Source organism: Billgrantia montanilacus (assembly GCF_003336675.1).
Classification (GTDB): Bacteria; Pseudomonadota; Gammaproteobacteria; order Pseudomonadales; family Halomonadaceae; genus Halomonas; species Halomonas montanilacus.
The window spans coordinates 1-57,671 of sequence record NZ_QPII01000013.1 but is presented as its reverse complement, the minus strand read 5'-3'; the positions used below and the strand labels follow the sequence as shown (position 1 = coordinate 57,671).

48 protein-coding genes and 2 pseudogenes (1 of these 50 running past the window's edge) are annotated in these 57,671 nt (G+C 64.7%); 39 read left to right on the top strand and 11 right to left on the bottom strand.

Features of this window, described 5'->3' with window-relative positions; genetic code table 11:
* Window positions 1-6,660: the 3' portion of a GH36-type glycosyl hydrolase domain-containing protein gene (locus tag DU505_RS15835; protein WP_114479961.1), read on the top strand. The gene continues 1,824 nt to the left of window position 1, outside the view; the window shows 6,660 of its 8,484 coding nt (coding positions 1,825-8,484); its start codon lies off the left edge, out of view; the stop codon is at window positions 6,658-6,660.
* A gap of 271 nt (window positions 6,661-6,931) precedes the next feature.
* Here DU505_RS15835 and DU505_RS15830 read toward each other — a convergent pair whose 3' ends face one another.
* The 4 genes and pseudogenes from DU505_RS15830 to DU505_RS15815 form a co-directional block, all read right to left on the bottom strand.
* Entirely contained in the window at window positions 6,932-8,239 is a 1,308-nt protein-coding gene (locus DU505_RS15830) for an ATP-grasp domain-containing protein (protein WP_114479960.1), read from the bottom strand.
* An 83-nt stretch (window positions 8,240-8,322) separates the two neighbouring features.
* A pseudogene (locus DU505_RS15825) lies at window positions 8,323-8,655 on the bottom strand (hypothetical protein); the annotation flags it as partial.
* 403 nt (window positions 8,656-9,058) lie between these two features.
* Window positions 9,059-10,117, bottom strand: coding sequence for an alpha/beta hydrolase (locus DU505_RS15820; RefSeq protein ID WP_114479959.1), 1,059 nt, complete (start codon window positions 10,115-10,117; stop codon window positions 9,059-9,061).
* The gene (locus tag DU505_RS15815) at window positions 10,114-10,416 is read right to left on the bottom strand and encodes a winged helix-turn-helix domain-containing protein (RefSeq protein ID WP_114479958.1); all 303 of its coding nucleotides are present in this window, start codon (window positions 10,414-10,416) and stop codon (window positions 10,114-10,116) included. Before DU505_RS15815 ends, DU505_RS15820 begins: the two co-directional genes overlap by 4 nt.
* Window positions 10,417-10,743: 327 nt before the next feature.
* Here DU505_RS15815 and DU505_RS15810 point away from each other — a divergent pair, with 327 nt between their 5' ends.
* Window positions 10,744-11,004 carry a hypothetical protein gene (locus DU505_RS15810; protein ID WP_114479957.1) on the top strand — a complete coding sequence of 87 codons (261 nt, stop codon included), beginning with the start codon at window positions 10,744-10,746 and terminating at the stop codon, window positions 11,002-11,004.
* Between the two features lie 74 nt (window positions 11,005-11,078).
* On the opposite strand, the gene DU505_RS15805 is transcribed toward DU505_RS15810, so the two are convergent.
* Complete coding sequence (locus tag DU505_RS15805; RefSeq protein WP_181872848.1) at window positions 11,079-11,540, bottom strand: DUF721 domain-containing protein; 462 nt, start codon at window positions 11,538-11,540, stop codon at window positions 11,079-11,081.
* A gap of 120 nt (window positions 11,541-11,660) precedes the next feature.
* On the opposite strand from DU505_RS15805, the gene DU505_RS15800 reads away from it, so the two are divergent.
* The 4 genes from DU505_RS15800 (at window position 11,661) to DU505_RS15785 (ending at window position 17,144) form a co-directional block, all read left to right on the top strand.
* Window positions 11,661-12,038 carry a hypothetical protein gene (locus DU505_RS15800; protein WP_114479955.1) on the top strand — a complete coding sequence of 126 codons (378 nt, stop codon included), beginning with the start codon at window positions 11,661-11,663 and terminating at the stop codon, window positions 12,036-12,038.
* A gap of 90 nt (window positions 12,039-12,128) precedes the next feature.
* The gene (gene secA, locus DU505_RS15795; protein ID WP_114479954.1) at window positions 12,129-14,870 is read left to right on the top strand and encodes a preprotein translocase subunit SecA; all 2,742 of its coding nucleotides are present in this window, start codon (window positions 12,129-12,131) and stop codon (window positions 14,868-14,870) included.
* Between the two features lie 20 nt (window positions 14,871-14,890).
* Window positions 14,891-16,120, top strand: coding sequence for a bifunctional glutamate N-acetyltransferase/amino-acid acetyltransferase ArgJ (gene argJ / locus DU505_RS15790; protein ID WP_114479953.1), 1,230 nt, complete (start codon window positions 14,891-14,893; stop codon window positions 16,118-16,120).
* A gap of 76 nt (window positions 16,121-16,196) precedes the next feature.
* Window positions 16,197-17,144, top strand: a complete 948-nt coding sequence (locus DU505_RS15785) for a Nudix family hydrolase (RefSeq protein ID WP_114479952.1) — start codon at window positions 16,197-16,199, stop codon at window positions 17,142-17,144.
* A 243-nt stretch (window positions 17,145-17,387) separates the two neighbouring features.
* On the opposite strand, the gene DU505_RS15780 is transcribed toward DU505_RS15785, so the two are convergent.
* Together DU505_RS15780 and DU505_RS15775 are read right to left on the bottom strand one after the other, a co-directional pair.
* Entirely contained in the window at window positions 17,388-18,290 is a 903-nt protein-coding gene (locus DU505_RS15780; RefSeq protein WP_114479951.1) for a carbon-nitrogen hydrolase, read from the bottom strand.
* A gap of 142 nt (window positions 18,291-18,432) precedes the next feature.
* Window positions 18,433-19,476, bottom strand: a complete 1,044-nt coding sequence (locus DU505_RS15775; protein ID WP_114479950.1) for an agmatine deiminase family protein — start codon at window positions 19,474-19,476, stop codon at window positions 18,433-18,435.
* Between the two features lie 168 nt (window positions 19,477-19,644).
* Between DU505_RS15775 and DU505_RS15770 the strand changes: the two genes are divergently transcribed.
* Together DU505_RS15770 and DU505_RS15765 are read left to right on the top strand one after the other, a co-directional pair.
* Complete coding sequence (locus tag DU505_RS15770) at window positions 19,645-20,886, top strand: lipoprotein-releasing ABC transporter permease subunit (protein WP_114479949.1); 1,242 nt, start codon at window positions 19,645-19,647, stop codon at window positions 20,884-20,886.
* A gap of 25 nt (window positions 20,887-20,911) precedes the next feature.
* Window positions 20,912-21,625, top strand: coding sequence for an ABC transporter ATP-binding protein (locus DU505_RS15765; RefSeq protein WP_245947999.1), 714 nt, complete (start codon window positions 20,912-20,914; stop codon window positions 21,623-21,625).
* 30 nt (window positions 21,626-21,655) lie between these two features.
* On the opposite strand, the gene DU505_RS15760 is transcribed toward DU505_RS15765, so the two are convergent.
* Window positions 21,656-22,195, bottom strand: a complete 540-nt coding sequence (locus DU505_RS15760; RefSeq protein WP_114479947.1) for a DUF2062 domain-containing protein — start codon at window positions 22,193-22,195, stop codon at window positions 21,656-21,658.
* Between the two features lie 206 nt (window positions 22,196-22,401).
* Between DU505_RS15760 and DU505_RS15755 the strand changes: the two genes are divergently transcribed.
* From DU505_RS15755 to murB, 9 genes are read left to right on the top strand one after another with little or no spacing between them, the layout of a single operon-like run.
* On the top strand, window positions 22,402-24,681 hold the full coding sequence (locus tag DU505_RS15755) for a DNA internalization-related competence protein ComEC/Rec2 (RefSeq protein WP_114479946.1): 2,280 nt from the start codon (window positions 22,402-22,404) through the stop codon (window positions 24,679-24,681).
* Window positions 24,682-24,715: 34 nt separating this feature from the next.
* Complete coding sequence (locus DU505_RS15750) at window positions 24,716-25,402, top strand: MotA/TolQ/ExbB proton channel family protein (RefSeq protein ID WP_245947997.1); 687 nt, start codon at window positions 24,716-24,718, stop codon at window positions 25,400-25,402.
* Entirely contained in the window at window positions 25,399-25,827 is a 429-nt protein-coding gene (locus DU505_RS15745) for an ExbD/TolR family protein (RefSeq protein WP_114479945.1), read from the top strand. Before DU505_RS15750 ends, DU505_RS15745 begins: the two co-directional genes overlap by 4 nt.
* On the top strand, window positions 25,824-27,581 hold the full coding sequence (gene msbA / locus DU505_RS15740; protein ID WP_114479944.1) for a lipid A export permease/ATP-binding protein MsbA: 1,758 nt from the start codon (window positions 25,824-25,826) through the stop codon (window positions 27,579-27,581). The genes DU505_RS15745 and msbA overlap by 4 nt, the downstream gene beginning before the upstream one ends.
* Window positions 27,578-28,579, top strand: a complete 1,002-nt coding sequence (gene lpxK, locus DU505_RS15735) for a tetraacyldisaccharide 4'-kinase (RefSeq protein ID WP_114479943.1) — start codon at window positions 27,578-27,580, stop codon at window positions 28,577-28,579. The genes msbA and lpxK overlap by 4 nt, the downstream gene beginning before the upstream one ends.
* A gap of 59 nt (window positions 28,580-28,638) precedes the next feature.
* Window positions 28,639-28,848, top strand: a complete 210-nt coding sequence (locus DU505_RS15730) for a Trm112 family protein (protein WP_114479942.1) — start codon at window positions 28,639-28,641, stop codon at window positions 28,846-28,848.
* Window positions 28,848-29,624 (top strand): 3-deoxy-manno-octulosonate cytidylyltransferase, encoded by a 777-nt coding sequence (gene kdsB, locus DU505_RS15725; protein WP_114479941.1) that lies wholly within the window; start codon window positions 28,848-28,850, stop codon window positions 29,622-29,624. Before DU505_RS15730 ends, kdsB begins: the two co-directional genes overlap by 1 nt.
* A gap of 10 nt (window positions 29,625-29,634) precedes the next feature.
* The gene (locus tag DU505_RS15720) at window positions 29,635-30,114 is read left to right on the top strand and encodes a low molecular weight protein-tyrosine-phosphatase (RefSeq protein WP_114479940.1); all 480 of its coding nucleotides are present in this window, start codon (window positions 29,635-29,637) and stop codon (window positions 30,112-30,114) included.
* A gap of 8 nt (window positions 30,115-30,122) precedes the next feature.
* On the top strand, window positions 30,123-31,121 hold the full coding sequence (gene murB, locus DU505_RS15715; protein WP_114479939.1) for a UDP-N-acetylmuramate dehydrogenase: 999 nt from the start codon (window positions 30,123-30,125) through the stop codon (window positions 31,119-31,121).
* 112 nt (window positions 31,122-31,233) lie between these two features.
* Here murB and rne read toward each other — a convergent pair whose 3' ends face one another.
* Window positions 31,234-34,491 (bottom strand): ribonuclease E, encoded by a 3,258-nt coding sequence (gene rne, locus DU505_RS15710; protein ID WP_181872846.1) that lies wholly within the window; start codon window positions 34,489-34,491, stop codon window positions 31,234-31,236.
* Window positions 34,492-35,204: 713 nt separating this feature from the next.
* On the opposite strand from rne, the gene DU505_RS15705 reads away from it, so the two are divergent.
* From DU505_RS15705 to sppA, 3 genes are read left to right on the top strand one after another with little or no spacing between them, the layout of a single operon-like run.
* On the top strand, window positions 35,205-36,152 hold the full coding sequence (locus DU505_RS15705; RefSeq protein WP_114479937.1) for an RluA family pseudouridine synthase: 948 nt from the start codon (window positions 35,205-35,207) through the stop codon (window positions 36,150-36,152).
* A gap of 37 nt (window positions 36,153-36,189) precedes the next feature.
* Window positions 36,190-36,840: an HAD family hydrolase gene (locus DU505_RS15700; RefSeq protein ID WP_114479936.1), complete on the top strand. Its 651-nt coding sequence runs from the start codon at window positions 36,190-36,192 to the stop codon at window positions 36,838-36,840.
* 22 nt (window positions 36,841-36,862) lie between these two features.
* On the top strand, window positions 36,863-37,966 hold the full coding sequence (gene sppA / locus DU505_RS15695; RefSeq protein WP_114479935.1) for a signal peptide peptidase SppA: 1,104 nt from the start codon (window positions 36,863-36,865) through the stop codon (window positions 37,964-37,966).
* A gap of 143 nt (window positions 37,967-38,109) precedes the next feature.
* On the opposite strand, the gene DU505_RS15690 is transcribed toward sppA, so the two are convergent.
* Entirely contained in the window at window positions 38,110-38,691 is a 582-nt protein-coding gene (locus DU505_RS15690; protein ID WP_114479934.1) for a Maf family protein, read from the bottom strand.
* Between the two features lie 122 nt (window positions 38,692-38,813).
* On the opposite strand from DU505_RS15690, the gene DU505_RS15685 reads away from it, so the two are divergent.
* The 18 genes from DU505_RS15685 (at window position 38,814) to DU505_RS15600 (ending at window position 54,984) form a co-directional block, all read left to right on the top strand.
* Window positions 38,814-39,341 (top strand): YceD family protein, encoded by a 528-nt coding sequence (locus tag DU505_RS15685; RefSeq protein WP_114479933.1) that lies wholly within the window; start codon window positions 38,814-38,816, stop codon window positions 39,339-39,341.
* A gap of 33 nt (window positions 39,342-39,374) precedes the next feature.
* Window positions 39,375-39,545, top strand: a complete 171-nt coding sequence (rpmF, locus tag DU505_RS15680) for a 50S ribosomal protein L32 (protein ID WP_114479932.1) — start codon at window positions 39,375-39,377, stop codon at window positions 39,543-39,545.
* A gap of 35 nt (window positions 39,546-39,580) precedes the next feature.
* The gene (gene plsX / locus DU505_RS15675) at window positions 39,581-40,603 is read left to right on the top strand and encodes a phosphate acyltransferase PlsX (RefSeq protein ID WP_114480020.1); all 1,023 of its coding nucleotides are present in this window, start codon (window positions 39,581-39,583) and stop codon (window positions 40,601-40,603) included.
* 21 nt (window positions 40,604-40,624) lie between these two features.
* Complete coding sequence (gene fabD, locus DU505_RS15670) at window positions 40,625-41,578, top strand: ACP S-malonyltransferase (protein ID WP_114479931.1); 954 nt, start codon at window positions 40,625-40,627, stop codon at window positions 41,576-41,578.
* Between the two features lie 80 nt (window positions 41,579-41,658).
* Complete coding sequence (fabG, locus tag DU505_RS15665) at window positions 41,659-42,402, top strand: 3-oxoacyl-ACP reductase FabG (RefSeq protein WP_114479930.1); 744 nt, start codon at window positions 41,659-41,661, stop codon at window positions 42,400-42,402.
* A gap of 123 nt (window positions 42,403-42,525) precedes the next feature.
* Window positions 42,526-42,759 (top strand): acyl carrier protein, encoded by a 234-nt coding sequence (acpP, locus tag DU505_RS15660; protein ID WP_008956801.1) that lies wholly within the window; start codon window positions 42,526-42,528, stop codon window positions 42,757-42,759.
* Between the two features lie 194 nt (window positions 42,760-42,953).
* A complete protein-coding gene (gene fabF / locus DU505_RS15655; protein WP_422667050.1) occupies window positions 42,954-44,192 on the top strand; it encodes a beta-ketoacyl-ACP synthase II in 1,239 nt (412 codons plus the stop codon).
* Window positions 44,193-44,197: 5 nt separating this feature from the next.
* Entirely contained in the window at window positions 44,198-45,019 is an 822-nt protein-coding gene (gene pabC / locus DU505_RS15650; RefSeq protein WP_114480019.1) for an aminodeoxychorismate lyase, read from the top strand.
* Between the two features lie 13 nt (window positions 45,020-45,032).
* Entirely contained in the window at window positions 45,033-46,037 is a 1,005-nt protein-coding gene (mltG, locus tag DU505_RS15645; RefSeq protein WP_114479928.1) for an endolytic transglycosylase MltG, read from the top strand.
* 43 nt (window positions 46,038-46,080) lie between these two features.
* Window positions 46,081-46,734 (top strand): dTMP kinase, encoded by a 654-nt coding sequence (gene tmk, locus DU505_RS15640; RefSeq protein ID WP_114479927.1) that lies wholly within the window; start codon window positions 46,081-46,083, stop codon window positions 46,732-46,734.
* Entirely contained in the window at window positions 46,725-47,741 is a 1,017-nt protein-coding gene (locus tag DU505_RS15635) for a DNA polymerase III subunit delta' (RefSeq protein ID WP_114479926.1), read from the top strand. Before tmk ends, DU505_RS15635 begins: the two co-directional genes overlap by 10 nt.
* Before the next feature lie 58 nt (window positions 47,742-47,799).
* Window positions 47,800-48,135, top strand: coding sequence for a PilZ domain-containing protein (locus tag DU505_RS15630; protein WP_066448748.1), 336 nt, complete (start codon window positions 47,800-47,802; stop codon window positions 48,133-48,135).
* A gap of 54 nt (window positions 48,136-48,189) precedes the next feature.
* Complete coding sequence (locus DU505_RS15625; protein WP_114479925.1) at window positions 48,190-49,035, top strand: TatD family hydrolase; 846 nt, start codon at window positions 48,190-48,192, stop codon at window positions 49,033-49,035.
* 75 nt (window positions 49,036-49,110) lie between these two features.
* Complete coding sequence (locus DU505_RS15620) at window positions 49,111-49,662, top strand: DUF1285 domain-containing protein (protein WP_114479924.1); 552 nt, start codon at window positions 49,111-49,113, stop codon at window positions 49,660-49,662.
* Window positions 49,659-51,872: an ATP-dependent helicase gene (locus DU505_RS15615; protein WP_114479923.1), complete on the top strand. Its 2,214-nt coding sequence runs from the start codon at window positions 49,659-49,661 to the stop codon at window positions 51,870-51,872. Before DU505_RS15620 ends, DU505_RS15615 begins: the two co-directional genes overlap by 4 nt.
* Before the next feature lie 83 nt (window positions 51,873-51,955).
* On the top strand, window positions 51,956-52,777 hold the full coding sequence (locus DU505_RS15610) for a sulfurtransferase (RefSeq protein ID WP_114479922.1): 822 nt from the start codon (window positions 51,956-51,958) through the stop codon (window positions 52,775-52,777).
* 95 nt (window positions 52,778-52,872) lie between these two features.
* Window positions 52,873-53,850: a Gfo/Idh/MocA family oxidoreductase gene (locus tag DU505_RS15605; protein ID WP_114479921.1), complete on the top strand. Its 978-nt coding sequence runs from the start codon at window positions 52,873-52,875 to the stop codon at window positions 53,848-53,850.
* A gap of 45 nt (window positions 53,851-53,895) precedes the next feature.
* On the top strand, window positions 53,896-54,984 hold the full coding sequence (locus DU505_RS15600) for a DegT/DnrJ/EryC1/StrS family aminotransferase (protein ID WP_114479920.1): 1,089 nt from the start codon (window positions 53,896-53,898) through the stop codon (window positions 54,982-54,984).
* Window positions 54,985-55,045: 61 nt separating this feature from the next.
* Here the strand turns inward: DU505_RS15600 and DU505_RS15595 are convergent, their stop codons facing one another.
* Window positions 55,046-56,731 carry an electron transfer flavoprotein-ubiquinone oxidoreductase gene (locus tag DU505_RS15595; protein WP_114479919.1) on the bottom strand — a complete coding sequence of 562 codons (1,686 nt, stop codon included), beginning with the start codon at window positions 56,729-56,731 and terminating at the stop codon, window positions 55,046-55,048.
* A gap of 375 nt (window positions 56,732-57,106) precedes the next feature.
* On the opposite strand from DU505_RS15595, the pseudogene DU505_RS15590 reads away from it, so the two are divergent.
* Window positions 57,107-57,671 (top strand): annotated as a pseudogene (locus DU505_RS15590) (electron transfer flavoprotein subunit beta/FixA family protein); the annotation flags it as partial.

The window sequence follows — 57,671 nt, the reverse complement described above, 5'->3', positions numbered from 1 at the left end:
GTATCGGATGTTTATCAGGATCTCTTCGGCGTGGGCAGCTTTACCGGCAAGGGGATCTATGAGGTCGAACCCTTCAGCCGCTCTCTGGAAGGCTGCATGCCCGAGAATCGCATCCTCAGCCATGATCTACTCGAGGGGCTTTATGGGCGCGTGGGATTGACCAGCGATATCGTTGTCTACGAGAGCTTTCCCGCCGACTATCTGGAGCATGCGGCGCGCTGGCACCGCTGGCTGAGAGGCGATTGGCAGTTGCTGCCCTGGCTCTCCCGGCAGGTGCCGGGCCCCGGTGGGCGGCGGATACGTAGTCCATTCTCGGCGCTGGGCCGTTGGAAATTGCTGGACAACCTGCGTCGCAGTCTGGTGCCGATCAGCCTTGTGATGCTGGCGCTGGCTGGATGGTTCGTTCTGCCCGGCAGCCCTTGGGTCTGGACTGCGCTTGCCGTGCTGCCGTTGGCGGCGCATCTGTTCACCGATCTGGTCACCGGCTTTGCCCGGGGCCGTCGTCGCGGTGCGGTACGTGGCACGATGCGGCAGCTGCGCGAACAGCTCGGGCGCTGGGTATTGATGGTGACCTTCCTGCTCAACGATGCCGTCATTGCCGTCGATGCCATGGGGCGAACCCTCGGGCGGCTGGCCTCCGGACGGCACCTGCTGGAATGGAGGACGGCGGCACAGGTGGCCGCCCGGATGGGCAGTGAGGACATGCGCCATAGAGCTTGGAAGGCCATGTGGCCAGCGACCGCCCTGGCCGCTCTCATCACTCTCGGGATGGTACTGGCTGCACCGGGAGCGCTTGCAGGGGCGGTGCCGTTGCTCGCCTTGTGGGTGGCGGCGCCCGAGATCGCCTGGCGCCTGGGGCGCCGGCGGCGGGTGCCTGAAGACGCCGTGCCCGAAGCGGGGCTAGCCTTTTTACGCCTCATCGCCCGGCGCACCTGGCTGTTCTTCGAAACCCACGTGCGCCCAGAGGATCACTGGTTACCACCGGACAATTATCAGGAGGCGCCGCAGGCTGGCGCCGCCCACCGTACCTCACCGACCAATATCGGGATGCTGATGCTCTCTTCGCTCACCGCCTGGCGGCTGGGGCATGTGGGGCTGCCCGAGCTGACCGAGCGGCTTGGCAACATGCTCGATAGCATGGATCGGCTGGAGCGGCACCGCGGTCACCTCCTCAATTGGTACGAGACACAGCGGCTGACTCCGCTTGAGCCACGTTATGTCTCCACCGTCGACAGTGGTAACCTCGCCGTCAGCCTGATCACGCTGCGGCAGGCCTGCCTCGACGCTCAGTGTGGGCCGGCCTTCCTGCCTGAGCAGTGGAGTGGGTTGGATGACGCGCTGCAACTGCTCGCTGAATCACTCGGCGAGGTCGACGATCCGGGCGGGAGCCTTGGTGGCTGTGCCGCGCTGGTCAACGAGATGCGGGAAACGATAGGGCAGGGGAGCGCTGACCCCGACGGGTGGTCGGCACTGCTTGACGATATTCGTGATCAACGATTGCCGCAGTTCCAGGCCTGCCTCCGTGACCTGATAAGCCGTGCTGATTTCACGCCCCACGATAGCCTGCGCGAGGTGCAGGTCTGGCTGGAGCGGACCCGCCATCACATTGCCGTCATGCATCGAGACCTGCAGTCGCTCCAGGGTTGGCGCCTTCTCGCCGCAAGCCCGCCCGCTGAATGCGCCGAACTGGCTCGCAGCCTGTCGGAGCAGCTGTCGGTGCAACTTTCGCTCGGCGAGGTGGCACCGGCCATTGAGGAGGTTCGGCGAAGGTTGGCCCACCACGGCTATGCCTTCGGGGACCCGGTGGCTAAGCATTGGGTGGAGGCGCTGGACGCTGCGCTTTCGCAGTCGGCCACAGCGCATGCCAGGCTGGATCTCGCGCTCGATGATATTGCACAGCGCGCCAGCGCCTGGGCACATGGAATGGACTTCGGCTTTCTCTATGATGCTTCCAGCCGGCTTTTCTTCATCGGTTACAACGTCAGTCGAGGGCGGATGGATGCCAACCACTATGACCTGCTAGCCAGTGAGGCGAGATTGACAAGTTACTTCGCCATCGCCAAGGGGGATGTTCCCCTCGAGCACTGGTTCCATCTCGGTAGACCGGTCACCCGGCAGGCGAGTGGGCTGACACTCGTTTCGTGGAGCGGCTCCATGTTCGAATACCTGATGCCGCGACTGTTGATGCGCTCCTATCGTGAATCCTTGATGTATGAAAGCGATCGCACGGCGGTCGACATTCAGCGCCAGCATGGCGAAGCCCTCGGCATCCCCTGGGGCATGTCGGAGTCCGGATACGCTGAGCAGGACCCCGATCAGCGCTACCGCTACCGTGCCTTCGGCGTGGCGGAGCTGGGAGCGCGGCGCGGACTATCGCTCGATCGGGTGGTGGCGCCCTATGCAACGCTACTGGCGCTGCCGGTTCGCCCTCGGGCCGCCCTGGCCAATCTGCATGCACTGGTGGAATTGGGCGCCCTGGGTCGCTTTGGCTTCTTCGAGGCCGTGGACTTCACGCCTGAGCGGGTGCCGGTGGCCGGTGGTTTTACGCTGGTGCGGTCCTATATGGCGCATCATCACGGCATGAGCCTTGCCGCGCTCGGCAATGTGCTGTGCAGCGACAGGCTGGTGACCTGGTTTCACAGCGACCCGCATGTGGCGACGATGGAGCTGCTCCTGAGTGAGCGTGTGCCGTGGGAAGCCCCGCTCGAGCGCCCAAGCGATCAGGACGCGGCCGTCCCCGGTGACCGGCGCCAGGAGTCAGCCCCCGCCCTGCACCCCTGGGTGCCCAGGACATGGGGTGGCTTTAGTAGCCTTCATGCCTTGGGCAATGGGCGCATGACCAGCATGGTCACCAGTGCGGCCGGCGGTAGCCTCGGCTGGCATCGCCACCTGCTCATGCGAGCGCTGGGTGGCACGGGCGAGGCCGGTATCGGTGGTCATGTGCTCTACCTGCAGGAGCGCCATGACCGCTACCTCTGGAGCCTAGGCGGTCACCCTTTCGAGACACAGGGTGGCGACCCCTGGCGGGTGGTGTTTCATCAGCATCAGGTCGAATTCCAGCACCGTGAGCACGGTATCGCCGTCAGCATGACCGTCAGCGTGGCGCCTGGCGATGATTTCGAAATTCGTTACATCACCGTGGTGAACGAAACAGACCGGCCACGGCATCTTTCACTGACCAGTTGCGCCGAGGTGATTCTGGCTCCCGCCGTCGATCACGCTCGTCATCCCGCTTTCAGCCGGCTCTTCGTGAGCAGCTCTTATCTAGCCGAGCTGCAGGGGCTGCTATTCATCCGGCGTCCGTTGGATCCTGCCAAACGTTCACCGGTGCTGCTGCATCGCTTGGTATGCGACGCTCCTGAGGTGACCATCATTGGCTTCGAGACCGATCGACGCGTCTTTCTCGGGCGCCATGGTGATGTTCGTCGGCCGGCGGCGCTGCGCGCAGGAACGCTGGCTGGAGGGACCGGATGGGTTCTCGACCCGGTGGTCGCGCTGCAGGCCGACCTGACTCTCGAGCCGAACCTGAGCTGCAGCCTGGCCTTTGTCACCATCGCGGCCGATACACGAGTCGCCGCCGAGGAAACCGCCCAGCGCTTTACCACACTGACTGCGCTCGACTGGGCCCTGCATGCGGCGGGTGCCCAGGCGGCAGGCGATGTCCACCGGCGCGGCTTGATGCCCAGTGATCTGCCCTCCGTGCAGGCGCTTCTGTCCGCCTTGCTGCGGCCCGAGGGTTCTGGCAGCGCGGCCATGCGTGGAGAAGGCGAGACACTGCCCGGGCAGCATGACCTCTGGGCCCTGGGTATCTCGGGCGATTATCCGATCCTGGCAGTTCACGTGGGTGAAGGGCATCGCACGGCACTGCTCACCACCCTGCTGGCGGCGCATCGACTCTGGCGCGACGGCGGCATTCGGATTGATCTCGTGATCCAGCACAGCGGGATACCCGGCTATGTCGAGCCGGTGCGCGACCGGTTGATGGAGGGTGTCCGCGATGCCGGGGCGCAGGAGCTCATGGGACATCGGGGCGGGGTGCATTTGGTGTCGCAGGATCCGAGCAATCAGAGGCCTGCGAAGGTGATCGAGTCGGTAGCGGCTCTCATCCTTGATGCCGCCGGCAGTTCGCTGGAGCGCCAGTTGTATCGGCAGACGCCCATCGAGCGTCCGGTCTTCGAGCCGATGGGAGCGTGGCAGTGGCCACAATTGCCGCCGCTGAGTGAACCGCCTGAGCGGCGCCTGGCCAACGGTTTCGGCAGGTTCTGTCCCGACACCGGCGAGTATGTCATCACCTTCCAGGCGCAAGACCCGCCCCCGGCACCCTGGGCCAACGTCCTGGCCAATGCCAGCTTTGGTAGCATCGTCACGGAGGCCGGTCTGGGATGGAGCTGGGCCGAGAACAGCGGCGAGAACCGCCTGACCCGCTGGCACAACGACCCGGTCTGCGACCTGCAGGCGGAAGCGATCTACCTGCGTGACGAGATGACCACGCAGATCTGGACCCCGACACCACTGCCTGCTGGCGAAGGCAGCCCATGCAGGGTGCGCCATGGCATCGGCTATACGATATGGGACCGCAACGGCGAAGGGCTGGAGCAAGAACTCCTGGCCTTCGTGGCGGTCGACGAGCCGGTCAAGCTGGTCCGGCTGAGATTACGCAACCCCAGCGGACAGACGCGGCGGATCACGGCCACCTACTTTGCTGACTGGCTGCTGGGCGGTGTCGCCGGGCAGGCCGACCCGATGCTCGCGGCACGCTATGACGCCGACACCCACGCGATCCTGGCGCGCAATACCCGCAATGCCGAGTTCGCCGGCCGTGAGGCCTTCCTGACCAGCACACTGGCACCACACAGCCTGACGACATCGCGCTCGGAGTTCCTGGGCCCCGGGGCTGACCTGCGCTTACCTGACGCCCTCAAGCGCTGGGACCTGGGGGAGTGCCGGTACGCAAACGGGGACTGCTGCGGCGCCTTCCAAGTGCATCTGGATATTCCCGCTGGCCAGACGGCCGAGGCGGTGTTTGTCCTGGGGCAGGGCGTGACCGGCGAAGCCGCACGCGATCTCGTCCTGCGCTGGCAGGATCCGGCGCGGTGCCTGGCCGAGTTCGATCGTCTGCAACGAGCCTGGGAGGGCCGCCTGGGCACGGTGCAAGTCGCGACGCCAGACCCGGCCTTCGATCTCATGGTCAATCGCTGGTTACCTTATCAGACACTGAGTTCGCGCCTGTTCGCCCGCGCGGGGTTCTATCAGGCGAGCGGTGCCTTCGGGTTCCGGGACCAGCTGCAGGATGTGATGGCGCTGCTGCACTCAGCGCCGGATCTGGCCCGCCGCCACATCCTGTACGCCGCTGCCCATCAGTTCGAGGAGGGCGATGTCTTGCACTGGTGGCATCCACCCTTGGGTAGGGGGGTGCGCACTCGCTTTTCCGATGACCTGCTGTGGCTGCCCCATGTCACCGCCGGTTATGTCGCCGCCACCGGCGATGTCGCGATCCTGTCCGAGGGTGCGCCCTTCCTGACTGGTCCGCCGCTGGGGCAGCAGGAGCATGATCACTACGCGCTTTTCGAGGCCACAGCCGAGTCCTGGCCACTGTTCGACCATTGCGAACGTGCGCTGGAGCGTGCGTATCGACTGGGTGCCGACGGGCTGCCGCTGATCGGAACCGGTGACTGGAATGACGGGATGGATCGGGTCGGCGCCAAGGGCCGGGGACAAAGCATCTGGCTGGCCTGGTTCATGATTTCCACCATCCGTGGCTTTTTGAAGCTCTGCACCGATGCGGGGCGCGAGGATCTGATGCCGAACTGGAGTGGGCGGATGACAGCCTTGACCGAGGCGGTGGAAAAGGCTGGCTGGGACGGGGACTGGTATCTGCGTGCGCTGGACGACGATGGCCAGCCTTGGGGTGCGGCATCGAACCAGGAGTGCCGGATCGACTCGATCGCACAGTCCTGGGCCGTGCTCTCTGGGGCCGCCGACCCCGAGCGGGCGCGTGGCGCCATGCACTACGCCGCGCAGGAACTGATGCGCGACAACGACGAGCTGGTGCGCCTGCTCACGCCACCCTTCGATATCACGCTGCGCGATCCGGGCTACATCAAGGCCTATCCGCCCGGTATCCGCGAGAACGGGGGGCAATACAGCCATGCCGCCGCATGGTTCGGTATCGCTTTTGCCCAGCTTGGCGAAGGCGATCGCGCCAAGCAGGTCTTCGACCGGCTCAATCCCGCGCTGCACGCGCGGTCGCCCGACGAGGTCCGACGCTACCTGACCGAACCCTACGTGGTCGCTGCCGATATCGCCGGGGTCGAGCCGCATTTGGGGCGCGGCGGCTGGACCTGGTACACCGGCGCTTCCGGCTGGAGCTGGAGGCTGGCGGTTGAATACATCCTGGGCTTGCGGCTCGTCTCGGGCAGGCTTGAAATAGCACCATGCCTGCCGTCGGCCTGGACCGGGTTCGAGGCACGTCTCGAGCGCCCCGAAGGAAGCCTGGTGATCCGTGTCGAGAAGCCCGAGGGGCTGAGCGAGGGAACCGCCCGGTTCAGCGTGGACGGCCGGCCTTGCTCGGGAAGGACCATCGAATTTCCGGATGACGGAAAGACCGTCGAGGTGCTGGTCCGGATAGAACCCATGGCTGATGCAGAGGTTAAGCGATAGGCGACTCTCAGCGATTAACGAGGTCGAGCCGGGTACTCTGCTGAGAGGCGTCAAGGAGGAAGTTTCTCCGCGAGCCCCTGCGGTTTTTCCTGCCGAGGTTCCTTCCGACCAGAAAGGGGGGGCGCCGGGGAGCTTCGTCAGGATCGGCAGTGATACTCACAGCGACGCGTCGTCGAGGATGACCCCAGGTATGAGCCTGCTTGAAACGGGCAGGGCATAAGCCCTGCCCCGGGGACATCAGCCTGGATGCGAGACGGCCTTGAATGAGTGGCTAGACATAGAAGTCCAGGTCCTCTTGAGCCTTGAGCAGGTCCCGCATCGTGATCGGATCGTCACCGAAGAAGAACACCAGTCCCCAGTGCGTGCCGAAGGCCGAGCGGTCCGGCACCGTCTCTTCGGCCGGCGCCACCAGCTCGTGAGACTCGAAGTATGGGTGCTCGATGGTTTCCTTTGGCATTTCCAGCTTGCTGACGACACGACGCCTCGGGTAAACGCCAAAGCAGCCCGCATAGCCTTTTGCATCGACCACTTCGCGGGGGAAGAAGGCATCGACCTCTTCCTTGGTGCTCTTGGGATCGAAGACCAGCATCGATGCCTGATAGGCGCTGAATCCGTAGGCACGTTCAATAAGCTCGAAGGCCTTGAAACCGGGCGGGCGATAGGCGACTTCGCCGAAGTACATCTCGCCGTCCGCTGCCACGAAGTACTCGGGGTGGATCAGGCCAAACTGGATGTCGAATGTCTTGATCAATTTCTTGATCTGCTTGGTGATGGCATCGCGCCAGCTCTCGAGTTCCCGTGTGGCGGGAACGAACACCGAGTAGCCCAGGGTCACGTACTCGGAGATGTTGAGGAACTTGATCTCACCATCATGGATCCAGGCCTCGACGGCAAACTCCCAGCCATCAAGGTGGCTCTCCATCAGCAAGGGGTACTCTTCGGCCGGTATGTTCTCGATCTCCTCGAGTTTGCGGATCATGCGGTGTCCGAGACAGCCGGCCTTGTCGAAAGCCTTGACATGAATCGGGTCGTCGGGGTCGCCGTCGAGCTTGAGCAGCGTCTGGTTGACACGTTTCATGAAGCGGATGATGTCTTCTTTCTCGTGGGCTTCCTCGAAGATTCCCACGCGAATTCCGCCCAGCTGGGCGCGGCGCTTCATCAGCGCTTTGTCTCGAAACAGGATGGATTGCCCGTACATGCGAGGACTGTCCATCAGGACGGAGTTGATTGCGCCGGACCATTCGACGGTTTCCTCGAACAGTGGTATGGCCACGTCCACGCCTTCCGCCTTGAGGGTCTCCGCAATTTCCATGGATCGATCGTTCAGGCGCACGAAATCCCATTGAATGTAGGGGATCTTATTGGCTTCGCAGAAATCGGCGGCCCAGTCCGGCGCCACGACCACGTAGCGGCGATCAAACTTCTGTGCCGCCTTGATGGCATTGACGCTCCAGCCAAGCAGCGCGATATACCCCTTGTTGGGGTCCTTGGGCGTTTCAGTGCCTTTGACCGAATCCATTGTCGGGTCGGTCCAGCTTGAAACGTCCTTGGCGGCCGGGGTTTCTGATGCAATCGACATGTGTTGCTCTCCTTCTGCCCTGGGCAGAAAATGACGCTCGATCTCGAGTGGTCCTGTCGAGCTTGACTGCCAGGCATCGGCGGCTAGCACCCAGACGCCCAGCTATCCTGGGCCAGACCCTTGGCCCGATCTACATCATCAGTTGGAATATCGGCCGGTTCGCCCTTTTTGAGCGGATCATAGTGAAAGACGTATAGCCGCGATGCGAATTGGGCAACCGGTAGTGAGGCTTCACCGTAAAGTTCGCCATTGCCTAGGGTCGATGTGACGATTCCCTGTCCCCAGTCTTGCCCGCTATCGTTGTTGGGATTGAAGAAGTACACCCGCATGACCTGGCTCGGATCTAGCGCAAGGCGCTGGATCGTGATGGCGTGCCAGCCGAGAAAGCGCGTGGCGCTGTCGGTCACGGCAATACCGTGCCGCACCGTACGCACGGCGAGCGAAGGCACCAGTGTCTGAGGATAATCCCAGTCTCTACCGCCGAAGAATCCGGCGGCCTCGATCGCCGGCACGCGCGTATAGAGGGCCTCCAGCCCCCTGGTATCGAACATCAGGGGGCGTGCCGTATCGATCACCTCGAATACGGGAGAGACGGCTGCAACGGCATTCGCGGAGGAAAGCCGCTCGATGGCGGCGTCGAACTGCTTGACAAGCGCATATGAGGAGCCGTTGTCATGGTGGGCGGTTCCGTGCCTATCAACGCTCATTTAACTACATTCTGCTCTAGCTGGTGACATGTCAACCACATTTGCAGCGGCCAATCTCGGGGGTGCGGACGGAATTTTGCAGCTTGCAGTGACAATTGCCACGGTGCCCACCTCAGTGGCAAAGCGTCTTGCGGGCCTGGCTGTGGCTCGTCTCGTGGCCGGAGGGCAGGGGGGCGGCCGGATTGGTCAGCCAGGCGACGATATCCTCCTCGGTGCGTTCACGCTGGGTATAGCGGGTCAGCATATGGTAGCCGTCCGGGTAGAGCACCAGACGCCAGCCAGGCGTCTTCGAGCCCGGTTCGGGCAGCTTGTCCAGCAGGGCGCAGAATGCCTCGGCCGGGATGACCTGGTCTTCGTCGCCATAGAGGATCAAGGTCGGCCCCGGCAGCTCGCTGGCGGCTTCCAGGGCGCTGTCCATTGCCCCTGTCAGGCCCGCCAGGGTGTCGACGCGGGCGCTGCGCAGGATCAGCGGGTCCTGGGCCAACTGGCGCTTGATCGCCTCATCATCGGTGGGCTCGATTCCCAGGCGCCGGGTGGTGCGTACCGAAAAGGACACCTGCGGTATCAGGCGAACGCCAAGCCACAGCCCCAGGCGTTGGTACCACGGCATCGCCTCTCGCCCCCACACGGCGGGGGCGATCAATACGCTGCCATCCACAGGAGGAGGGTCGTCGTCGGTCATGGCGAGTATCACGATAGCCGCCCCCATGCTCTTGCCGATCAGGTAGAGCGGCGTGTGGGGATGGCGTTCGCGCAGCAGGTCTGCGAGCAGCGCCACGTCATCGCTCAGACGCTGATGCCCCGACCACAGGCGGCGCTGTTCGGTGGTGCCGAAGCCCCGCTGGTCATGGGCATAGACTTCCACGCCTTGGCGGGTCAGGGCGTCGGCAAGCACATTGAAGCTACCGGCATGGTCGTTGAAGCCGTGCACCGCCAGGACCACGCTGCCGGCTTCGTTCTGTGCGGGCCAATGGCGTAACGGCAGCCGGTAGCCATCGTCGGCAACGACCTGGTGTGTTGTGAGCCTTGGCTCCTCGGCGCCCGGGCCGGGCGATTGCAGGGTTGCATCGCTGGCACAGCCCCCCACTGCCAGCAGTGCGGTGATCAACCAGACTGGCTTCAGCAGGCCATTTTGCAGCGCTAGCGGCAGGATGCAACGTAGCCGGCTCATGGTATGGCAGGGTACCCAAGCGCGTGGCGAAGCCGGTCGGCATGGGCGGAGATCCACTCAGGTGAGATGGGGCCCCAGTCTCGTATCACGTAGCGTCCGATGTTGTGTCTGCCTCCGGCGTCGGGCTCGAACTCACAGCGGATATCGAGCTCCTCCAGAGCCGTGATGGTGTCCTGGGCGGTACGCCTCGGCATGCCGGTTGTCTCAATGAGCGCAGGCACACTGGCAATTCCGGTTCTGATCAGGTGAGCCACGTAGAGGCGGCGGTAGAAGCTGGAGCGGGTCTTGCTGAGTGACATGTTGGTTTCCTGAACGGGTCGATTTTCTAAGCTCTCTTTGCCACGGTGAGTCGAGACGTGAGCGAACGGCCGATAATCGGCTAAAGGATAGCGTCAGCGCCGCTGGGTTAGCCACCGGTAGCCAGGGTGGCTCGGTTCCGGGTGGAGGTCGTGAGAATTGCCTACAGTACTAGGAGCTTGTCGGACTTGTCGCTGATCTGCTAATCCAAACCTTTCGACGATCGGTCAAATCCGGCAGGTACCTGGCAGCGGGGTGAATTCATGAGCCTTTCACTTGTCATTGGGATAGGCAAGTGATGAAGGTTAAACGGATCAGGGAGGAGACACATGGCCGTCAATCGTGTGAGTGAAGCCGAGCTGTTGGTTCAGATAGGGCGCTGCATGTTTGGTGAGCGAGTGGTGGTGGAGCGTGAGGGCAAGCGTTTCTCGGCACGGGTTCAGCATGTCGGGGCAACCGGAGTGAAGGTCATTCCCGAGACGACGCTGACTGAGCACGACGGGCAACCCGGCGATATCCAGGGCGTGATGGTCTCGTTTGCCGACATCAAGGAAGTCGAGGTCGAGGGCGATACCTACCGACTCGAATGAGTGGCATGGGCATGAATGTTCGGTATCGGTTGATATGAGCCTGCCGGTGCGGACGTGACCCCGCGCAGGCTGGTCTAGTCGCGGGGCTGGGCGTGGGAGGCGAGCCGCTCCAGGGCGCGTTTGAGGCGGGGATCCTCGGTATCGGCGGCGCAGGCGGCGATCTCGTCCGCGGCGGGTGCCGGTAGCTGACGCACCTGGCGTGCGGGCACCTTGAGCGGCCGCACCGGCCGCACCTTGAGCGTGAACCCCGTGACCGCGGCGAACTCCGGCAGCTGATGTAGCAGTGTGAGCAGGCGCTGCTGTTCGTAGCGAAGCCAGGTCAGCCAGACGGCGCGGTCGGTGATGATCGTCAGTTTCCCCTCGCGAAAGCCCCCGACATGGACGTGTTCGCCCACCTCATCCGGCAGGTGGTCCCGCAGGTGTTGCTGGGCGCGAGCGATCAGCCTTGCGGTGCGCATCAGCGGCGCCAATTCGCCACCTCCGCCCAGCAGACGTGACATGGGCTGTGCGCGTGAACCCTTAACCTTTATACTCATGGGCTTATTCTCGGGGGCAGATGCCTTCTCCAGGTTGCCGATAGCGACCTTGGCCGCTGTCCTGTGTCCAACGCCCGTGGTTACGGCAAAGCCTAGCACGCTCGGGAGAAACGCTACAGCATGACCACCGACCAGCCACAAGGCCATTCCGTCGCCGCTCCCAACGCGGGAGCGGCGGTGCGCCGTCGACAGCGCTCACGCTGGTGGCTGGCCGGCCTGTTGGTGAGCTGCCTGCTGCCCGCCGGGCTGACCCAGGCGGAGACCCTGCGGCTGGCGGAACGCGTGGTCCAGACCTGCATCCTGGCGCCGACGCTGATGCGTGCCCGCTGTCGCTATGTGGCACGACGACGGGCGCTGCCACACTGGCCCCCGCGCAAGCCAAGGGTCGTGGCATGCCGTGTTCGACCTCCGCGGCGGATGCCGCCCTGGCGGTGTTGGCCCGCCGCTCATGACGTCCTGACGCGCCGCGGTCCACCCGACCTGCGCCGTCAACTCTGAAGCCATCGATTCCTGCCGGTGGGGGCTTGGCGGTATGCCATGCCCGCTTTCACTACTGGCCGATTGTCATATGCCGATATTGGACGTTTCATGATCAACTCTCTTTTACGCAAGGTCGTCGGCTCCAAGAACGACCGTGAAGTCAAGCGAATGCACCGCCAGGCCTCCGAGGCGACCGCTCTCGAGCCGCAGTTCGAAGCGCTCGACGATGCCGCGCTCCAGGCGCGTACCGGTGAATTCCGCGAACGCCTCGCCGCCGGTGCGACCCTCGATTCGCTGATACCCGAAGCCTTTTCCACGGTACGCGAGGCGAGCAAGCGGGTGATGGGCATGCGTCATTTCGATGTCCAGCTGGTCGGCGGCCTGACCCTGCACCGTGGGCGCATCGCCGAGATGAAGACCGGCGAGGGCAAGACCCTGGTCGCCACCCTGGCGGTCTATCTCAATGCACTGCCAAGCAAGGGCGTGCATGTGGTCACCGTGAACGACTATCTGGCCCGCCGTGATGCGGAATGGATGCGCCCGCTGTACGAGTTCCTTGGGCTGTCGGTGGGCACCATCTACGCCGGCCAGACCTCCGAGGAGAAGCGGGCAGCCTATGCCTGCGACATCACCTACGGCACCAACAACGAGTACGGCTTCGACTACCTGCGCGACAACATGGCGTTCTCGCTGGAAGACAAGGTACAGCGTGGCCTGCACTACGCCATCATCGATGAAGTCGACTCCATTCTGATCGACGAGGCACGCACGCCTCTGATCATCTCGGGTGCGGTGGACGAGAATACCGAGCTTTATCAGGTGGTCGACCGGCTGGCGAAGCACCTGGTCAAGGGCGAGGTGTCGGAAGACCCTGACGTGCCGGTCAGCGGCGACTTCTTGATCGAGGAAAAGCAGAAGCAGGTCGAGATCACCGAAGCGGGTCACAACAAGGTTGAGGAGTTGATGCGCGAGGAGGGGCTGCTGGGCGAGCATGATTCGCTTTATGCCGCCCAGAATCTCAATCTGCTGCAGCACATGCATTCGGCCCTGCGCGCTCGCCACCTCTATCAGCGTGACGTCGACTATATCGTCGCTGAAAATCAGGTGGTCATCGTCGACGAGCACACCGGCCGGACCATGCCGGGGCGTCGCTGGTCCGAGGGCCTGCACCAGGCGGTGGAGGCCAAGGAGGGGGTGCCCGTTCAGCGCGAGAGCCAGACGCTGGCGTCGACCACCTTCCAGAACTATTTCCGTCTCTACGAGAAGCTGGCCGGGATGACCGGTACCGCCGATACCGAAGCCTTCGAATTCCGGCAGATCTATGGGCTGGATGTGGTGGTGATTCCCACCAATCGGCCGCTGATTCGCAAGGACCTGAATGACCTGGTCTACCTTTCCGCCGAGGAGAAGTTCGAGGCGATCATCAAGGACGTCAAGGCCGAGACAGAAGCGGGGCGCCCCGTGCTGGTAGGCACGGCATCCATCGAGACCTCTGAATACCTGGCCAACCTGATGAAGGAGGAAGGTCTCGCCTTCAACGTACTCAACGCCAAGCAGCACCAGAGTGAAGCCGAGATCATCGCCCAGGCCGGCCGGCCCGGTGCCGTTACCATCGCCACCAACATGGCCGGTCGCGGTACCGATATCGTGCTGGGCGGCAACTGGGAGGCTGAGGTAGCCAAGCTCGAGAATCCCACCGACGAGCAGGTCGAGCAGCTCAAGGAGGAGTGGCGGGTCCGTCACGAAGCGGTGCTGGCCGCGGGTGGCCTGCATGTGATCGGCTCCGAGCGCCACGAATCGCGGCGTATCGACAACCAGCTTCGTGGCCGCGCCGGCCGCCAGGGCGACCCGGGTTCGACCCGATTCTTCCTCTCCATGGAAGACAGCCTGATGCGCCTGTTCGGTTCTGATCGGGTGCAGCGCATGATGAAGGCGCTGGGTCTCGAGCGTGGCGAGGCCATCGAACACAAGATGGTCTCCAATGCCGTGGAGCGGGCCCAGAAGAAGGTCGAAAGCCGCAACTTCGATATCCGCAAGCAGCTGCTTGAATATGATGACGTTGCCAACGACCAGCGCCGGGTGATCTATGAGCAGCGCAATGAGATCCTCTCGGCCGACGATGTCTCCCAGAACGTGCTGGGCATTCGTGACGAAGTCCTCGACCAGACCATCAGCGACTTCGTGCCGCCTCAGAGCCTGCAGGAGCAATGGGATCTGCCAGGGCTGCAGGAGCACTTGAGGAGCGAGTTCAACCTCACTGCGCCAGTGGTGGAGTGGGCCGAGCAGGATGACCGCTTCCATGAAGAGCAGCTGCGCGAACGGCTCCAGGAGATGCATCGCAAGACGTACGAGGACAAGGTTGCAGCGGCCGGAACAGAACTGATTCGCCGCTTCGAGAAGCAGATCATGCTGCAGATTCTCGACACCCGCTGGAAGGAGCATCTCCAGTCGATGGATCACCTGCGTCGCGGTATTCACCTGCGCGGCTATGCTCAGAAGAATCCCAAGCAGGAGTACAAGCGCGAGGCCTTCGAACTGTTTCAGACGCTGCTGACGAACATCAAGGCGGACATCACCCGCGTTACCAGTCACGTTCACGTGCGCAAGCCCGAGGAAGTCGACGAGCTGGAGCGCCAGCGGCGTGAGGCGCTGGAGCGTGAGAAGGCCGCGGCCAGCAGCCGTCATGATGCGCCGGCGCTCGAAGAGGGTGACGAGAATGCCCAGGCGGCCGTGGCCCCGGGAGCCGATGGCCGTCCGGTTCGCCGCGAAGGACCCAAGGTCGGTCGCAACGATCCCTGCCCGTGTGGTTCGGGGAAGAAGTATAAGCAGTGCTGCGGCCAGCTGAGCTGACCAGGACAGGAGACGACACGATGGCTGTGGGTGAGACATGTTTTCCGGCGATGCCGGCGATAGACGGGCTGCGCCTGGGGTCCGCCATGGCGGGCATCAAGAAGCCTGGGCGGCGGGATCTGGTGGTCATCGAGATTCCCGAGGGAGCCAGGGTGGCGGGAAGCTTCACGCGTAATGCCTTCTGTGCCGCTCCCGTTACCGTGGCCAAGGCGAATCTGGCCGCATGCCAGGCACGTGGTGACAGTGCCCGTTTGCTGGTGATCAATACCGGCAACGCCAACGCCGGCACTGGCGAAGTGGGGCTACGCGATGCCCACGCCACCTGTGCCGAGCTGGCACGGTTGGCCGGCGTCACCGAGGACGCCGTACTGCCGTTCTCCACTGGGGTGATCGGCGAGCCGCTGCCCATGGATCGGCTGCTGGGCGGGCTGCCGACGGCGCTGTCGTCCCTGGACGAGGGCGCCGAGTCGTGGCAGCAGGCCGGCGAGGGCATCCTCACCACCGATACCCGGCCCAAGGGCGCCAGCGTGAGCCTGGAAATGGGCGAGCAGACGGTGGTCATCAACGGCATCAGCAAGGGGTCGGGCATGATCAAGCCCAACATGGCCACCATGCTGGCCTTCGTGGCGACCGATGCTGCCATTGCGCAGCCACTGCTGGACGGGCTGCTGCGTGAGACAGTGGACCGCTCCTTCAACTGCATCACCGTCGATGGGGATACCTCCACCAACGATGCCTGCATGCTGATCGCCACCGGGCGGGGCGCCGAGGTGGCCAGCGACGAGCAGATCGCCGTGTTTCGCAATGGTCTGCAGCGTGTGATGACCGAGCTGGCCCAGGCGATCATTCGCGACGGCGAGGGGGCGACCAAGTTCGTGACACTTCAGGTCAACGAGGCGTCTAGCCGGGAGGAGGCACTGGATGTCGCCTTCACCGTTGCCCACTCTCCCCTGGTCAAGACTGCCCTGTTCGCTTCCGATGCCAACTGGGGGCGCATCCTCGCCGCCGTGGGGCGGGCACCGGTGGAGGATTTCGACGTGACGCGAGTGACCATCGACCTGGGCGATATTCGCCTGGTCGAATACGGTGGCCGGGCGGCAGGGTACACCGAGGAAGCCGGCAGTCGGGTGATGAGCCAGGAAGAGATCGTGATACGGATCACCCTGGGGCGTGGCGAGGAGAGCGCGACGGTCTGGACCTCCGACCTGTCCCACGACTATGTCAGCATCAACGCCGAGTATCGCAGCTGAGAGCGAATTTGGCAGACGAACAACCCTGTGCCGGGTGGACGGCATGGGTCAAGCGGGTAAAGGGTGAATGAACGTAATGGTGAAGAGAAGGGTGCACGTGGCGGCGGCCGCCATCATCAGCGGCGATGGCGACAAGGCGCTGATCGCCCGCCGTCCGTCCAATGTCGATCATGGTGGCCTGTGGGAATTTCCCGGCGGCAAGCTGGCACCCTACGAGACGGGCCTGGAAGGGCTCAAGCGTGAGCTCCATGAGGAACTGGGTGTCGAGATCAAGCGTGCCCAGCCGCTGATCCGCATTCATCACGAATACCCCGACAAGCATATCCTGCTGGACGTCTGGCAGGTGCATGAGTTCAGCGGCGAGCCGTTTGGCCGTGAAGGCCAGGCGGTGCGTTGGGTGCCGTTGCAGGAACTGGTCAACTACCCGTTCCCGGCGGCCAACCTGCCGATTCTCCAGGCCGTGATGCTGCCCACCGAGTATTTCATCACGGCGGAGGAGCCGGACGATGAGGTATTCGAGGCTCGCCTGGCCCGGGCGCTGGTCGAGGACAGCGTGAGGCTGGTGCAGCTGCGCGCCAAGTCGCTGGACGAAGCGGCCTACCTGGCTCGAGCTGAGCGTGCCCTGGCGCTGTGTCGTGAGCACGGCGCGAGGCTACTTCTCAATGCCGATCCCGCGCTGCTGGAGAAGGTCGATGCCGATGGCGTACACCTCACCAGTGAGCGCTTGATGTCCTTGGAGCGGCGCCCGATTTCGGAAGCCAAGTGGCTGGCGTCCTCGACGCATGACCAGAAGCAGCTGACCCAGGCCTCGAGCATCGGCTGCGACTTCGTCACCCTGTCGCCGCTGCGTACGACACCATCCCATCCCGAGGTGCCACCCATGGGCTGGCACGACTTCCAGCAGCTTGTCGAGCGCGCCGCCATGCCGGTCTTTGCGCTGGGCGGGATGACCCGCTTCGACGCCAACCATGCGCGTGCGGTGGGCGCCCAGGGCATCGCCTCGATTCGTGACTTCTGGAAGTGACAGACAGCTACCCTCAATTGAGAATAACGCTGTAGGAGGAATGCTCCGCATCACGACTGGCGCCGTCAGGCGCCCGGCGGAGCCCACAGGTGCTAATACTTCGCCTCCTTGCCAGCACCCCTGCTGTCGCCGGATCAGCCGCAGTGCTTCGCTCAATCGCGATAGCGCCGCGTCAGGTCGCCATCGGCGTCGATACGGCGGTCGCGTCTGGGAAAGAGAGGCCAGATGCGCCGGGCATTGTCGTTAGTCCCGATAGCGCCGCGTCAGGTCGCCATAGGCGTCGATACGGCGGTCGCGCAGGTAGGGCCATATGCGCCGCACGTCTTCGCCGCGGCTCATGTCGAGCGTGACCAGCATGCGCTCGGCCTCGGTGCCGGCATGGGCCAGTAGCTCACCCTGTGGCCCGGCGACGAAGCTGCCGCCCCAGAAGTCGATGCCTTCACCAACCCCGGATTGGTCCGGCTCGTGGCCGACGCGATTGGCCACGATCACGGGCAGGCCATTGGCCACCGCATGGCTGCGCTGGATCAGCGTCCAGGCTTCCTTCTGGCGCGCCTTCTCCGCTTCGTCGTCGGGCGGGCTCCAGCCGATGGCGGTGGGATAGAGCAGCAGCTCCGCCCCGGCCAGTGCCATCAGCCTCGCCGCTTCCGGATACCACTGGTCCCAGCAGACCAGCAGGCCGAGCCGACCCACCGAGGTGTCGATGGGCTGGAAACCCTGCTTGCGGCTGTCGTCTTGATCCCCCGGGGCGAAGTAGAACTTCTCGTAGAAGCCGGGATCGTCGGGGATGTGCATCTTGCGATAGTGGCCGACCTGGCCGCGGCCGCGATCGTAGACCACTGCCGTGTTGTGGTAGAGGCCGGGAGCCCGGCGCTCGAACAGCGAGCCCACCAGCACGATATCGAGCTCGGCGGCGAGTGCGGCCAGGCGAGTGCCGGTAGGGCCATCCAGTGGCTCGGCCAGGTCGAACAGCGCCGTATCTTCGTACTGGCAGAAATAGTGCGTGGCATGCAGCTCCTGGAGCATGACCAGTTCGGCGCCGGCCGCGGCCAGTTCACGCACTCCGGCTTCGCTTTCTGCCAGGCTTGCCGCCTTGTCGGGCCAGGCGGGCTGCTGGACCAGGCCGACCTTGAGTTGACGGGACATGATGATGCCTCCTTGGTGGTTCAGTATTCGAGACTGATCCGGCGACACTCCTTCGAGGGGGCGCTGTAAATACTTCCTTGTAGCTACCTACGCCAGCCCTGGCGTAGGCCCCCTCTGCGGACTGTCCCCGGTGCCTTTTGACTCAGGTGAGTGTTGCCAGGCTGCCCCGAGGGAGCTGCATGGTCAGGCAGTGCAGGCTGCCATGCTGGCGGATCACGCTGAGGCAGTCGATCGGCACGATGTCATGGGCGGGAAAGGCCGTGGCAAGTGCCGCCAGTGCCCGGCTGTCGGCGGCATCGGCGTAGGTGGGTACCAGCACCGCACCGTTGATGATCACGAAATTGGCGTAGGTGGCTGGCAGCCGATGGCCATCCACCGGGTCGAAGCAGGGTCGCGGCCATGGCAGCGGAATCAGCCGGTAGGGTCGGCCATCGGCACGACGGAAAGCAGCCAGTTCATTCTCCATGGCGGTGAGGGCGGCGTAGTGAGGGTCGGTCGGATCGTCGCACCTGACGTAGGCGATGGTCTCGCTGTCGCAGAAGCGCGCCAGGGTATCCACATGGCTGTCGGTGTCGTCCCCTTCCAGGTGGCCGCTGGTCAACCATAGCACCCGCTCGACCCCGAACGCCTCCTGGAGCATGGCTTCCACCGCGTTGCGATCGAGCTGCGGGTTGCGATTGGGGTTGAGCAGGCAGGCCTCAGTGGTCAAGAGGGTGCCTTCGCCATCACTCTCGATGGCACCGCCTTCCAGCACCAGTTCGCGTGATTCCACCGGGCAGGCGAAGAGGCTGGTCTCCGCTAGCCGCCGGGTCAGGGTGTTGTCCCGGGTAGCCTCGAACTTGCCGCCCCAGCCGGTAAAGACAAAGTCCAGCAAGTGGAGTTCACCATCGCGGAGGATGCCGATGGGGCCATGGTCCCGTGCCCAGGTGTCGTCGGACTGGGCGACGACCAGGCGCAATCGCTCGGCCGCAACGCCGAGGCAGGCGAAGCGGCGCTGCAGGTGGTGGCGCGTCGCGGTCGAGGGCACGCTGATCACTACGGACTGGTAGCGGGCGACGGCCACCACGATGCTCTCCATGGTGGCCTCGATGCGCTCGAGCAAGGGAGCCCAATCGCTGGTGGGGCTGGGCCAGGTGAGCTGTATGGCGTCCTGGGGGTGCCATTCGGGAAGCAGGCGGTTGGCCATGGTGGGAGCCTCTGGGTTGCGTCTCGTCGTCCGGCGTCCTATCGCCGAGTCGGCGAAATGTAGGCCCAGCCGGCTAATGTTGCAAGCATAGGGGAAACGCCATCCTACCCGGTGCAGTGGACGGCAAAAAACCGTACCATGACCCCCCGCTGACAAGGAACGCCAATCATGCTTGACCGCTTGCCACTGTTGATCGGGTTGCGCTATGTACGCGCCAAGCGCCGCAACCACTTCATCTCCTTCATATCGTTGACCTCCATGCTGGGCCTGATGCTCGGCGTGGCGGTATTGATACTCGTGCTGTCGGTGATGAACGGCTTCGACCACGAGTTGCGCACCCGCATCCTGGGCATGGTGCCCCATGCCAAGATCGAGTCGCGCACCGGCCTTGTCGAATGGGAGGCCCTGGCCGAAGAGCTGATGCAGCGCGAACGGGTGATCGGTGCGGCACCCTTCGTGGAACAGCAGGGGATGTTCTCATCGGCCGGCCGCAACGAGGGTGCCATGGTCAACGGCATCCATCCCGAATGGGAGGATCGCGTGTCGATCATCGGCCGGCACATGCAGCAGGGCAGCCTCAATGACCTGGCGCCCGGCGAGTGGAATGTGGTGCTGGGCTCCCTGCTGGCCCGCCATCTGGGTGTCGGGGTGGGCGACCGGGTCACGCTGCTGGTACCTGAGGCCTCGATCACCCCGGCGGGGGTCTTTCCCCGCCTCAAGCGCTTCACGGTGAGCGGCATCTTCAGCGTTGGCGCCGACCTGGACGCCAACCTTGCCTATGCCCATATCGAGGACATGCAGACGCTCGCCCGCCTGGGCGATGCGGTAGGGGGGCTGCGGCTGGAGCTGGACGATCTCTTTGCCTCTGCCAGCGAGACCCGCGCCATCGTCAATCAGCTCGGTACTGGCTATCGCGGCACCGACTGGACCTTCTCCCATGGCAACCTGTTCCAGGCGATCCAGATGGAGAAGCGCATGATCGCGCTGCTGCTGACCGTGATCATCGCTGTGGCGGCCTTCAATATCGTTTCTACCCTGGTGATGGTGGTCACCGACAAGCATGCCGATATCGCCATCCTGCGGACCATCGGCGCCACGCCGCGCTCGATCATGGGAATCTTCATGGTGCAGGGCATGGCGATCGGAATCATTGGCATTGCCGTGGGTGTCGGGCTGGGGGTGCTGCTGGCGCTGACCATCTCGGATCTGATCGGTTGGGTCGAGTCGACCCTGGGCATCCAGTTCCTCGACGCTGGGGTCTACTTCATCAGCGACCTGCCGTCCCGGCTGCACTGGTCCGATGTGCGCGATATCATCGCCGCCGCGTTTGGGCTGACCTTCCTGTCGACGATCTACCCGGCCTGGCGCGCCGCGCGGGTCCAACCTGCCGAGGTGCTGCGCTATGAATGATCCGGCCACCCTGAAGGAGAGCGACATGAGCCAGTCAGCGAACACCAAGGGCAAGGTAATGCTGGCATGCCATGACCTGACCCGCATCTATCGCGAAGGCCCCCAGGATGTCACCGTGCTGGAGGGGCTCGCCCTGGAAGTGCGGGCGGGGGAGCGGGTCGCTATTGTGGGCAGCTCCGGTTCCGGCAAGACGACGCTGCTGAACCTGCTGGGCGGCCTGGATCGCCCGACCCGCGGAGAGGTACGCATCGCCGATGAATCACTGCTCGACCTGGGTGAGACGGCCCTGGGCCGCTTCCGCAATCGGCATATCGGCTTCGTTTACCAGTTCCACCACCTGCTGGCAGAATTCACCGCCTTGGAGAATGCCGCGTTACCGTTGATCGTGCGTGGCCAGAGCAAGAAGGCGGCCGAGTCGCGGGCCCGGGAACTGCTGATAAGGGTAGGCATCGCCGAGCGAGCCGACCACAAGCCGGGTGAGCTCTCCGGCGGCGAGCGTCAGCGGGTCGCCATTGCCCGGGCGTTGGTCACCGATCCCAGCCTTGTGCTGATGGACGAACCCACCGGCAACCTGGACCAGACCACGGCCGCCAGCATCCTGGCACTGATGGACGAGCTGGCCCGTACCACAGCCTGTGCCTTCGTTATCGTTACCCACGATCCGGCGATGGCTGCGCATCAGGATCGCGTGCTCAAGCTCGACGGCGGACGCCTCACAGAGCAGCACATACCCATTTGATACAGACCTGGTCCCGGCCATGGCCGGGACTCACTCCTCCCTGTTTCGTCTTGCCTGTCGGCGCCGCAAGGCGCGCTGTTTCCAGCTGCGTGAGACATGCCAGCGCCAGACCAGCCGGATGATCACATTACCCACGATGGCGAGCACGATGGCCGACACCACAGAACCGAGCGCCAGGGCCGGCAAGATGTCGGCCATGCGCTCGGCGATCCAGCGCGTCGAAATGCGCGCCGGCGCCTCCCGGGCAGGGGTACTCATCAACCAGGCGCCAAGCCGATAGTTGCCGTAGAAAATCAACGGCATGGTCAGAGGGTTGGTGATCCATACCAGTCCCACCGAAAGCGGCAGGTTGCAGCGCAACAGCCAGGCTCCGAACGCCGCCACGATCATCTGGAAGGGGATCGGAAGCATGGCACTGAACAGGCCCACCGAGAAGGCATTGGCCACGGTGCGACGTGACAGCGCCCAAAGGGCGGGGTCGGCAATGATATGGCTCACGAAGCGCAGCGAGCGCTGGCGTCGGAGCGTTTCGGGGTGAGGCATGTAGCGCTGCAAGAATCGGCGCGGCATGACGGATTGGCTCGCTGCTTCGGGACCCGGCTATTATCCATGGATGGGTGCTGGCTCGCCATGCCGTATGTAGGTATAGCCAGTAGGCAGGCGTCGATGTGCCAGGGCCGGCCGCTATCATCCAGGGGGCTTGGTCAGGGGCATCCATAGGGCTCGGTCGGGGGCAGCCAGGGGGCGGCGATAAGGGCAAGGGAATGCGAGTTGGTATGGCGTTACCGGCAGCTGTGGCTGCCATGGCGGGTGTCGGTCTGGGTTGGTGGGCGCCTGCGGGCCTGGTGGAACTATGGTGTCTGGCGCTGTTGCTGCTGCTGGCCAGAAGCAGCTGGAAAGGCGTGGGGCTTGCCCTGATCGTGGCCCTCGCGGCGGGGCAGGTCTTGTTGGCCAAGGGGGCTGAGCTGCCACTGGGTCTGCTGCGTGTCGATCTGGTTGTGGAGGGGCATCTCGAAACCGTCGAGGAAGAGGACCGGCTGACGCGGCTGCTGGTGCGCGTTGACGACTGTCGGCCCCTGGCGGCGGAGAGCCTGCCCTGTGACCGGCTACGCCGAGTGCGCCTCAGCCACTACCAGGCCCCCGACATGTCACCGGGTGAGCGCTGGGCGCTGACCGTTCGGTTGCGCCCGCCCGGCGGCTTCGCCAATCCCGGCACGTTTGACTACCGCGCCTGGCTATGGCGCGAGGGAATTCAGGCCACCGGCTACGTACGCAGCGACCCGGCTGCCGAGCGCCTTCAGCCGGCGGGCGCGTCCCCGCGGCGACAGGCACTCGCTCATCTCGAGGCACAGCAGCTGCCACCCCTGACGACGCGCTGGCTGGCGGCGTTGACGCTGGGTGCCGGCGAGCGCCTGACGCGGGACGAGTGGGAGCTACTCAATGCCAGTGGCACCACCCACTTGATGGTCATTTCGGGGCTGCATGTGGGACTCGTGGCCACCTTTGTCCTGCTGATGGCGCGGGGGCTCGCGCGGTTGGTTGCTCCCGGGAGCTGGCGACTGGCGGTTTGGCCCTGGTGGCTGGCCGGCATGGTGGCCATCGGCTACGCCTGGCTGGCGGGGCTGCAACCGCCTGCCATGCGGGCCATGATCATGACCCTGATCGGGCTCTGGGTGGCGAGCGGCCGGCATGCGCCGGGGCCATGGCAGGCCTGGTGGCTGGCCCTGGGGCTGGTCGTGTTGGTCGACCCGCTATCGGCATGGCGCCCCGGGTTATGGCTGTCGTTCGTCGCCGTGGCGTTGCTGATCCTGATCTGGCAAGGACGCGCGCGGCCCGCCGGCGCTAGGGGGTGGGGGTGGGCACTGCTGCGGACCCAGCTGTTGCTGGCACCGCTGATGGCGGCAGCGGTACTGCTCGCTTTCGCCCGGCTGGCCCCCGCCGCTCCGCTGGTCAACCTGGTGGCGGTGCCGGTCGTCAGCTCCCTGCTCGTCCCGCTGGGACTGTTGGGCTGGCTATTGACCCCGGTACCGGCGCTCTCCCAGCTCTGCTGGTGGCTCTTCGAGCGCATCGCCCTGGCGCTGATCACTCTGCTCGAACTCGCGGTGGCCTGGCTGCCACTATGGTGGCCGTCTCCCGCGATGGTTGTTCCACTGGCATTCATGCTTGGGCTGATCGCCCTGCTTTGGGCGCTGCCGGGGCTGGCGGCGACGCTGCGTATCGGCGGCAGCCTGCTGCTGGTGCCGGCGATGCTGGGGCTGACGGAGCCGAGTCAGGAGCCCGGTACGCTGCGGATCCGTGTGCAGGATGTGGGCCAAGGCCAGCTTGTGGAGCTGCGCAGCGCCAACTACCGCATGCTGTATGACGCCGGGCCCCGCTTCGCGTCCGGCTACGCCCCGCTGGCCGCGCTATGGCCGCCGGGGCAAGGCTTCGACCGCGTCATGGTCAGCCATGATGATACCGACCATGCCGGGGGGGTATCACGGCTGGCGAACGAGCACCGTGTGGCTGAGTTTCTCGCGCCGCCGAGGGAGTCGATCGGCGTGCCCTTCACTCCCTGTGTCAGGGGGCAGCACTGGCAGCGCGATGGGGTGACATACCGGGTGCTTTGGCCGCCCGAGGGCACAGAGGGACTGTCCAGCAATGACCGCTCCTGCGTGCTGGAAGTGACGCTCGGTCGCCAGCGGTTGCTGCTCACCGGCGATGTCGGTCGCGAGGTGGAGCGCACCTTCCTGCGCGATGTGGCGGGCCCGGTCACTGCGCTGGTGGCGGGGCATCACGGCAGCCATACCAGCTCCGGGCCGCAGTTGGTCCAGACCCTGGCGCCCCATCACGTGATCTACAGTGCCGGACGCCACAACGCTTTCGGTCATCCTCACGATGACGTGGTGCGGCGGTTTCGTCGAGCAGGCAGCTGCCAATGGAGCACTGCCCTGGATGGAGCCGTGACCCTGTGGCTTGGAAAGACAGAGGAATCCCGCTTTCAGTCCGCCCGCATCATGCCCTGGCGCCGCAGCGGTGTCGAAGGTGGGTGCCATGCGGTAGAATCGCCCCACTGACCGCTGCCGTCGTGGCAGAGTAAGGAGGGGTTGGATGAACATGATGGATGCGCTCGTCGCCGGGGGCTGGTTGATGATCCCGCTGCTGGGCTGTTCGCTGCTGGCAACGGTGATCATCATAGAGCGCCTGTGGACCCTGCGCGCCAAACGCATTGCGCCCTACGGGCTGGGCCAGGAGGTCTGCTCCCTGGTGTCCCGTGGCCAGGTCAATCTCTACTGGCTCGAGGGACACTCGCCGCTGGGCGGCGTGCTGGCCGCCGGCTTGCGCAATGCCCGCCTGGGCCATGAGCAGGTGCGTGCCCGCCTGCAGGAGGCCGCTACCGCCGTGATCCATGACATGGAGCGCTTCCTCAGTCCCCTGGGGACCATCGCCGCCATCGCTCCTCTGATTGGCCTGCTCGGTACGGTGGTGGGCATGATCGAGGTGTTTTCGGTCATCGTTGCCGGTGACGGGGCAAGCCGTACCGCCGACCTGGCAGGCGGCATCTCCCGCGCCCTGGTGACCACGGCGGCGGGCCTCACCGTGGCAATACCTGCGCTGATGTTCCATCGCTACTTTCAGCGTCGGGTCGAGGATATTACGGTACGTATGGAAGAGCAGGCCAGCCAGGTGGTCGAATTCATCGCCCACTACCAGGGCAGCGTGAGCCTTTCCGATGGTGGAGAGAGCGAGCGGGTCGAAGCCGATGGCCGTCTCGCGCCGGAGGTCAAACGGTCGTGAGATTTGCGCGCCGTCGCCGTGACCCGGTGGAAGTCAACCTCACTCCGCTGATAGACGTCGTCTTTCTGCTGCTGATCTTCTTCATGGTGTCCACTACCTTCGAAACGCGTCAGGCGCTGGAGCTCGAGCTACCCGAGAGCGTGGCGGGCGTCGACCTGGAGCTGTCGCCGGTGACGCTGGTCGTTACCGAGCAGGGGCGCTATCGGCTGGGCGAGCGTGAGCTGAGTGCCGCCGAGCTGAGCGATGCCCTGGCCGGCGAAGCGGAGCAGGCACGCCAGCACGGCCTGGTACTGGAAGCCGACGCGCGAGCCGTGCACGCGGACGTGGTGCGGGCACTGGACCAGGCGGGCGCGCTGGGCATTCGCCAGGTGCGGATAGCGACCCGTGAACCCCAGGCTATATCTACCCAAGCGGAGACACCGTGACTCGAGCCGGGACCCAACATTCGGGCTGGACGCTCTACAAGCGCCTGTTGAGCTATGTGAAACCCCATTGGGTTTCCTTTGCCCTGGCGATCGTCGGCTATACCATCTATGCCGCTTCCAGTACCGCCCTGGCGGAAATGATGAAGCGATTGATCGATGGCATCCAGAATCCGGACGCCGCTTTTCGTCTATTCCTGCCGCTGTTCGTGGTCGGCATGTTCGCGGCCCGGGGGCTGGGCACCTTCCTCGGCACCTATTTCATGAGCAACGTGGCGCGCAACGTGGTGCACGCACTGCGCTGCGATGTCTTCAATCACATGCTGCATCTGCCGGGCCGCTTCTTCGATTCCCACTCCAGCGGCCATCTCATCTCCCGGGTCACCTATCATGTCGAGCAGGTCACCGGTGCGGCGACCAAGGCGGTCACCATCGTGCTGCGGGAAGGTCTGTTCGTCATCGGCCTGCTGAGCTACCTGATGTGGACCAACTGGATGCTGACGCTGCTCTTCATGACCGTGACACCTCTGATTGCGGGCGTGGTCAGCTATGCCAGCAAACGCTTCCGGCGCATTTCACAGCGTATCCAGCACTCCATGGGCGACGTCACCCATGTGGCGTCGGAGGCCCTGTCGGGCTATCGCGTGGTGCGTACCCATGGTGCCGAGGAGTACGAGAAGGCTCGCTTCGCCAAGGCCAGCAACTACAACCGACAGCAGAGCATGAAAGAGGCATTGACCAAGGCCGTCAGCACCCCGGTCATCCAACTGCTGGTGGCGCTGTCGCTGGCAGTACTGGTTTGGCTGGCGATGTCACCGGCGCTGCTCGACGACATGACTCCCGGGGAGTTCGTCGCCTTCATCACCGCCGCCTCGCTGATGGCCAAGCCGGTACGCCAGCTCACCGAGGTCAACAGCGAGATCCAGAAGGGCATCGCCGCTGCAGCAGAGCTGTTCGGACTTCTCGAAGTATCCCCCGAGCGCGATGAAGGCACCCGTGAGCCGGGCCGACTCGAGGGGCGAGTGGAATTGCAGGACGTGCACTTCCGCTATGGGGACGACCAGCCCGAGGTGCTCAAGGGCATCGACGTGGCGGTCAAGGCTGGTGAGATGGTCGCCATCGTGGGACGCTCGGGAAGCGGCAAGTCGACCCTGGTCGGGCTACTGCCGCGCTTCTATCGCCCCTCCGCGGGACGCGTCCTCATAGACGGTGTGCCCATCGACGAGTACCGCCTGACACCGCTGCGCCGTCAGATCGCCCTGGTGTCTCAGCAGGTCACCCTGTTCAATGCCAGCATTGCCGACAATATCGCCTATGGCGTGCCGGATGCCGACCCGGCCGCCATCGAGGCTGCTGCCCGGGCGGCCCATGCCCACGAATTCATCGAACCGCTGTCGCAGGGCTATGACACCGTGGTGGGCGACAACGGCGTCATGCTCTCCGGCGGGCAGCGCCAGCGACTGGCCATCGCCCGGGCGATCTTCAAGGATGCCCCTTTGCTGATTCTCGATGAAGCCACGTCGGCACTGGACACCGAGTCGGAGCGCTATATCCAGCAGGCGCTGGAAACGGTATGCCGAGGGCGGACGACCCTGGTCATCGCCCATCGACTCTCAACCATCGAGCGGGCCGATCGCATCCTGGTCATGGAGCAGGGTCGCATCGTCGAGCAGGGTTCCCACGCCGAGCTGCTGGCCCGTGACGGTGCCTATGCGGCCCTTCATCGACTGCAGTTCCAGGAGTCCACGGTTCCATGAAGGGGGGGCTGGCAGAGCGCTGGCTGCATGCCGCCTATGGGGGTTCAGCCTGGCTCCGCCTGCTGCGACCGCTGGAGTCTCTCTATCGTCTGGTGGTGGCGCGCCGGGTTGCTGCCTATCGCAGCGGCAGGCGAGGGGTATGGCGGGCCGGGGTGCCGGTAATCGTGGTCGGCAACCTTACCCTCGGTGGCACCGGCAAGTCGCCGATGGTGGCCTGGCTGGGGCGGCACCTGGCCGAGCGGGGCTGGCGGCCGGGCATCGTCTCGCGAGGCTATGGTGGCAGCGCCACCAACTTTCCGCTGTGCGTGACCGAGACGACGCCGGTTGATCGCTGTGGCGACGAACCGCGCATGCTGGCACGCCAGACCGGGCTGCCCGTGGTGGTGGACCCGGATCGTCCGCGTGGCGGCAAGGCGCTGGTCGAGGCGGGGTGCGATATCCTGATCAGTGACGATGGTCTGCAGCACCTGGCGTTGGGTCGTGACCTGGAGCTGGTCGTCGTCGATGGACAACGAGGCTTCGGTAACGGTCGTTGCCTGCCGGCAGGGCCGCTACGTGAGCCGCTGGCCCGGCTGGACGATGTGGATGCGGTGCTGATAAATGGTACCCCATCCTTTGACATGCCCGGGAGCGGCTGGACATTTCGGCTGGCGCCCCTGCAATGGCGCGCGCTGCAGGATGACTCATGCTTTCCGCTCCTGCCGCTGCCATTCTCGGGGTCGGTCCACGCGGTGGCAGGGATCGGCAATCCGGACCGCTTCTTCGCCACCCTGGTGGAGATGGGGATAGAGGTCCGGCCTCATGCCCTGGCCGATCATCACCATTTCACCGCCCACGATATTAACTTCGACGACGGGCTACCGGTGGTGATGACGGCCAAGGATGCCGAGAAATGCCAGCGTTTTGCGTCGCCCAACAGCTGGGTGCTGGATGTGGAAGCGCAACCGGATGCCGGATTTGCAGCATGGCTGGATGCTCGGCTGGAAGCGCTACGATAACCTATACGATACCGTGGCCACTGTCTTGCGGCGGTCACCGTTCACCGCGGAGGTACAAGATGGACAAGGAACTGCTGGCGATGCTGGTCTGCCCGCTGTGCAAGGGCAAGCTCAGGTACGATCGTGAGGCCCAGGAGCTGCACTGCCTCTACGATGGCCTGGCCTATCCGATTCGCGATGGTATCCCGGTCATGCTGCCCGAAGAAGCCCGTCAGCTGGACGTCGATGAAAAGCTGCCGACGTCACCCGGACGCATGGGGGGCGCCTGATGGGGGACGCTGCCGATGCGTTCATTGCCGTGATTCCGGCCCGCTTCGGTGCGTCGCGACTGCCGGGCAAGCCGCTGCTCGACATCGCCGGGGAACCCATGGTGGCGCACGTCTGGCGCCGTGCCTGCGAAAGCGCCGCTCAGAGGGTGATCGTAGCGACAGACGATGCACGGATCCGCGATGCGCTGGCCCCCTTCGATGCCGAGGTCGTGATGACCCGGTCCGATCACCCTTCAGGTACCGATCGACTCGCTGAAGTGGCCGAACGGCTTGGCCTTCCCGACGAGGCGGTACTGGTCAACGTTCAGGGTGACGAGCCGCTGATCCCGCCGACGTTGATCGACCAGGTGGCGGCGCGGCTTTTCGACGACCCCGAGGCCTCCATCGCGACCCTGGCCGAGCCGATCGCCGACGTGGACACGCTATTCAATCCCAATGTGGTCAAGGTGGTGCGAGCCCTCTCCGGACGGGCGCTCTATTTCTCCCGCGCTCCCATCCCCTGGGACCGACAAGAATTCGCGTCGCGGCCCGACTGGCTCGAAACCGACGGCTGGCTGCGGCATATCGGCCTATACGCCTATCGTGTGGGTTTCCTGGCGCAATATGGTGACTGGACGCCGTCCCCCCTGGAGCAGCTCGAGCAGCTCGAGCAGTTGAGGGCGCTGCATCACGGCCATGCCATCCAGGTCGCCCTGGCGGCGCTGCCCAATCCTCCCGGCGTGGATACCGTCGAGGATCTTGAGCGGGTCAGGTCGCTGCTGGCACGGAACCACTGAGGAGCTCGCCATGCGCGTACTGTTTGTCTGCCTTGGCAATATCTGCCGTTCCCCCACCGCCGAAGGCGTCTTGCGTCAGCAACTGCAGGCCGCCGGCCTTTCCGAACGGGTCGAGGTCGACTCCTGCGGAATAGGAGCCTGGCACGTGGGCAAGGCCCCCGACCCCCGGGCGCATGAAGCCGCCATGCGGCGGGGCGTCAACCTGAGCAGCCTTCGGGCCCGCCAGCTTGCGGCAGACGACTTCCGCCGCTTCGACTACTTGCTGGCCATGGACCGGGCAAACCTGGCGGCACTGCACGAGCAGCGTCCCGCCCAGTGTCCAGCCCATGTGGGGCTGTTTCTGGACTTCGCTGGCCATGTCGAGCGCGAGGTGCCCGATCCCTATTACGGGGGCGAGCAGGGCTTCGAGGAGGTGCTGGACCTGATCGATGCGGCGTCCAGGGGGCTGATCGAGGAGATTCGCCAGCGTCTCGAGGTGCGGCGGCCTTGAGTGGCGAGATGCTGACTGACCATGACCTGAGCCGTGCCAATACGCTGGGCTTGCCCTGTGTCGCCGATGCGTTCGTCGCGCCGACCGACGTGCATGCGCTGCAGGTGTTGCTGCTTCGGGCCGCGCAGCAGGGGTTGCCGCTGACGGTGCTGGGCGGTGGCAGCAATCTGATCCTGCCCGAGCGGCTGCCGGGGCTGGTGCTGCAGCCGGCCCTGGACGACTGGTGGCTGGAGGAGACGCCGGATCAGGTGCTGGTGCACGCCGGAGCCGGGGTCAACTGGCATGCGCTGGTCATGGCCCTGGCCGCCGACGGGCTATGGGGCATCGAGAACCTGGCGCTGATCCCGGGGCTCTGTGGCGCCGCACCGATCCAGAATATCGGCGCCTATGGCGTGGAGCTCTGCGATGTGCTGGAGGCCGTGCACCTGATCCATCTGGACGACGCTCGTGAACAGGTGTTGACACCAGGAGAGTGCGCGTTCGGTTATCGTGACAGTATCTTCAAGCACGAACTGGAGGGCAGGGTGGTGATCACCCGCCTGGTGCTCCGCCTCTCCCGAACGCCGCGTCCACGGCTCGAGTACGGCGACCTGGCCCGCCGGGTCGGCGACGCTCCGACGGCCCTGCAGGTGGCAGAGGCTGTTTGTGCGGTACGTCACGAAAAGCTGCCCGACCCGGCACTGCTTGGAAACGCCGGCAGCTTCTTCAAGAACCCCCTGGTGACACGGGAGGCAGCCGATCGACTGCTCAGTACCTACCCGGAAATGCCACACTTCACGCAGCCGGATGGTCGCATCAAGCTGGCGGCCGGCTGGCTGATCGAACGCTGTGGTCTCAAGGGCTGGCGGCAAGGGCACTTCGGCGTACACGACCGCCAGGCCCTGGTGCTGGTCCACTTCGGTGGCGGCAGTGCTGCAGAGCTGCTGGACTTCGCTTCGGCGGTGGCCGGCCAGGTGGCCGAGCGTTTCGGTGTCGAGCTCGAGCGTGAGCCACGCCTGGCGGGTTGATTGCCACTGAGCCTCCATAGTCGGTCATAGACAGTCTGTCGTCGAAAGGCAGCCACCGAAACGAAAACGCCCGCGCAAATGCGCGGGCATTTTCTTTACGGCGGGCCGGGCGTCAGCCCTGCTTGCCATCCTGAGGCTTTACTTCCTGTTCACGACGGCGGATCTCCCGCGGATCGTTGTGAGCACGACGGCGACGACGGCGCTGTGCCGGCGTTTCGTCCTTGGGAGCATCCGCATCCGCTACGGCCTCACCGGGCACGTCAGCAGGCTTTTCGGGCTTGGCTTCTGCCTTGGGCGCCTCTGCTGGCTTCTCGGCCGGCTTGGCCGCGTCGGCCGCTTTCTCTACCGGCTTGGCCGCGTCGGCCGCTTCCCCGACCGGCTTGGGCTGCTCGGCTTTCGGCTGCTCGGGCTTGGCCTGTGCCTTGGGCGACTCGGCTGGCTTCTCGGCCGGCTTGGCCGCGTCGGCCGCTTTCTCGACCGGCTTGGGCTGCTCGGCTTTCGGCTCCTCGGGCTTGGCCTCTGCCTTGGGCGCGTCGGCTGGCTTCTCGGCCGGCTTGGCCGCGTCGGCCGCTTTCTCGACCGGCTTGGACTGCTCGGCTTTCGGCTGCTCGGGCTTGGCCTCTGCCTTGGGCGCGTCGGCTGGCTTCTCGGCCGGCTTGGCCGCGTCGGCCGCTTTCTCGACCGACTTGGGCTGCTCGGCTTTCGGCTCCTCGGGCTTGGCCTCTGCCTTGGGCGCGTCGGCTGGCTTCTCGGCCGGCTTGGCCGCGTCGGCCGCTTTCTCGACCGGCTTGGGCTGCTCGGCTTTCGGCTGCTCGGGCTTGGCCTCTGCCTTGGGCGCGTCGGCTGGCTTCTCGGCCGGCTTGACCGCGTCGGCCGCTTTCTCGACCGGCTTGGGCTGCTCGGCTTTCGGCTGCTCGGGCTTGGCCTCTGCCTTGGGCGCGTCGGCTGGCTTCTCGGCCGGCTTGGCCGCGTCGGCCGCTTTCTCTACCGGTTTGGGCGACTCGGGCTGGGCCTGGTCGGTATCCACGGCTTCGGCCTGCAGGCGTTTCTGTTCGGCTTCTGCCTGGGGGTTGATGGCATGCTTGCGTGTACGATTACGCGGATTGTTACGTGTCCGCTTCGGCTTGCCATCATCCACCTTGGCGGCTTCTGCCGGCTTGGCGCTTTCGGCAGGCTTCTCCGCTGCCTTTTCCAGCGGCTTGTCGGCGCTATCCGCCTTCTGACGGCGGGCCGAGTCGTCACGGCCACGAGAGGGCTGCCGGTTTTCCTGGCGATTCTCCTCCTGCTGCTGGGGCTTCTCTTGCCGGTCTTGCTGCTGAGACTTCTCCTGCCGGCTCTGACCGCGACCGCCACGATTGCCCCGTGCGTCGCCACGACCGGAACTGGCTGGGGTTTCTTGACGATCGCTGGCCTGACGCTCACTAGCCTGGCGATCACTGCGACCGCCTTCCTGCTGGCGTCCCTGGCTGCGCTGGCCGCGGGCATCGTCACGCCCCTCGGTCCGTTCGGTGCGTGGACGGCGCTGGCGGCCGCGGCCGTTACGCTCGCCACGTTCGTCATCGCGGGCCTGCGGCTCGGCCGCAGCGGCAGGCTTGCGGGGCGTTTGGCTTTCGGCCTCGGTGTCAGCGGTGCCCAGCCACTTGGCCATGCCCTTCACCAGGCGACCGAGTACACCGGGGCTGCTCGGTAGTGCAGGCGGGGGCGTCTCGGTGACGCTCTCCTGCTGTTGTGGCTGTTGCTGGTGCTGCAGCGAGGCAGGGGCGGGCTCGTTATGGATGACCGTCTTTACGGCAGCTTCGGTGCGAAAAACCGGCTTGGCGATGCTGGCGTCCGGCTCCTTGCCCACCTCGGTGTCCACAGAGAGTTCGAAGCTCGACTTCTCCTGCTCGCCATCTTCATCGACGTGGTCGTCGCGCAGACGCTGAACGTCGTAATGAGGCGTGTCCATGTCGGGGTTGGGCAGTACCAGCACACGCACGTCCTGACGGCTCTCGATATCGGCCAGAACCGCGCGCTTCTCGTTGAGCAGGTAGGTCGCGACCGGTACCGGCAGGATGGCGCGGATCTGTGCGCTGCGCTCCTTCATGGCCTCTTCTTCGATCAGGCGCATGATGGATAGCGACAGGGAACGCACGTCACGTATGGTGCCCTGGCCGTTGCAGCGCGGGCAGACCACGCCGCTGGTTTCGCCCAGGGAGGGGCGCAGGCGCTGGCGTGACATTTCCATCAGGCCGAAGCGGGAGATGCGGCCGATCTGTACCCGGGCGCGGTCCAGCTTGAGCGCGTCACGCATGCGGTTCTCGACTTCCCGCTGGTTGCGCGCCGGGCTCATGTCGATGAAATCGATCACCACCAGGCCGCCGATATCGCGCAGACGCAGCTGACGAGCGATCTCGTCGGCGGCTTCGGAGTTGGTCTGCAGGGCGGTCTCTTCAATATCGCTGCCGCGGGTGGCGCGGGCCGAATTGATATCGATGGAGACCAGTGCCTCGGTGTGGTCGATGACGATGGAACCACCCGAGGGCAGCTTCACTTCACGCTCGTAGGCGGTCTCGATCTGCGACTCGATCTGGAAGCGTGAGAACAGCGGGACCTCATCGGCGTAGAGCTTGATCTTCTGCTGATAGGAGGGCATGACCTGACGAATGAAGGTCAGCGCTTCCTGATGCACGACCGGGCTGTCGATCAGAACTTCGCCGATATCCTGGCGCAGATAATCGCGCATGGCCCGGATGATGACATTGGATTCACGATAGATCAGGAAGGGGGCCGGACGCTTGACGGCTTCCTCGGTGATCGATTCCCAGACCTGTACCAGGTAGTCGAGGTCCCACTGAAGCTCCTCGGGGGAGCGGCCAATGCCGGCGGTGCGTACGATCACGCCCATCTTGTCCGGCACGGTGAGTTCGCCCATGGCCTCCTTGAGCTGGCTGCGCTCGTCGCCCTCGATTCGACGCGAGATGCCGCCGGCACGAGGGTTATTGGGCATCAGTACCAGGAAACGGCCGGCCAGGCTGATGAAGGTGGTAAGTGCCGCGCCCTTGTTTCCGCGCTCCTCCTTGTCGACCTGGACGATGACTTCCTGACCCTCCTTGAGCACCTCCTTGATGCTGGGGCGCCCCGAGGTCTCCTTGAGGAAGTACTCGCGGGAAATTTCCTTGAGAGGAAGGAAGCCATGACGATCGGCACCGAAGTCGACGAAAGCGGCTTCGAGGGAGGGCTCTACGCGGGTAATCTTGCCGCGGTAGATATTGGCTTTTTTCTGTTCCCTGGCACCGGATTCGATGTCCAGGTCGTAAAGGCGCTGTCCGTCTACCAGAGCAACCCGCAGTTCTTCAGGCTGGGTTGCATTGATGAGCATCCGTTTCATAGTGTCTCGCAAACTGGACGCACCGGTGGGCATCGAAGAAGGCGAACCTCTGGGTGCTGCGTGCTCGTGCTCAGCGCATGTCGCGGATGCACAGTGGCGCCCGATCGTACCGGTGCCCACGATGGGCCCAGCACGACTTGATCATGTTGAGTACTCGGCGGAGGCAGGACATGTCTCGGTGGGCTGATCCCATCCGGCCCTGCGGTCACCGCCAGACACCTGGCATTCATCGATTCGCCAACGCCGGCCACCGGCACGATGTTGAACGATTCCCGTGGCCACCGCCCGCCAAACTGGCGGGCCGGGATCCGGGCGTGGCGTAACTGCTTGTTTGTCGCTATCCATCGGTAGCGGCGTGTCCGTAGCGAGAAGCCGTGCGACTTCCTCGTGTGTCGCTTCCGCTCATGACGGGGCTTTCGCTACATCTTGCTTACTGCTGTTCTCGGTACTGCTGCGTTCGTTACGTCTGGGTGTCTTGCTGTCGTATCGGTAACACTGGTCACTCGTCGGCGGCGGGACCGAGTCAGCGGGTCGTCGCGGCCTGATTTCGTCGCTCCGGCCTGCGTGTCTGTCGGGCAGGCGCTTATGGGACCGAAGGGATCCATCCGAGCGAGCTGGCAATATAGCAGCAATGGTAATATGCGGCAATTGGCGCAGCGAGTGGTCGAGTAGGCTAGAATGCCGGCTCACAACAGGTTTCGAGCGGGAGTGTCATGACCGAAGGGCGCGACGTACAGTGGGTGGAAGTAGGCGAGGGCCAGGTCGGTCAACGAATCGATAACTTCCTGATGACGCGCCTCAAGGGCGTACCGCGTGCGCTTGTCTATCGCATCGTGCGCAAGGGTGAGGTGCGGGTCAACAAGAAGCGGGTCAAGGTCGATTACCGCCTGGTGATCGGCGATCTGGTGCGTATCCCGCCGCTGCGCCTGACGCCCCGTGAGGCGGTGAGAGAGGTCAGTGACAGCTTGCGCAACCTGCTGGCGGGAAGCGTGCTGGTGGAGGGGCGTGACTGGCTGGTGATCAACAAGCCGGCAGGCCTGGCCGTGCACGGCGGCAGTGGCGTCAAGATAGGCTTGATCGAGGCGTTGCGTCAGGTGCGCGAGGATCTCGACTTTCTGGAGCTGGTGCACCGGCTGGACCGCGATACCTCCGGCTGCCTGCTGCTCGCCAAGTCGCGGCCTGCGCTGCTGGCACTGAATGAATCGCTCAAGCAGCACAAGATGGACAAGCAGTACCTCGCCCTGGTGGCGGGCCGCTGGCCGGTGAAGCGTGAGTTCGTCAGCGCCCGTCTGGAGCGCTTCGATGCCGGCAACGGCGAGCGGCGGGTGAGGGTCGGCGCGGAGGGAAAGGTCTCGCGCACGCGCTTCGGCGTGCGTGAGGCCTTTCCCAGGGCGACCCTGATCGAGGCGGAGCCAGTGACCGGGCGTACCCACCAGATCCGTGTCCATGCGGCCCATGCCGGCTTCCCGCTGCTTGGCGACGACAAGTATGGCACCCGTGAGGGGGAGGTGCTGTCCCGCAAGCTGGGTCTGTCGCGCCTGTTCCTGCATGCGGCGTCATTGACCTTTCCCGAGCCGACCAGTGGACGGCCGGTGCAGATCAAGGCACCGCTGCCCAATGACCTCGAGGCCGTGTTGCAGCGTGCCCGCAAGTTTTCCTGACCACCATGAGACCTCAATTGTCTGAATCGGAGCCTCGATGCGTTATCGACTGGTGATATTCGACTGGGACGGCACCCTGATGGATTCTGCGGCCCGTATCGTCGCCTGCATGCAGGCGGCATCCCGGGATGCCGGCTGGGGTGAACTGACCGATGATGCGATACGCGACATCATCGGGCTCGGGCTTCCCGAGGCCATCGACAAGCTCTGCCCGGGGATCGATCCCGAGCGGTCGGAGCTGCTGCGCAGTCGCTACTCCTTCCATTTCGTCCAGGGCGATACCACGCCCATGCGCTTTTTCCCTGGGGTCGAGGCGGGGGTCACAGGCCTTCGTGGCATCAGCGAGCGTCGCCTGGCGGTAGCGACCGGCAAGAGTCGGCGGGGTCTGGATCGCATCTTTCGCGAGAGCGGAAGCGCCGACTGGTTCCATGCCAGCCGTACCGCCGACGAGACGCGCTCGAAGCCGCACCCGCAGATGCTGGAGGAGCTTCTTATCGAGCTGGGCGTCGATGTCGAGGAGGCGGTGATGATTGGCGACACCGAATATGATCTGGAAATGGCTCGGGCGCTGGGCATGGACCGGGTCGCCGTGACCTGGGGCGTGCATGCCCCGGGGCGGCTGGCAGCCAGCCACCCCGTATTCACTGCTGAAGCGGTGCCGGAGCTGTTTGACTGGTTGAATCGATAACCGGCTGTAAGGAACGCGAGCCATGAGTGATGACAGGCGAGACGACAAGCGGGAAGCGGGCCAGGAAGATCGCTGGACCGAAGGGCCGGAGTTGAGTCCCGAAGAGGCGCGGCGGGCGAGGGAGGCGCAGGCATCCAAGCCCCCTCCGCCGCCGGAGAGTGCCGAGACACTGCGTGAGCGTCAGCGGCTGGCGCAGCAGGAAATGCTGGATCGGTGGATCGGTGGCGTGCTGGTCGAGCAGCGCCGTACTCGGCGCTGGAAGCTCTTTTTTCGCTTCTTTTTCGCCGCACTGATACTGGCTTCGCTATCGGCCACGCTCTACGGCATCTTCATTGACCCGGGAGCGGGTGAGCCCGAGCGGCAGCATCTGGGGGTGGTCAAGGTTCACGGTGTCATCGACAGCGAGTCGCCGGCCAGCGCCGAGCGCATCATCAGGGGGCTCAATCGGGCCTGGGAGGCGGATAGCGCCGCCGTGGTCGTGCTGCACATCGATAGCCCTGGCGGCAGTCCCGTTCAGTCACAGCGCGTCTTCAACGAGATCCTCCGGCTGCGCGAGGAAGGGGACAAGCCGATCATCGCCGTGATCGAGGATATCGGCGCCAGCGGGGCCTACTATATTGCCGCCGCCGCCGACGAGATCGTGGCGGCGCCGGCCAGCCTGGTGGGATCGATCGGGGTGATTTTCGCCAGCTTCGGCTTCGAGGAGGCCATCGACCATCTGGGCATCGAACGACGCATCTATGTCAGTGGCGAGAACAAGGGGTTCCTCGACCCCTTCTCGCCGGTGGAACCAGAAGAGCGCGACTTCTGGCAGACGGTCATGGATACCACGCACCGGCAGTTCATCGATGCCGTCCAGGCCGGGCGCGGTGACCGGCTGGCCGACGACGACAGGCTCTTTAGCGGGTTGATCTGGAACGGAGAACAGGCGCTGGAGCTGGGGCTCGTCGATGGCATCAGCAGCCTCGATGCCCTGTCCCATGAGCTCTTCGACGAGCTGCGCATCCATGACTATACGCCTCGTCTCGACCCGTTCGAGCGCCTGTCCCGCCAGTTCGGTCGCGTCGCCGCCGAGTGGGCCGGGGTGTCGTCGAGCCAGTCGCCGGTACGCTACCAGCTGCCCTGAACAACCCAGCGCCTGGAGTCGCGGCTTTTCCGGCGACAGGCCTGCTCGGAGGCGCTGTGAACCCATCCCTGGGCGCTACCTTTTCCATCCCTGGAAAAGGACCTCCGATTCGGCCTGTCCCCGGCGCCGCTCACTGGTTGGCACTATTTCAGCGGATCCAGCCCCGCCTCGCGCAGCAGGGCACAGAGGCGGATCAGCGGCAGGCCGACCAGGGTGTTGGGGTCATCGCCCTCGAGTTTCTCGAACAGGGCGATGCCCAGCCCCTCCATACGGAAGCTGCCGGCGCTGTCCAGCGGCTGCTCCCGCTCCACGTAGCGGGAAATCTCGGCGTCGCTGAGCTGGCGAAACACGACGTCATAGCGCTCGTGGCAGACCCAATGGCGTCCTGCGCGGCTGTCGATCAACGCCAGGCCGGTGAGAAAGCGCACACGATGTCCGGAGAATCGCGCCAGCTGCGCGCGCGCCGTGGCGGCGTCGCCGGGCTTGCCGAGGATGGCTCCGCCAAAGACCGCCACCTGGTCCGAGCCGATGACCAGGTGGTCGGGGTATGCTTCGGCCACGCTGGCGGCCTTGGCCAGGGACAGGCGGTGTACCAGCGCTTCGGGGGGCTCGCCGGATTGCGGCGTTTCGTCGATATCGGGGCTCGCCCAGTCGAACGGCAGCCCCAGGCGCTCGAGCAGTTGGCGGCGCCAGGGTGAGCTTGAGGCGAGTACGAGTCGTGGCATTGACGTCTCCTGAAGAAAGTGGGGCCGCATGCGGCGCATCGATAGCCTGGAACGACACCATTGTAACCCGGCGCGAAGGCGTCTTTGACAGGGGGCGGGGGAGTGCCTATCATTGCGCGCCTATGTTGACCTCACGACTTCCCAATAGGGTCGAGCCCTACAAGCTCGCCGCCCGCGCCGAACGCCTCGAAGGCCTGGTGGCGCTCGACCAGTTCGAGCGCCTCGCCGAGCAGGTGGGTGCGCAGGACGGCGACTGCCAGGTATGGCTCGACTTTGCCATCGACCCCCAGGGGCGCCGCGTGATTCACGGCCGCCTGGAGGCCGAGTTGCAGCTGCCTTGCCGTCGCTGCCTCGAGCCGCTGTCACAGCATGTCGAAAGCGAATTCCTGCTGGGCATGGTCACGAGCGACGCGCTGGCGGCGGAGCTGCCGAGCACCCACGAACCGGTGCTGGTGGAAAACGAACAGCTGAACCTGCTGGAGATGGTCGAGGATGAGCTCATCCTCAGCCTGCCCCAGGTGGTTTACCACGACGAGGCCCTGTGTCGGGTCTCGCGCGACCAGCTGAGTAGCGGGGAGGAGGCCGAATCGCCCGAGCCGACTCCCGCGAGTCCCTTTGAGGTGCTGCGTCGTCTCAAGGACAAATCCTGATTCATTTGTCGATTCACTCTGGAGTGATTTCCCATGGCAGTTCAACAGAACCGTAAAACCCGTTCCAAGCGCGGCATGCGTCGTAGCCACGATGCGCTGACTGGCCCGACCCTGTCCCAGGACAAGGAGACCGGCACCACTCACCTGCGTCACCACATTGCTCCCGACGGTTTCTACCGTGGTCGCAAGATCGTCGACGCCTGAGTCGACACCTTGTCAGTGATGCTCGGCCGTTGAGCGTGCGTGTCGCTGTCGATGCGATGGGGGGGGATGCGGGCCCAGCCGCTGCCGTTCAGGGATCGGCAGCGGCGGTAGTGGCCCAGCCAGGCCTGTCGATCGACCTGTTCGGCCCTCGCGACCTGCTGGAATCCGAGCTAGAGAGCCTGCCGCGGCACCTCGCCGCGGCTGGTTCGCATTTGTCTGTCCAACATGCTCCCGACATAATCCGCCAGGATCAGCGCCCCACCGACGCACTGCGTCGCGGCGGCGATACCAGCATGGCTTTCATGCTGGCGCATCTGTCGCGTGGCGGTGCGATGGCCGGCGTCAGTTCGGGCAATACCGGCGCGTTGATGGCGATGGCGCGGCGTGAGTTGGGGACGGTGGCGAGCATTCCGCGTCCGGCGATCAGTACGGCCATCCCTACGCGAGGCGAGGGGCGCTGCTACCTGCTGGACCTGGGGGCCAATGTCGATGTCACCGCCGAGCGGCTGGTCGACTTCGCCCGAATGGGCAGTGTCATGGCGCGACACATCGACGGGCTCGCATCGCCCCGTGTGGCGCTGCTGAACGTGGGAAGTGAAGGCACCAAGGGCAGCGCCAGCGTACGCGAAGCGGATGCCTGCCTGAGCGGCATGGCGTCGCTGAACTACTGCGGCTTCGTCGAGGGCGATGGCATTTTCGCGGGTGCTGCCGATGTGGTGGTCTGCGATGGCTTCGTCGGCAATGCGGTGCTCAAGGCAAGCGAAGGTCTTGCGCGCATGCTCATCGAGCGCGTGCAGGCGACCTTCGAGGCGCATTGGGGGAGTCGTCTGGTGGGGATGCTTGCCAGGCCGGCGCTGCGGCGATTGAAAAATGATCTGGATCCGGTGCGCTACAACGGCGCCAGCCTGCTTGGGCTCGACGGAATCGTGATCAAGAGCCATGGCGGTGCCGATGCCACTGGCTTCTCCTATGCTGTGTTGCGCGCGGTACAAGAAGTCAGTCGTGGCCTCCCGGCTCAGCTGGCTCTTGAACTGGACTGCCGGCATGAACGGACTTAATAAGAGCAAAGGTGAAACGACATGACCCAACCTCTTGCCCTCGTATTTCCCGGGCAGGGCTCACAGCAGATTGGCATGCTGCGCGAGCTGGCCGAACGCTATAGCGTCGTCCGCACGACCTTCGAGGAAGCAGCCGACGCGTTAGGCTACGACCTGTGGAAGGTGGTACAAGAGGGCCCCGAGGAGGCGCTCAACGCCACGGCCTGCACCCAGCCGGCCCTGTTGACTGCCAGTGTTGCCATCTGGCGGGTCTGGCAGGAGTTGGAAGGGCCACGGCCGGGCGCCATGGCGGGGCACAGCCTGGGCGAGTACAGCGCCATGGTCTGTGCCGGTGTCCTCGGTTTTGCCGATGGTGTGCGTCTGGTCAAGCTGCGTGGCGAAGCGATGCAGCAGGCCGTGCCGGTCGGCCAGGGAGCCATGGCGGCGATTCTTGGCCTCGACGATGCTACCGTTGAAAAGGCCTGTGCCGAAGCCGAGCAGAATGATGTGGTCGCGGCGGTCAACTACAATGCGCCGGGACAGGTTGTGATTGCCGGCAGCAAGGCGGCGGTCGAGCGGGCCATCGTGCTGTGTCAGGGGGCGGGTGCCAAGCGCGCCATGCCGCTGCCGGTATCGGTGCCGTCGCATTGCGCACTGATGCGGCCGGCGGCCGAGGAGCTCAAGGCCGCCATGGCGGGGCTCGAGATGCGTCCGCCGCGCTATACCGTCTATCAGAACGTCGATGCCCAGGCGCATGCGGATGTCGAGACGCTGCGCACGCGTCTGATCGAGCAGCTCTATCAACCGGTGCGCTGGACCTCCTGCGTGGAGGCCATGGCGGACGCTGGCGCCAGTGTGTTCATCGAGTGTGGGCCGGGCAAAGTCTTGACCGGCCTTGGCAAGCGAATTGCCAAGGGTAGCAAGGGTCTGGCGGTCAATGACCCTGACAGCCTGGGAGCCGCCCTTGAGCTGGCTCGCGAGGCCGTCTCGCGGTGACGGCCTGAGCCGTTAGGCGAGACAAGTCGTTGGGGTGGGCGGCCTCCTCGGATTCAACAGCATTCAAATCGGGAACCGTTATGACGAGCGAACGCAGAATCGCCCTGGTGACAGGGGCCAGCCGCGGCATAGGGCGGGCCATCGCCCATGAGCTGGGCCGCCAGGGGCGGGTGGTGATCGGCACGGCCACGACCGAGTCCGGCGCGGCGAAGATTGACGAGGACCTTCGCGCCAACGGTATCGAAGGGGCTGGACGCGCCCTCGACGTGACCGACCAGGCCAGCGTGGATGCCCTGATCAAGTCGGTCACCGATGAATTCGGTGCACCCACCATTCTGGTCAACAACGCCGGGATCACCCGGGACAATCTCCTCATGCGGATGAAGGAAGACGAGTGGGATTCGGTGCTCGACACCAACCTCAAGTCCGTCTACCGGGTCACCAAGGCCTGTCTGCGAGGCATGACCCGGGCCCGTTTCGGTCGGATCGTCAGTATCAGCTCCGTGGTAGCGACCATGGGCAATCTGGGACAGACCAACTATGCTGCCGCCAAGGCGGGCATGGAAGGTTTCACCCGTGCGCTGGCCCGTGAAGTGGCATCGCGTGCCATCACGGTCAATGCCGTGGCGCCAGGCTTCATCGCCACCGACATGACCCAGAGCCTGCCCGAGGAGCAGCACAAGGCGCTGCTCAACCAGATTCCTCTGTCGCGGCTCGGTGAGCCCGCAGAGATCGCCGCAGCCGTCGGTTTCCTGACCGGCGAGAGCGCGGGCTATATCACCGGTGAGACCTTGCAGGTTAACGGTGGCATGAACATGCGTTGAGGCTCCCGCTGGTCGGCGGTTGCGCCGACGGGGGGGCGTCTATAAACTACCCCGCAGCTTGAGGTTGCGGATCAACTGGCTGGTCATCTGAACGGCTAACTTGAACGACTGGAGTACGTCATAATGAGCACCATCGAAGAGCGCGTGAAGAAGGTTGTGGCAGAGCGCCTGAACGTCAAGGAAGAGGACATCCAGAATAGCTCCTCCTTCACCGAAGACCTGGGCGCTGATTCCCTGGACACCGTCGAGCTGGTCATGGCGCTCGAAGAGGAATTCGATACCGAAATTCCCGATGAGGAAGCCGAGAAGATCACCACCGTTCAGGAAGCCATCGATTACGTCAACGCCCACCAGTAAGGGCGCGGTCGTGACCGCTTGCTGAGGTGAATGGGTCCGTTTGAGCGACCCTCGAAAGCCGTCCTGTTCGCCAGGGCGGCTTTCGCTATATTGGGGCGGGTTGATTGCTGCCCAAGGAGGGGGCATGTTCGGTATAATGCGCCCACTGACGGCCCCGTGGAAGGGCCGTGTCATCAAGGTTGTCGGGAGGAGTACTGATGGCTCGTAGAGTTGTGGTGACCGGACTGGGTCTGGTGACACCGGTGGGCAACACCGTTGACGAGAGCTGGGAAAGCATCCTGGCCGGCAAGAGCGGCATCGCCCCTATCGAACATTTCGATGCCACCAGCTTCAACACCCGGTTCGGTGGGTCGGTCAAGGACTTCGATATCAGTCCTTACCTCAACCCCAAGGACGCCCGCAAGATGGACCTGTTCATCCAGTACGGGATTGCAGCAGGTGCCCAGGCCATTGCTGATGCCGGCATCGAGTGCACCGAGGAGAACGCCGAGCGCATCGGCGTGGCGGTGGGCTCCGGCATCGGTGGGCTGCCGATGATCGAGCATAACCACAACGCGTTGAACAAGGGTGGCGCACGCCGTATCTCGCCGTTCTTCGTGCCGGGCTCCATCATCAACATGATCTCCGGCAATCTGGCGATCCAGCACGGCTTTCGCGGCCCCAACATCGCCATCACCACCGCCTGTACCACCGGGACCCACAATATCGGCTACAGCGCCCGAACCATCGTCTATGGCGATGCCGACGTGATGATCTGTGGTGGCGCCGAGATGGCGACCACGCCGCTGGGCCTCGGTGGCTTCTCTGCCGCCCGGGCCCTGTCGAATCGCAACGACGACCCCACGGCTGCCAGTCGTCCCTGGGACCGCGACCGCGACGGTTTCGTACTCTCCGATGGTGCCGGCATCCTTGTGCTCGAGGAGTACGAACATGCCAAGGCGCGCGGAGCGAAGATCTATGCCGAGCTGACCGGGTTCGGCATGAGCGACGACGCTTTCCACATGACGGCCCCGCCGGAAGATGGCAGTGGCGCGGCGCTCTCCATGCGTAATGCCATCCGCGACGCGGGTATCGATCCCTCCCGGGTCGACTACATCAATGCCCACGGTACCTCCACCCCGGCCGGCGATCTGGCCGAGAGTCGAGCGGTGAAGAAGGTCATGGGCAGCGCGGCGCATTCGGTGGCGGTCAGTTCCACCAAGTCGATGATCGGCCACCTGCTGGGTGCTGCTGGCGCCGTTGAGGCAGTGTTCTGCATACTGGCCATTCGCGATCAGGTGGCGCCGCCGACCATCAACCTGGACAACCCCCAGGAGGGATGCGATCTGGACTACGTGCCGCATACCGCCCGCCAGATGAAGATCGACGTGGCACTGTCCAACTCCTTCGGCTTCGGTGGCACCAACGGCACGCTTGTCTTTTCCCGAGTGTGATGACCATGTCCCTGGCATCTGAACAGTCCTCGGTGCCAATGGATGATCGCGGGCTGGCCTATGGCGACGGCCTGTTCGAGACCGTGCTGGTTCGCGATGGCACACCGTTGCTATGGGACGAGCACATGGCTCGCCTGGCCCGCGGTTGTCAGGTGCTGGGCATACCGCTTCCGGCACGAGACGCGCTCGACTGTCTGCCGGAACGGGCCGGGCCGGGCCTCCGGGTACTCAAGCTGATACTCACCCGGGGTAGCGGTGGGCGGGGCTACCTGCCGCCGGCCTCCTCATCGCCACGCCTTCGCTGGCAGGCGATGGCCTTTTCCCCGCAGCCATCGCGCTGGCGCGATGGGGTGCGAGTCCGGCATTGCCGGCTCAGGCTGGGCATTCAACCGCTGCTCGCCGGGCTGAAGCATCTCAACCGGCTGGAGAACGTGCTGGCCCGGAACGAATGGTCGGCTCCCGACCTGGCGGAAGGCCTGCTATGTAACAGCGACGGCTGGCTGGTGGAGGCGACCTGCATGAACCTGTTCTGGCTTCGGGAGGGACAGCTGGAGACGCCTCGGCTCGACGACAGTGGCGTCGCCGGCACCCTTCGGGCCGCCCTTCTGGAGAGGCTCCCCGTCAGCGAGGTCATGGCCACTCCGGACGTTCTGGCCGGGGCCGAAGCAGTATGGCTGGCCAATTCGATACAGGGTGTCTGGCCGGTGGCGCAACTCGATGACGCCGGCGGGACCAGGCTGGCGAACTGGACGATAGGCCGTGCCCATCGGCACCTCCAGGCCGCGGCCCATGACCTGCTGGACTATCCGGTGGACTTCCCAGAGTGAACGAGGAATTTGCATGTTGCGTCTAGTCAAGCTTCTGGCGGTGCTGGTGGTCGTGGCCGCCGCGGCGGCCTTCGTCGGCTATCGCTATTGGGAGAGCCGGCTCGAGGCCCCCATCGCGGTGGAGGAGGACACCCTCTATGAAGTGCAGCGTGGGGCCGGATTCAATCGCGCGGTGTCGGATCTGGCGGAACGGGGCGTGATCGAGGACGTCTGGGCCTTTCGGCTGTTGACCCGCCTCGAGCCCGAGGCGATTCCACGGCTGCGCACCGGTGAGTACATGCTCGAGCCGGGCATGAGCGGCCGCGACCTGATCGAGCTGCTGGGCAGCGACCGGGTGGTGACCTATCCGCTGACGATCCCCGAGGGTTGGACCTTTCGCCAGATGCGCGCGCATCTCGAAGCGGCGCCCAAGCTGGAGAGCCGCACCGAAGGGCTATCCGACGAGGAGGTGATGGCCCTGCTCGAGCGCGAAGATCGCTTTCCCGAGGGCTGGTTCTTCCCCGATACCTATCGTTACCACAAGGGCATGAGTGACCTGGATATCCTGCGCCAGGCGATGCTGCGCATGGAGCGCGTGCTCGATGAAGTGTGGGAAGGGCGCAGCGATGACCTGACCATCGACTCGCCCTACGAGGCGTTGATCATGGCCTCGCTGATCGAACGTGAGACCGGCGCTGCGGAAGAGCGACGCGAGATCGCCGGCGTTTTCAAGCGGCGCATGGAGACCGGGATGCGCCTGCAGACCGACCCGACGGTGATCTACGGCATGGGTGAGCGCTACGAGGGGCGCATTACCCGGGCCGACCTGCGCGAGGCAACCCCCTACAATACTTATGTCATCGACGGCATGCCCCCCACGCCAATCGCCATGCCGGGGCGCGCCTCGCTGGAGGCGGCGGTGGATCCGCTGCCCGGGGAGACGCTCTACTTCGTTTCCCGGGGCGACGGGACGCATCATTTCTCGCGCACCCTGCGTGAACACAATAATGCCGTGAATCGGTATATCCGCAATCGTTGATCGGCAGCCGCCCGGCGACTGTTACCGGCATACAGGAGTCTCGATGCAGCAGCGTGGACGTTTCATCACCCTCGAAGGCGGGGAAGGGGTCGGCAAGTCGACCAACCTCGCCTGGGTGGCCCAGTGGCTGACGGCACGGGGCGTCGAGGTGGTCCGTACCCGCGAGCCGGGCGGCACCCCGCGTGCCGAGGCCATACGCGAACTGCTGCTGGACCCTTCCAGTGATGAGCCCCTCGATGCAGATGCCGAGCTGCTGCTGGTCTTCGCGGCTCGCGCCCAGCACCTGGCACAGCAGATCCGACCGGCGCTCGAGCGGGGCGCTTGGGTCCTGTGCGACCGCTTCACCGATGCCACCTTCGCCTACCAGGGGGGTGGGCGCGGTATTCCCGCGGCGCGTATTGCCGAACTCGAGCGGTTCGTCCAGCGCGACCTTCAGCCCGACCTGACGCTACTGCTCGACATGCCGGTGGCATCGGCCCAGCGGCGCCTGCAGGGGCGGCTGAGCGCCAGCGGTGAAACGCGCGATCGATTCGAGCGGGAGCGCAGCGCCTTCTTCGACGCGGTGCGCAGCGCCTACCTCGAGCGGGCGTCCGGCTCACCGCAACGCATGGCGGTGATCGATGCCGATGCGCCCCTGGAAACCGTGCAGGCGCGCCTTGTTGCCTGCCTGGAAGCCCGGGTGACGCCATGGCTATAGACAGCGCGGCGGAGCAGGCCGGGGGTGTTGCGCAGCCGCTCCCCTGGCAGAGCGAGCGGTGGCGGCAGTTCCTCTCGCAGTACCAGAGCGGGCGCTTGCCCCATGCGCTGCTGCTGTCCGGTCCCCGCGGGGTCGGCAAGCAGCAGTTTGCCGAGGCGCTCATCGCCCGGCTGCTGTGCGTCACGCCAGGAGAGGCCGCCTGTGGCCATTGCCACGGCTGCCATATGCTGGCCGCCGGCTATCATCCCGACCTGCTGCGGGTCTCACCGGAGGAGGGCAAGCGACAGATCCGTATCGATCCCATTCGCGAGGTCAACGGATTCGTCGCCCAGACGGCCCAGCAGGGCGGCCATCGCGTCATCGTCCTCAGCCCGGCCGAGGCGATGAACGTGGCGGCCTCCAACGCCCTGCTCAAGAGTCTGGAGGAACCGGGGCAGCGTACCCAGTTTATCCTGCTCTCCGACGTCCCCTCGCGGCTTCTCGCCACCATACGGTCGCGCTGTCAGCACTGGAGCCTGCCGGTGCCCGAGTCGAACCAGAGCCAGGCATGGCTGGCCGAACAGCTGGGCGGCAAGGAGGAGGCGGCGTTCTGGTGGCAGGTGTCCGGTGGGCTGCCGCTGCTGGCATTCGAGCTGGCGGCGCCCACGGCGCGTGCCTTGCGCCAGCAGCTTCACGAAACCTTCGATGCGCTGGTGCGCGGAGCGGAACCGGTTGCCGAGGCCGCGCGCCTGGATCGGCAGTCCACAGAGTCGATCCTGTGGTACGGTATTGCCTGGCTCGAAGATCTGATCCGGCTGGGGCTTTCCGGGGATTCTGCTCGGATACGTAACCCCGACCTGCTGCCGCTCTACCGGCAAGCGGTCAAGAATGCTCGGGTTCGCGACTGGTTCCGTCTGCTGGACTATGCTCGAGAACAGCGCCGGCTGCTGGCTGCCGGCGGCAACCCCAACCCGCAGCTGGTTCTCGAGGCCTGGCTGGTTCGCTGGTCGGCCCTGTTGCGTTCTTGACAACGTTTCGTTTCTGACACAGTAGCGTTTCGATACAGGGGTAAAGGGAGGAGATCGCATGTCACCACAGAAAGCCCTGTCGCTGACCATTCAGGACACGCAGACCCTGCTTTCCGCCTACATGCCGCTGCTGGAGCGGGGCGGCATCTTCGTGCCCACCCGCGAGCGTTACGAACTGGGACAGGAGGTCTACCTGCTTCTGACCCTGCCCGGCGACAGTGAGCGGATGCCGGTGACCGGCCAGGTGGTCTGGGTCTCGCCGGATGGCGTGGCCGGACGTCGCGTGCCGGGTATCGGCATCCACTTCAGCCCCGAAGACCAGCCGGTGCGGGACCGGATCGAAACCCTCCTTGCCGGCCAGCTGGACAAGGGCGCGCCGACCTACACCCTCTGAGCGGTAGCGCCTGCCGCTGACTTGCCGCCCCTTACCTGATGAGTCGTTTTTCGCATGTTCGTCGATTCCCATTGCCATCTTGACCGCCTCGATCCCCGGACACACGGGGGCGATATCGCCGCGACCCTGGATGCCGCCCGTGCCTGCCAGGTGCGTCAGTTCCTGGCCATCGCGGTCACGCTGGATGCGGTGCCCGAACTGGCCAGGATCAGCCGCGAGCACGCGGACGTGGTGATCTCCGCCGGCGTCCATCCGCTGCATCGGGTGGATGATGAGCCCGACGTCGAGGCGATCAAGGCCTGTGCCGACCGGTATGGCGCCGTGGCCATCGGTGAGTGTGGCCTCGACTACCACTATCTCGACAAGGCTCCCGACAGCGTGCCGCCGCGGGAGGTGCAGCTGGAGCGCTTTCGTCGCCACCTGATCGCCGCCACCGAACTCGAGCTGCCGGTCATCGTGCATACCCGGGAAGCCCGGGAGGAGACCCTGGCGCTGATTCGCGAGCATACCGACCCGGCTGTTGGTGGTGTGCTGCACTGCTTCACCGAAGACCTGGACATGGCCCGGGAGGCCGTGCGTCACGGCTTTTCGATCTCGCTTTCGGGTATCGTCACCTTCCGCAACGCCGAGACGATCCGTGACGTGGCTCGTCGGGTGCCGCTGGACAGGCTGCTGATCGAGACGGATAGCCCCTACCTGGCGCCGGTGCCTCACCGGGGCAAGCCCAACGAGCCGGCCTGGGTGGTCGAAGTGGCCGAGTGCATCGCACGGGAGCGGGGCATCAGCATCGAGGAGGTCGCCATGCAGACCACCGCGAATTTCTACCGGCTGTTTCGAGCGGCCGCGCCGGACGCGCCCGCAGAGATTCGCGATGCCCTGGCCAATGCCGGCCTGGTATAGACTGGAGTCAGTGACTCTCGTTGCAGCAGCCAGGACCAGAGAGACCCGTTCAGCCACTCATGCCGGAGGCAGTCGATGAACCTGGAGCCGCTACTCGAGCATGTGGAGCCGGTTGGACAGTTACCTCCCGTGGACCGCTGGCATCCGCAGCAGACCGGTGAGATGGACCTGAGAATCGTTTCCGACGGGCGCTGGATTCACGAGGGCACGGTGATTGGGCGCCCGCGCCTGGTCAGGCTGTTGTCGACCCTGCTGCGCCGTGAACAGGACGGCCACCATTATCTGGTGACGCCAGTCGAGAAGCAGCGCATCCAGGTGGAGGATCGTCCCTTCGTGATCGTCGATGCCGAACAGGACGGGAAGGACTGGTGGCTGACCACCAACGTCGGCGACCGACTGTGCCTGGGTGAGGAGCACCGCCTGACGGTAAGCGATACCCCCGATGGGGTGGCGGTGCCCGAAGTCGCCATACGCTTCGGCCTCTCGGCCAGGCTGGGTCGCAACGTGTTCTATCGCCTGGTTGAGTGCGCCGAACAGCGCACGACCGAGACAGGCTTGGTCGAGCTGGGGTTCACCAGCGGCGGTGTCTGGCAACCGTTGGGCGAACTGCCGGACGGGGCGTCGTGAGGCTGACCGCGGAGCAGCAGGCCGTGGTCCAGCATGGTGCCGGTCATGCCCGGGTAGCCGCCGTAGCCGGTGCCGGCAAGACCACCACGCTGGTCGCTCGTGTACTGCATCTGCTGGCCAGTGGCGTGCCCGCTAACCGTATTCTGGTGCTGATGTTCAATCGTTCGGCCCGGGAAGACTTCCAGCAGCGCCTGGCGGCGATGGCCCCACCGGGCCAGCGGCTGCCCGATGTGCGTACCTTTCACGCCCTTGGCCATCGGCTGACCGCCAGCTTGACCCGCTGGGGTGCATTGCCGGCGCGCCAGCTGCTTTCCGCCGACTGGCAAGTGGAGCGTCTGCTGCGCCAGGCCACCCTGGAGGTGCTGGAGGACCCGACGCAGCGCGAGACAGCCCTTGAGGCAGATACACTCGAAGCGCTTGCCCACTTCTGTGGCCTGGTGAAAGCTGAGATGGTGGCGCCGGCATCGCTCTATGAGCGGCTCGACTTCGGTGACGAGACCGGGCATTTCGTGGAGGCTTTCCAGCGTCTCGAGCAGCTGCTGGCCGAACATGGGCTGATGACATTTTCCGACCTGCTCTACCGGCCACTGCGTGCGCTTGAGGCCGACCCTCAGCTGGCGCAGCGTGTCCAGGGTTACCTCGACCACGTCATCATCGATGAGTATCAGGACATCAACCAGGCGCAGCTGCGCCTGCTGGCTACCCTGGCCGGCCGTGACGCCGACGTCATGGCCGTGGGTGATGCCAACCAGTGCATCTACGAGTGGCGTGGTGCCCATCCCAACGCCATGCGTGAGCATTTCACCGTCACCTTTGGCGCGGCGATCGACTACCCCCTCTCCACCACCTTCCGCCACGGCCATGCGTTGGCGCTGACGGCCAACCACGCCATTGCCGCCAACCGGCGAAGACCCGACCAGCTCTGCCTCGCCGCACCGGAAAACCCCAGGACGACCCTTGCCGTCGAGCAGGGCAGGGAGGCACTGCCGCAGGCGCTCGCTTCGTGGCAGCGTGAGGGGCGTCGTCTCGATGAGGCTTGTCTGCTGGTGCGCAGCTGGGCGCTGTCGGTGCCGTTCCAATTGCAGCTGCTGCAGGCGGGCGTTCCCTTCCGGCTTTCCCGCGAGGATCGTTTCGTGTTCCGGCTGCCGCTGGTACAGGCCTTGTCCGGCTACCTGCGGGTGGCGCGGGATGCCACCCTGCTGCACGACCCGGAACTGGTGCGGCGGCTTCTGGAACAGCCGACGCCTTTCGTGGCCCGGGAGCGACTGTCGACGCTGGCCCGACGGCTGGCCGAGACGCAGACGTTCCCCGACCGGCACGACCCGCTGCTGTCCGGGCTCAAACCACTGCAGCGTCGCAACCTCAAGCGACGCTGGGCACTGCTCTGTGAGCTGCCGCGCCTGGGTCGCTGGCCCCCCGCTCGCTTGCTGACCCATGTGGTGGAGAGCCTCGATGCCGAGAAGGTGCTCAAGCGAGCTGCGGCACGTCGCGAGAAGGGCGAGGAGGATGTGCGGCTGCTCGATGTGTTGGTTGAACAGGCCGGTGAAGTGCAGGAGATCGACGCCTTCATCGAACTGCTGGAGCGGCCGGTGGAGAACCATGCCGATGGCATGTTGATTACCACCGTGCATGGTGCGAAGGGGCTGGAGTGGCCTCTCGTGGTCCTGGCCGGGGCCAATGAGGAGGATTTTCCCCATTACAGCCGCGACAACCCACTGACGCCGGAGCGCCTGGAGGAGGAGCGACGGCTCTTCTATGTCGCCATCACGAGAACCCGGGAGCGCCTGCTCGTTCTCCACGATGGCGGGGAGCATCGGCCCAGTCGATTCATCGCCGAGTCCGCCTGGCAGGATTGTGCACGAATCGATGCCCGCCTGACGGGTATTGACAACGACGCCTCGCCGCTGGCCGTTACCTCGACGGCGCTGGTGGCCCGCTATCTCGAGACGCTGGGCCATGAGATACCGCTTCGGACGCTGGCCGACCCGACCCTTGCCGAACCGCAGGCCGGCTATGCGACGGGAGGATTCCTGCCGGGGCAGTGGCTGCGGCACGCGGTCTTCGGTGAAGGGGAAATTGCCGTGGTGGAAGGCGACCCGGCGGATCCGGTCATCGAAGTGCGTTTTGCACAGGCGGGGCGTCGCCGGCTGCTGGCGCGGCGCGCCCCCATCGAGATGCTCTCCGAGGGTATGGCCGCATCGCGTCCCTGATACCGCCCCCCCAGGCTCGATCCTCGAGGTCGTCCTTTGAGATCGACCATTGAGATTCGATCATTAAGAGAAGGAGCGCCAATATGAATTCTGTTCTGATATCCGCTGCAGAGCTGGCCGAGTCACTCGAAGCAGCGAATCCACCGCTCGTGCTCGACTGTCGTGTCCGCCTGGGGGAGCCGGACGCCGGGCGGCGCCTATGGGAAGCCGGACATATTCCCACCAGTCAACACCTCGACCTCGATCGTGACCTGGCGGCCGCACCCGGTAAAGGTGGGCGTCACCCCTTGCCTGCGCCAGAGGACTTTGCCGCCACGCTGCGACGGTTTGGCATTTCGGACGACCTGCCGGTGGTGGTGGTGGACGACATGGGTGGTCAGCTGGCGGCGGCGAGGGCGTGGTGGATGATGGCTATCTGGGCAGGGCATCCCGACGTGCGCGTGCTGGATGGCGGGCTAAGAGCCTGGCAGGAGGCTGGCGGTGAACTCGTGTTGGCAAAGGAGGCGCCGCCGCAGCCGAGCCAATGGCAGCCATCATTCGATGACCGCGCCCGCATGGATGCCGATGAGGTGTTATCAGGGCGCGAGCTCAAGGTCGACGCACGCAGCGAGGAGCGGTTTCGCGGCCAGGTCGAGTCCGTCGATCCGGTAGCCGGGCATATACCCGGTGCGGTGTGCCGGCCCAGTGTCGCCAATCTGACTGAAGACGGGCGCTTCAAGGCAGCCGATACGCTTGATGCCGAACTGCCCCGGGGTGGTGCCGTCGTTGCCTACTGCGGCTCCGGCGTGACCGCCTGCCATAACATTCTGGCCTACGCGATTGCCGGTCGCCCCTTGCCCCGTCTCTATGCGGGGTCATGGAGCGAGTGGATTTGTGATCCGGCGAGGCCGGTGGCAAGGGACTGACTGAGCTAGGCTTGTAGTACCTCTTTAGCGACTTGTAGCGTCAGCCACTGGGGCTTGAAGGAATTGCCACGGAAGGGAATCCAGGGGACGACAACATGAATTTTGCGCTTATTGGAGCAGCCGGCTATATCGCGCCTCGTCATATGCAGGCCATCAAGGACACGGGTCATGACTTGGTGGCTGCCTACGACATCAACGACTCGGTAGGTATCATCGATTCGATCTCGACCAACTGCTCGTTCTTTACCCAGTTCGAATACTTCCTGGAAGATGCCTGGCGGCTCAAGCGGCAGGGCGACAGGGCAATCGACTACTGGGTGGTCTGTTCTCCCAACCACTTCCATAGCGCTCATATCACGGCAGGGCTGTACCTCGGTTGCGACGTGATCTGCGAGAAGCCTCTGGTATCGACGCCAGAACAGCTCGATGAGCTGCGTTGCATCGAAGAGGAGACCGGGCGACGCGTCTACAGCATCATGCAGCTGCGCCACCACCCGGCGATTCATGAACTGCGTGACAAGGTGCTGGCAGAACAGATCGAGGGACAGTACGACGTCGAACTGACCTACATCACGGTGCGGGGACCTTGGTATCTGGCCAGTTGGAAGGGCGATCCGCGCAAGTCGTTCGGGGTGATGTCAGAGATCGGGATCCACTTCTTCGACATGCTACATGTGATCTTCGGTGAGCTGAAGGCGCAAGTGCTGCACTACCACGGCGAGCACAAGGCGGCCGGCTATCTTGAGTATGAGAAGGCCCGGGTGCGCTGGTTCCTCTCCATCGATGCCGAGGATCTACCCGAGCGAGTGCGTGGCCAGCATTCGACCTATCGCAGTGTTACCTGTGACGGTGAGGAGTTTGAGTTCTCCAGCGGCTTCACCGACCTGCATACCGTCAGCTATCGCGAGATCCTCGCTGGCAGGGGCTTCGGCATCGAGACCGTGCGGCACTGTCTGGAGACCGTCTATGGCCTTGGCCAGGCGATTCCGGAACCACCGCGAGAAGACGAGGCGCATCCGCAGCTGGGCAACCTTTCATCGTCACGCACCATCGTCACGCACCTTGGGCGCTGACGCCAGCGGTTGAGCGGTTGAGCGGAGGAGTACTGAGGAGAGCTCATGCACTTCATCGATCTTGCTGCCCAGCAGGCACGGATCCGTCCGCAGCTCGATGCGGCGATCCGGACCGTACTGGAACATGGCCGCTATGTGATGGGGCCCGAGGTGGCAGAGCTGGAGCATCGCCTGGCCGACTATGTGGGCGTTGCCCACTGCATCGGTTGCGCCAATGGCACCGACGCGCTGCAGATCGCACTGATGGCCCTCGATATCGGCCCGGGCGATGAGGTGATCGTTCCCGGCTTCACCTTTATCGCCAGTGCCGAAAGCGTGGTCCTGGCCGGTGCCCGGCCGGTCTATGTGGATATCGAGCCGCACACCTTCCTGCTCGATCCTGCCCTGGTCGAGGCGGCGATCAGTCCGCGAACCCGTGCCATCATGCCGGTATCGCTGTTCGGTCAGTGCGCCGACATGGAAGCGATCGAAGCGCTGGCGCGTCGTCATGGCCTGTTCGTAGTGGAGGATGCCGCCCAGAGTTTCGGTGCCACGCGGCACGGCCGCCATTCCTGCGGCCTGTCACGCATCGCGTGCACCAGCTTTTTCCCCAGCAAGCCGCTCGGGGCCTACGGGGATGGCGGTGCCCTGTTCACCGATGACGATGCCCTGGCGGAGGCAGTTCGTCTCGTGGCACGCCACGGCGAGGCGCGGCGTTATCACCATCCCCGGGTTGGCATGAACAGCCGCCTGGATACGCTGCAGGCCGCCATCCTGCTGACCAAGCTCGCAATCTTTGACGAAGAGGTGGCGTTGAGGCAGCAGGCGGCCGAGCGCTACGATCGGTTGCTGGGCGAGTCCGGTGTCGTCACGGTGCCCTCCCTGGCGACAGGTAATACCAGCGTTTACGCTCAGTACAGCATCCGCATACCGCGTCGGGACGAGGTGCAGGTGAAACTGGCCGATGCCGGCATACCCACGGCGGTACACTATCCTGTGCCACTCAACCACCAGCCCGCCGTTGCCGATTCTGGCTGCCAGTTGCCTGTCACCGAGGCGGTATGCCGGGAGATACTCAGCCTCCCGATGCATCCCTACCTCGAGCCCGAGCAGCAGCGGCGCGTGGTCGAGGTTCTGTTAAAGGCGTTGGGCTGAGGCCGTTCGGCGCCAACGAAAAGGGCGTGCCAAATGGCACGCCCTTTTTCGTCGGATGCGATTACATGTTGGGATAGTTGGGGCCGCCGCCGCCCTCCGGTGCCACCCAGTTGATGTTCTGGGCCGGGTCCTTGATGTCGCAGGTCTTGCAGTGCACACAGTTCTGGAAGTTGATCTGGAACTGCGGCTTGCCGTCGTCGCCCTCGATCACTTCGTAGACCCCCGCCGGACAGTAACGCTGGGCTGGTTCGGCGTACTTCGGCAGGTTCTCGCGAATCGGCAGCGCCGGGTCCTCGAGCTTCAGGTGACAGGGCTGATCCTCTTCATGGTTGGTATTCGACAGGAACACCGAGGAGAGCTTGTCGAAGGAGAGCTTGCCGTCGGGCTTCGGGTAGACGATCTTCTCGAACTCGTCGGCCGGCTTCAGCGTTGCATGGTCCGGGGTGGTGTCGTGCACCTTGGGCAGCTTGCCGCCCAGCAGCTGGTCGACGAAGTTGTAGGCGCCACCGCCCACGGTGCCGTACTTGTGGATCGCTGGGCCGAAGCTGGCGCTTTCCTTGAGTTCGGCATAGGCCCAGCTCTGCTCCCATTTCTCGGTGAAGGCAGTGAGCTCCTGGCCGCCTTCGTCACCCCCTGCGATCGCCTCAAAGACGGCTTCCGCCGCCACCAGGCCTGATTTCATGGCGGTATGCAGGCCCTTGATCTTAGCGAAGTTCAGGGTGCCGGCATCGCAGCCGATCAGCAGGCCGCCGGGGAAGGTCATCCTCGGCAGGCAGTTGAAGCCTCCCTTGGTAATGGCGCGAGCGCCATAGGCGACCCGCTTGCCGTTTTCCAGGTGCTGCTTGAGCACCGGGTGATGCTTCATGCGCTGGAATTCATCGAAGGGTGAAAGCCACGGGTTCTGGTAGGAGAGGTCCATGATCAGGCCGACCACTACCTGCTGGTTCTCGGCGTGATAGAGGAACCAGCCGCCATGGGTATCCTTGGCCAGTGGCCAGCCTGAGCCGTGCAGTACCAGCCCTGGCTCGTGCTGCTCTGCGGGAATATCCCACAGCTCCTTGAGGCCGATGCCATAGTGCTGGGGATCCTTGCCCTCGTCGAGCTTGAAGCGCGAGATCAGGCTCTTGCCCAGATGGCCGCGGGCGCCCTCGGCAAACAGCGTGTACTTGGCACGCAGTTCCATGCCAGGGGTGTAGCTATCCTTGGGCGTACCGTCGGCGGCGACACCCATGTCGCCGATGAGAATGCCGCGCACAGTACCATCCTCGTCGTGCAGCACTTCCTGGGCAGCGAAACCGGGGAAGACCTCCACGCCGAGTCCTTCCGCCTGCTCGGCCAGCCAGCGGCAGAGGTTGCCGGCACTGATCACGTAGCGGGCTGACTCTCCACCATGGTTCTGGCCGCCGGTGTTGTGCATGCTCTTCGGCACCAGGGCATTGGGCAGCTTCTGGGCCTTCTCGGCATCCTTGAGCAGGTAGAGTTCGTCACGAATGGCCGGCGTGGTGAGCGGCGCGCCGCGCTCCTCCCAGTCGGGAAAGAGCTCGGCCAAGGCACGGGGTTCGAAGACGGCGCCCGAGAGGATGTGAGCCCCCACCTCGGAGCCTTTCTCCACCACGCACACCGTCAGTTCCTGCTCGGCCGCATTGGCCTGCTGCATCAGGCGGCAGGCCGCCGACAGGCCAGAGGGCCCGGCGCCGACGATGACCACATCGAACTCCATCGAATCCCGCTCTACTTGCTCTGACATCCGGTCGCTCCTCACTCATTCGCCGTCGGTTACGGTCTGCCACCAACGCCGATCATTATTAAAACGGTCGTTTGCTTCTCGATATTCTCCATGATAGGCATAATAGACGACTCAGGACACCCCTACGATGGGCAATGTGCCAATTGCCATGGCCAAGGTCCGGTCGCGGCAGGGATTGTTGCCCTGCCCCCGCCTGTGGCACATTGGTAGGGTTTTTCGGTGCGGCGTCTATCAAACGCTTGCATGAAACGCATAAAGGCAGGTCAGCCGGTTCTAAGGATGCGCTGACAGATTCGGTACAATGCCGGGCCGATCAGCGAGTCCCTAACCAGACGGTTCACAGAGCGAACCAAGCGAGGACACCATGAAAGTANGGATCACTCCGACGTCGACCTCACCAACGTCAAGATGGCCATGAACCCCTTCTGCGAGATCGCCGTGGAAGAGGCGGTGCGGCTGAAGGAGAAGGGCGTGGCCACTGAGGTCGTGGCCGTGACCATCGGCCCCAAGGCCGCCCAGGAGCAGCTGCGCACCGCCCTGGCGCTGGGCGCCGACCGCGCCATCCATGTCGAGACCGACGAGCGCGTCGAGTCGCTGGCGGTGGCCAAGCTGCTGGCCAAGGTGGTCGAGGAAGAGCAGCCGGATCTCACCATTCTCGGCAAGCAGGCCATCGACACCGACAACAACCAGACCGGCCAGATGCTGGCCGCACTCGCCGGCTTGCCCCAGGGCACCTTCGCCTCGGAAGTCGTGGTCGACGGAGACAAGCTGCAGGTGACCCGCGAGATCGACGGCGGCCTGCAGACCGTCGAGCTGACTCTGCCGGCCATCGTCACCACCGACCTGCGCCTCAACGAGCCGCGCTACGCCAAGCTGCCCGACATCATGAAGGCCAAGAAGAAGCCCATGGACGTCAAGAGCCCGGCGGATCTCGGCGTCG

Bases quoted from the DNA above. Each gene is read 5' to 3' on its own strand.
- DU505_RS15685 (WP_114479933.1), top strand. From the start codon at position 38,814: ATGTTGACCTCACGACTTCCCAATAGGGTCGAGCCCTACAAGCTCGCC.
- DU505_RS15760 (WP_114479947.1), bottom strand. From the start codon at position 22,195: ATGCCGCGCCGATTCTTGCAGCGCTACATGCCTCACCCCGAAACGCTC.
- fabD (WP_114479931.1), top strand. From the start codon at position 40,625: ATGACCCAACCTCTTGCCCTCGTATTTCCCGGGCAGGGCTCACAGCAG.
- DU505_RS15750 (WP_245947997.1), top strand. From the start codon at position 24,716: ATGAACATGATGGATGCGCTCGTCGCCGGGGGCTGGTTGATGATCCCG.
- rne (WP_181872846.1), bottom strand. From the start codon at position 34,491: ATGAAACGGATGCTCATCAATGCAACCCAGCCTGAAGAACTGCGGGTT.
- DU505_RS15805 (WP_181872848.1), bottom strand. From the start codon at position 11,540: ATGAGTATAAAGGTTAAGGGTTCACGCGCACAGCCCATGTCACGTCTG.
- DU505_RS15605 (WP_114479921.1), top strand. From the start codon at position 52,873: ATGAATTTTGCGCTTATTGGAGCAGCCGGCTATATCGCGCCTCGTCAT.
- acpP (WP_008956801.1), top strand. From the start codon at position 42,526: ATGAGCACCATCGAAGAGCGCGTGAAGAAGGTTGTGGCAGAGCGCCTG.
- DU505_RS15755 (WP_114479946.1), top strand. From the start codon at position 22,402: ATGGCGTTACCGGCAGCTGTGGCTGCCATGGCGGGTGTCGGTCTGGGT.
- argJ (WP_114479953.1), top strand. From the start codon at position 14,891: ATGGCTGTGGGTGAGACATGTTTTCCGGCGATGCCGGCGATAGACGGG.
- DU505_RS15815 (WP_114479958.1), bottom strand. From the start codon at position 10,416: ATGTCACTCAGCAAGACCCGCTCCAGCTTCTACCGCCGCCTCTACGTG.
- tmk (WP_114479927.1), top strand. From the start codon at position 46,081: ATGCAGCAGCGTGGACGTTTCATCACCCTCGAAGGCGGGGAAGGGGTC.
- kdsB (WP_114479941.1), top strand. From the start codon at position 28,848: ATGGGGGACGCTGCCGATGCGTTCATTGCCGTGATTCCGGCCCGCTTC.
- DU505_RS15600 (WP_114479920.1), top strand. From the start codon at position 53,896: ATGCACTTCATCGATCTTGCTGCCCAGCAGGCACGGATCCGTCCGCAG.
- DU505_RS15830 (WP_114479960.1), bottom strand. From the start codon at position 8,239: ATGTCGATTGCATCAGAAACCCCGGCCGCCAAGGACGTTTCAAGCTGG.
- DU505_RS15780 (WP_114479951.1), bottom strand. From the start codon at position 18,290: ATGTCCCGTCAACTCAAGGTCGGCCTGGTCCAGCAGCCCGCCTGGCCC.
- mltG (WP_114479928.1), top strand. From the start codon at position 45,033: ATGTTGCGTCTAGTCAAGCTTCTGGCGGTGCTGGTGGTCGTGGCCGCC.
- DU505_RS15610 (WP_114479922.1), top strand. From the start codon at position 51,956: ATGAATTCTGTTCTGATATCCGCTGCAGAGCTGGCCGAGTCACTCGAA.
- DU505_RS15595 (WP_114479919.1), bottom strand. From the start codon at position 56,731: ATGTCAGAGCAAGTAGAGCGGGATTCGATGGAGTTCGATGTGGTCATC.
- DU505_RS15635 (WP_114479926.1), top strand. From the start codon at position 46,725: ATGGCTATAGACAGCGCGGCGGAGCAGGCCGGGGGTGTTGCGCAGCCG.
- murB (WP_114479939.1), top strand. From the start codon at position 30,123: ATGCTGACTGACCATGACCTGAGCCGTGCCAATACGCTGGGCTTGCCC.
- DU505_RS15765 (WP_245947999.1), top strand. From the start codon at position 20,912: ATGAGCCAGTCAGCGAACACCAAGGGCAAGGTAATGCTGGCATGCCAT.
- DU505_RS15630 (WP_066448748.1), top strand. From the start codon at position 47,800: ATGTCACCACAGAAAGCCCTGTCGCTGACCATTCAGGACACGCAGACC.
- DU505_RS15730 (WP_114479942.1), top strand. From the start codon at position 28,639: ATGGACAAGGAACTGCTGGCGATGCTGGTCTGCCCGCTGTGCAAGGGC.
- DU505_RS15700 (WP_114479936.1), top strand. From the start codon at position 36,190: ATGCGTTATCGACTGGTGATATTCGACTGGGACGGCACCCTGATGGAT.
- fabG (WP_114479930.1), top strand. From the start codon at position 41,659: ATGACGAGCGAACGCAGAATCGCCCTGGTGACAGGGGCCAGCCGCGGC.
- DU505_RS15810 (WP_114479957.1), top strand. From the start codon at position 10,744: ATGGCCGTCAATCGTGTGAGTGAAGCCGAGCTGTTGGTTCAGATAGGG.
- rpmF (WP_114479932.1), top strand. From the start codon at position 39,375: ATGGCAGTTCAACAGAACCGTAAAACCCGTTCCAAGCGCGGCATGCGT.
- DU505_RS15690 (WP_114479934.1), bottom strand. From the start codon at position 38,691: ATGCCACGACTCGTACTCGCCTCAAGCTCACCCTGGCGCCGCCAACTG.
- DU505_RS15775 (WP_114479950.1), bottom strand. From the start codon at position 19,476: ATGGCCAACCGCCTGCTTCCCGAATGGCACCCCCAGGACGCCATACAG.
- DU505_RS15720 (WP_114479940.1), top strand. From the start codon at position 29,635: ATGCGCGTACTGTTTGTCTGCCTTGGCAATATCTGCCGTTCCCCCACC.
- DU505_RS15705 (WP_114479937.1), top strand. From the start codon at position 35,205: ATGACCGAAGGGCGCGACGTACAGTGGGTGGAAGTAGGCGAGGGCCAG.
- pabC (WP_114480019.1), top strand. From the start codon at position 44,198: ATGTCCCTGGCATCTGAACAGTCCTCGGTGCCAATGGATGATCGCGGG.
- lpxK (WP_114479943.1), top strand. From the start codon at position 27,578: ATGAAGGGGGGGCTGGCAGAGCGCTGGCTGCATGCCGCCTATGGGGGT.
- DU505_RS15785 (WP_114479952.1), top strand. From the start codon at position 16,197: ATGGTGAAGAGAAGGGTGCACGTGGCGGCGGCCGCCATCATCAGCGGC.
- DU505_RS15620 (WP_114479924.1), top strand. From the start codon at position 49,111: ATGAACCTGGAGCCGCTACTCGAGCATGTGGAGCCGGTTGGACAGTTA.
- DU505_RS15820 (WP_114479959.1), bottom strand. From the start codon at position 10,117: ATGAGCCGGCTACGTTGCATCCTGCCGCTAGCGCTGCAAAATGGCCTG.
- DU505_RS15625 (WP_114479925.1), top strand. From the start codon at position 48,190: ATGTTCGTCGATTCCCATTGCCATCTTGACCGCCTCGATCCCCGGACA.
- DU505_RS15770 (WP_114479949.1), top strand. From the start codon at position 19,645: ATGCTTGACCGCTTGCCACTGTTGATCGGGTTGCGCTATGTACGCGCC.
- DU505_RS15800 (WP_114479955.1), top strand. From the start codon at position 11,661: ATGACCACCGACCAGCCACAAGGCCATTCCGTCGCCGCTCCCAACGCG.
- sppA (WP_114479935.1), top strand. From the start codon at position 36,863: ATGAGTGATGACAGGCGAGACGACAAGCGGGAAGCGGGCCAGGAAGAT.
- secA (WP_114479954.1), top strand. From the start codon at position 12,129: ATGATCAACTCTCTTTTACGCAAGGTCGTCGGCTCCAAGAACGACCGT.